The sequence below is a fragment of the Undibacterium sp. Di26W genome (genome assembly GCF_049340265.1).
In the GTDB taxonomy this organism is placed as follows: Bacteria; Pseudomonadota; Gammaproteobacteria; order Burkholderiales; family Burkholderiaceae_D; genus Undibacterium.
The window spans coordinates 168737-226407 of the sequence record NZ_JBMPOR010000007.1; the positions used below are offsets into that span (position 1 = coordinate 168737).

General features: G+C 51.9%; 55 protein-coding genes and 2 tRNA genes (2 of these 57 running past the window's edge). 51 read left to right on the top strand and 6 right to left on the bottom strand.

Going from position 1 to position 57671, the window contains the following annotated elements:
- The 23 genes from ACO0LM_RS11250 to ACO0LM_RS11360 all read left to right on the top strand — a co-directional run.
- Positions 1-38, top strand: partial view of a 2-isopropylmalate synthase gene (locus tag ACO0LM_RS11250; RefSeq protein ID WP_423037084.1) — the final stretch only. It extends 1501 nt beyond the left edge of the window; the window shows 38 of its 1539 coding nt (coding positions 1502-1539); its start codon lies beyond the left edge, outside the window; its stop codon occupies positions 36-38.
- A gap of 142 nt (positions 39-180) precedes the next feature.
- Positions 181-450, top strand: a complete 270-nt coding sequence (rpsO, locus tag ACO0LM_RS11255; RefSeq protein ID WP_110253976.1) for a 30S ribosomal protein S15 — start codon at positions 181-183, stop codon at positions 448-450.
- 216 nt (positions 451-666) lie between these two features.
- A complete protein-coding gene (gene pnp, locus ACO0LM_RS11260; protein ID WP_423037086.1) occupies positions 667-2799 on the top strand; it encodes a polyribonucleotide nucleotidyltransferase in 2133 nt (710 codons plus the stop codon).
- 183 nt (positions 2800-2982) lie between these two features.
- Entirely contained in the window at positions 2983-3969 is a 987-nt protein-coding gene (locus ACO0LM_RS11265; RefSeq protein WP_423037197.1) for an NAD(P)H-quinone oxidoreductase, read from the top strand.
- A 329-nt stretch (positions 3970-4298) separates the two neighbouring features.
- Positions 4299-5042: a triose-phosphate isomerase gene (tpiA, locus tag ACO0LM_RS11270; protein WP_423037088.1), complete on the top strand. Its 744-nt coding sequence runs from the start codon at positions 4299-4301 to the stop codon at positions 5040-5042.
- 49 nt (positions 5043-5091) lie between these two features.
- Entirely contained in the window at positions 5092-5478 is a 387-nt protein-coding gene (gene secG, locus ACO0LM_RS11275) for a preprotein translocase subunit SecG (RefSeq protein WP_423037090.1), read from the top strand.
- Between the two features lie 84 nt (positions 5479-5562).
- Positions 5563-5647, top strand: a tRNA-Leu gene (locus ACO0LM_RS11280).
- 115 nt (positions 5648-5762) lie between these two features.
- On the top strand, positions 5763-6122 hold the full coding sequence (locus ACO0LM_RS11285) for an NADH-quinone oxidoreductase subunit A (RefSeq protein WP_162059352.1): 360 nt from the start codon (positions 5763-5765) through the stop codon (positions 6120-6122).
- A 6-nt stretch (positions 6123-6128) separates the two neighbouring features.
- Entirely contained in the window at positions 6129-6605 is a 477-nt protein-coding gene (locus ACO0LM_RS11290) for a NuoB/complex I 20 kDa subunit family protein (protein ID WP_422986230.1), read from the top strand.
- Positions 6606-6634: 29 nt separating this feature from the next.
- The gene (locus ACO0LM_RS11295; protein ID WP_423037092.1) at positions 6635-7231 is read left to right on the top strand and encodes an NADH-quinone oxidoreductase subunit C; all 597 of its coding nucleotides are present in this window, start codon (positions 6635-6637) and stop codon (positions 7229-7231) included.
- On the top strand, positions 7231-8484 hold the full coding sequence (locus tag ACO0LM_RS11300) for an NADH-quinone oxidoreductase subunit D (RefSeq protein WP_422986234.1): 1254 nt from the start codon (positions 7231-7233) through the stop codon (positions 8482-8484). Before ACO0LM_RS11295 ends, ACO0LM_RS11300 begins: the two co-directional genes overlap by 1 nt.
- A 37-nt stretch (positions 8485-8521) precedes the next feature.
- Complete coding sequence (nuoE, locus tag ACO0LM_RS11305) at positions 8522-9010, top strand: NADH-quinone oxidoreductase subunit NuoE (RefSeq protein ID WP_422986236.1); 489 nt, start codon at positions 8522-8524, stop codon at positions 9008-9010.
- On the top strand, positions 9010-10305 hold the full coding sequence (gene nuoF / locus ACO0LM_RS11310) for an NADH-quinone oxidoreductase subunit NuoF (RefSeq protein ID WP_422986238.1): 1296 nt from the start codon (positions 9010-9012) through the stop codon (positions 10303-10305). Before nuoE ends, nuoF begins: the two co-directional genes overlap by 1 nt.
- A gap of 32 nt (positions 10306-10337) precedes the next feature.
- Positions 10338-12644 carry an NADH-quinone oxidoreductase subunit NuoG gene (gene nuoG, locus ACO0LM_RS11315; RefSeq protein WP_423037094.1) on the top strand — a complete coding sequence of 769 codons (2307 nt, stop codon included), beginning with the start codon at positions 10338-10340 and terminating at the stop codon, positions 12642-12644.
- Entirely contained in the window at positions 12644-13708 is a 1065-nt protein-coding gene (gene nuoH / locus ACO0LM_RS11320; protein ID WP_423037096.1) for an NADH-quinone oxidoreductase subunit NuoH, read from the top strand. Before nuoG ends, nuoH begins: the two co-directional genes overlap by 1 nt.
- A 12-nt stretch (positions 13709-13720) precedes the next feature.
- A complete protein-coding gene (gene nuoI / locus ACO0LM_RS11325) occupies positions 13721-14209 on the top strand; it encodes an NADH-quinone oxidoreductase subunit NuoI (protein ID WP_422986244.1) in 489 nt (162 codons plus the stop codon).
- Between the two features lie 16 nt (positions 14210-14225).
- A complete protein-coding gene (locus ACO0LM_RS11330; RefSeq protein ID WP_422986345.1) occupies positions 14226-14873 on the top strand; it encodes an NADH-quinone oxidoreductase subunit J in 648 nt (215 codons plus the stop codon).
- Positions 14874-15188, top strand: a complete 315-nt coding sequence (nuoK, locus tag ACO0LM_RS11335) for an NADH-quinone oxidoreductase subunit NuoK (protein WP_162041807.1) — start codon at positions 14874-14876, stop codon at positions 15186-15188.
- Between the two features lie 87 nt (positions 15189-15275).
- Positions 15276-17369 carry an NADH-quinone oxidoreductase subunit L gene (gene nuoL / locus ACO0LM_RS11340; RefSeq protein ID WP_423037098.1) on the top strand — a complete coding sequence of 698 codons (2094 nt, stop codon included), beginning with the start codon at positions 15276-15278 and terminating at the stop codon, positions 17367-17369.
- 26 nt (positions 17370-17395) lie between these two features.
- Positions 17396-18889 (top strand): NADH-quinone oxidoreductase subunit M, encoded by a 1494-nt coding sequence (locus ACO0LM_RS11345; protein ID WP_423037100.1) that lies wholly within the window; start codon positions 17396-17398, stop codon positions 18887-18889.
- Positions 18890-18960: 71 nt separating this feature from the next.
- Positions 18961-20445, top strand: coding sequence for an NADH-quinone oxidoreductase subunit NuoN (gene nuoN / locus ACO0LM_RS11350; protein ID WP_423037102.1), 1485 nt, complete (start codon positions 18961-18963; stop codon positions 20443-20445).
- 2 nt (positions 20446-20447) lie between these two features.
- Positions 20448-20759: a DUF2818 family protein gene (locus tag ACO0LM_RS11355; RefSeq protein ID WP_423037104.1), complete on the top strand. Its 312-nt coding sequence runs from the start codon at positions 20448-20450 to the stop codon at positions 20757-20759.
- On the top strand, positions 20752-21318 hold the full coding sequence (locus ACO0LM_RS11360; protein WP_423037106.1) for an NUDIX domain-containing protein: 567 nt from the start codon (positions 20752-20754) through the stop codon (positions 21316-21318). The genes ACO0LM_RS11355 and ACO0LM_RS11360 overlap by 8 nt, the downstream gene beginning before the upstream one ends.
- A 364-nt stretch (positions 21319-21682) precedes the next feature.
- On the opposite strand, the gene ACO0LM_RS11365 is transcribed toward ACO0LM_RS11360, so the two are convergent.
- Both ACO0LM_RS11365 and ACO0LM_RS11370 read right to left on the bottom strand, forming a co-directional pair.
- Positions 21683-22396, bottom strand: a complete 714-nt coding sequence (locus ACO0LM_RS11365; RefSeq protein WP_423037108.1) for a hypothetical protein — start codon at positions 22394-22396, stop codon at positions 21683-21685.
- A 332-nt stretch (positions 22397-22728) separates the two neighbouring features.
- A complete protein-coding gene (locus ACO0LM_RS11370) occupies positions 22729-24351 on the bottom strand; it encodes an electron transfer flavoprotein-ubiquinone oxidoreductase (RefSeq protein WP_423037199.1) in 1623 nt (540 codons plus the stop codon).
- Positions 24352-24845: 494 nt separating this feature from the next.
- Between ACO0LM_RS11370 and ACO0LM_RS11375 the strand changes: the two genes are divergently transcribed.
- Together ACO0LM_RS11375 and ACO0LM_RS11380 are read left to right on the top strand one after the other, a co-directional pair.
- Entirely contained in the window at positions 24846-25622 is a 777-nt protein-coding gene (locus tag ACO0LM_RS11375; RefSeq protein WP_422986256.1) for an SDR family oxidoreductase, read from the top strand.
- Complete coding sequence (locus ACO0LM_RS11380; protein WP_423037110.1) at positions 25619-26065, top strand: acyl-CoA thioesterase; 447 nt, start codon at positions 25619-25621, stop codon at positions 26063-26065. Before ACO0LM_RS11375 ends, ACO0LM_RS11380 begins: the two co-directional genes overlap by 4 nt.
- A gap of 44 nt (positions 26066-26109) precedes the next feature.
- On the opposite strand, the gene ACO0LM_RS11385 is transcribed toward ACO0LM_RS11380, so the two are convergent.
- On the bottom strand, positions 26110-26670 hold the full coding sequence (locus tag ACO0LM_RS11385) for a LuxR C-terminal-related transcriptional regulator (RefSeq protein ID WP_423037112.1): 561 nt from the start codon (positions 26668-26670) through the stop codon (positions 26110-26112).
- Between the two features lie 313 nt (positions 26671-26983).
- On the opposite strand from ACO0LM_RS11385, the gene ACO0LM_RS11390 reads away from it, so the two are divergent.
- Positions 26984-27685 (top strand): CoA transferase subunit A, encoded by a 702-nt coding sequence (locus tag ACO0LM_RS11390; RefSeq protein WP_422986260.1) that lies wholly within the window; start codon positions 26984-26986, stop codon positions 27683-27685.
- Between the two features lie 19 nt (positions 27686-27704).
- Positions 27705-28346 carry a CoA transferase subunit B gene (locus tag ACO0LM_RS11395; RefSeq protein WP_423037114.1) on the top strand — a complete coding sequence of 214 codons (642 nt, stop codon included), beginning with the start codon at positions 27705-27707 and terminating at the stop codon, positions 28344-28346.
- 149 nt (positions 28347-28495) lie between these two features.
- Here ACO0LM_RS11395 and ACO0LM_RS11400 read toward each other — a convergent pair whose 3' ends face one another.
- Complete coding sequence (locus ACO0LM_RS11400; RefSeq protein WP_423037116.1) at positions 28496-29023, bottom strand: DUF3617 domain-containing protein; 528 nt, start codon at positions 29021-29023, stop codon at positions 28496-28498.
- A gap of 266 nt (positions 29024-29289) precedes the next feature.
- On the opposite strand from ACO0LM_RS11400, the gene ACO0LM_RS11405 reads away from it, so the two are divergent.
- The 3 genes from ACO0LM_RS11405 to ACO0LM_RS11415 are packed head-to-tail and all read left to right on the top strand — an operon-like array spanning position 29290 to position 32761.
- Positions 29290-30159: an alpha/beta fold hydrolase gene (locus ACO0LM_RS11405; RefSeq protein ID WP_423037118.1), complete on the top strand. Its 870-nt coding sequence runs from the start codon at positions 29290-29292 to the stop codon at positions 30157-30159.
- An 8-nt stretch (positions 30160-30167) separates the two neighbouring features.
- On the top strand, positions 30168-30518 hold the full coding sequence (locus tag ACO0LM_RS11410) for a RidA family protein (RefSeq protein ID WP_423037120.1): 351 nt from the start codon (positions 30168-30170) through the stop codon (positions 30516-30518).
- A 5-nt stretch (positions 30519-30523) separates the two neighbouring features.
- The gene (locus ACO0LM_RS11415; RefSeq protein WP_423037122.1) at positions 30524-32761 is read left to right on the top strand and encodes a RelA/SpoT family protein; all 2238 of its coding nucleotides are present in this window, start codon (positions 30524-30526) and stop codon (positions 32759-32761) included.
- A gap of 48 nt (positions 32762-32809) precedes the next feature.
- Here the strand turns inward: ACO0LM_RS11415 and ACO0LM_RS11420 are convergent, their stop codons facing one another.
- Positions 32810-33742 carry a cation diffusion facilitator family transporter gene (locus ACO0LM_RS11420; protein WP_423037124.1) on the bottom strand — a complete coding sequence of 311 codons (933 nt, stop codon included), beginning with the start codon at positions 33740-33742 and terminating at the stop codon, positions 32810-32812.
- A gap of 231 nt (positions 33743-33973) precedes the next feature.
- On the opposite strand from ACO0LM_RS11420, the gene ACO0LM_RS11425 reads away from it, so the two are divergent.
- The 9 genes from ACO0LM_RS11425 (at position 33974) to ACO0LM_RS11465 (ending at position 42178) form a co-directional block, all read left to right on the top strand.
- Positions 33974-34050 (top strand) — tRNA-Val (locus ACO0LM_RS11425).
- 227 nt (positions 34051-34277) lie between these two features.
- Positions 34278-36185, top strand: coding sequence for a threonine--tRNA ligase (gene thrS, locus ACO0LM_RS11430; RefSeq protein ID WP_423037126.1), 1908 nt, complete (start codon positions 34278-34280; stop codon positions 36183-36185).
- 53 nt (positions 36186-36238) lie between these two features.
- Positions 36239-36775 (top strand): translation initiation factor IF-3, encoded by a 537-nt coding sequence (gene infC, locus ACO0LM_RS11435; RefSeq protein WP_422986273.1) that lies wholly within the window; start codon positions 36239-36241, stop codon positions 36773-36775.
- A gap of 328 nt (positions 36776-37103) precedes the next feature.
- Entirely contained in the window at positions 37104-37301 is a 198-nt protein-coding gene (rpmI, locus tag ACO0LM_RS11440) for a 50S ribosomal protein L35 (protein ID WP_110253942.1), read from the top strand.
- A 28-nt stretch (positions 37302-37329) separates the two neighbouring features.
- Positions 37330-37689, top strand: a complete 360-nt coding sequence (rplT, locus tag ACO0LM_RS11445) for a 50S ribosomal protein L20 (RefSeq protein WP_186949063.1) — start codon at positions 37330-37332, stop codon at positions 37687-37689.
- Between the two features lie 143 nt (positions 37690-37832).
- Positions 37833-38849, top strand: a complete 1017-nt coding sequence (gene pheS / locus ACO0LM_RS11450; protein WP_422986275.1) for a phenylalanine--tRNA ligase subunit alpha — start codon at positions 37833-37835, stop codon at positions 38847-38849.
- 69 nt (positions 38850-38918) lie between these two features.
- A complete protein-coding gene (gene pheT / locus ACO0LM_RS11455; RefSeq protein WP_423037128.1) occupies positions 38919-41345 on the top strand; it encodes a phenylalanine--tRNA ligase subunit beta in 2427 nt (808 codons plus the stop codon).
- A 42-nt stretch (positions 41346-41387) separates the two neighbouring features.
- A complete protein-coding gene (locus tag ACO0LM_RS11460; RefSeq protein WP_186949066.1) occupies positions 41388-41801 on the top strand; it encodes an integration host factor subunit alpha in 414 nt (137 codons plus the stop codon).
- A gap of 8 nt (positions 41802-41809) precedes the next feature.
- Complete coding sequence (locus tag ACO0LM_RS11465) at positions 41810-42178, top strand: MerR family transcriptional regulator (RefSeq protein ID WP_423037130.1); 369 nt, start codon at positions 41810-41812, stop codon at positions 42176-42178.
- Between the two features lie 150 nt (positions 42179-42328).
- On the opposite strand, the gene ACO0LM_RS11470 is transcribed toward ACO0LM_RS11465, so the two are convergent.
- Complete coding sequence (locus ACO0LM_RS11470; protein ID WP_423037132.1) at positions 42329-44311, bottom strand: methyl-accepting chemotaxis protein; 1983 nt, start codon at positions 44309-44311, stop codon at positions 42329-42331.
- Positions 44312-44596: 285 nt separating this feature from the next.
- Between ACO0LM_RS11470 and ACO0LM_RS11475 the strand changes: the two genes are divergently transcribed.
- From ACO0LM_RS11475 to ACO0LM_RS11530, 12 genes are all read left to right on the top strand, one after another.
- The gene (locus ACO0LM_RS11475; protein WP_423037134.1) at positions 44597-45364 is read left to right on the top strand and encodes a CerR family C-terminal domain-containing protein; all 768 of its coding nucleotides are present in this window, start codon (positions 44597-44599) and stop codon (positions 45362-45364) included.
- An 8-nt stretch (positions 45365-45372) separates the two neighbouring features.
- Complete coding sequence (locus ACO0LM_RS11480; protein ID WP_423037136.1) at positions 45373-46866, top strand: efflux transporter outer membrane subunit; 1494 nt, start codon at positions 45373-45375, stop codon at positions 46864-46866.
- 30 nt (positions 46867-46896) lie between these two features.
- Positions 46897-48156, top strand: a complete 1260-nt coding sequence (locus ACO0LM_RS11485; RefSeq protein ID WP_423037138.1) for an efflux RND transporter periplasmic adaptor subunit — start codon at positions 46897-46899, stop codon at positions 48154-48156.
- Between the two features lie 9 nt (positions 48157-48165).
- Positions 48166-51300: an efflux RND transporter permease subunit gene (locus ACO0LM_RS11490; protein ID WP_423037140.1), complete on the top strand. Its 3135-nt coding sequence runs from the start codon at positions 48166-48168 to the stop codon at positions 51298-51300.
- Between the two features lie 370 nt (positions 51301-51670).
- Positions 51671-52435 carry a beta-ketoacyl synthase chain length factor gene (locus ACO0LM_RS11495; RefSeq protein ID WP_423037142.1) on the top strand — a complete coding sequence of 255 codons (765 nt, stop codon included), beginning with the start codon at positions 51671-51673 and terminating at the stop codon, positions 52433-52435.
- The gene (locus ACO0LM_RS11500) at positions 52428-53201 is read left to right on the top strand and encodes a lysophospholipid acyltransferase family protein (protein ID WP_423037144.1); all 774 of its coding nucleotides are present in this window, start codon (positions 52428-52430) and stop codon (positions 53199-53201) included. Before ACO0LM_RS11495 ends, ACO0LM_RS11500 begins: the two co-directional genes overlap by 8 nt.
- The gene (locus ACO0LM_RS11505; RefSeq protein ID WP_186949074.1) at positions 53194-53448 is read left to right on the top strand and encodes a phosphopantetheine-binding protein; all 255 of its coding nucleotides are present in this window, start codon (positions 53194-53196) and stop codon (positions 53446-53448) included. The genes ACO0LM_RS11500 and ACO0LM_RS11505 overlap by 8 nt, the downstream gene beginning before the upstream one ends.
- A 28-nt stretch (positions 53449-53476) precedes the next feature.
- Positions 53477-53722 (top strand): acyl carrier protein, encoded by a 246-nt coding sequence (locus tag ACO0LM_RS11510; protein ID WP_422986295.1) that lies wholly within the window; start codon positions 53477-53479, stop codon positions 53720-53722.
- A 62-nt stretch (positions 53723-53784) separates the two neighbouring features.
- Positions 53785-54282 carry a hypothetical protein gene (locus tag ACO0LM_RS11515; protein WP_423037146.1) on the top strand — a complete coding sequence of 166 codons (498 nt, stop codon included), beginning with the start codon at positions 53785-53787 and terminating at the stop codon, positions 54280-54282.
- Positions 54275-56017 (top strand): AMP-binding protein, encoded by a 1743-nt coding sequence (locus ACO0LM_RS11520; RefSeq protein ID WP_423037148.1) that lies wholly within the window; start codon positions 54275-54277, stop codon positions 56015-56017. Before ACO0LM_RS11515 ends, ACO0LM_RS11520 begins: the two co-directional genes overlap by 8 nt.
- Entirely contained in the window at positions 56011-57090 is a 1080-nt protein-coding gene (locus tag ACO0LM_RS11525; protein ID WP_423037150.1) for a class I SAM-dependent methyltransferase, read from the top strand. The genes ACO0LM_RS11520 and ACO0LM_RS11525 overlap by 7 nt, the downstream gene beginning before the upstream one ends.
- Position 57091: 1 nt before the next feature.
- Positions 57092-57671, top strand: the 5' portion of a protein-coding gene (locus tag ACO0LM_RS11530) for a glycosyltransferase family 2 protein (RefSeq protein ID WP_423037152.1). It continues 167 nt past the right edge of the window; the window shows 580 of its 747 coding nt (coding positions 1-580); its start codon is at positions 57092-57094; its stop codon lies off the right edge, out of view.

The window sequence follows — 57671 nt, forward strand, 5'->3', positions numbered from 1 at the left end:
TGCAATCAAAGACCGAGAAACTGAATCCCCAGATTTAAAGCAGGATTTGATTCCAACTTAAAACGGTGGTATAGTCACGCGTCCCGTCATTCCGGCGGGATTGCTATTTCACGATAACGATGGTTTTGTAGCTGTTTTTATAAATACGGCGACTCTTGTTATCGCATGTTAAGGAAAATTATGTCTATCGAAAAAAATGCAAAAGCCGCTATCGTAGCGGACAATGCCCGTGGTCAAAATGACACAGGCTCTCCTGAAGTGCAAGTTGCTTTGTTGACTGCACGTATCAATGACCTGAATGGTCACTTCAAAGCGCACTCTAAAGATCACCACTCCCGTCGTGGTTTGATCATGATGGTTAACCGTCGTAAGAGTCTGCTGTCTTACCTGAAAGGTAAAGACCTGAATCGCTATCGCTCACTGATCGAAAAACTCGGCTTGCGTAAGTAATTCTTGCTGAGCTTAGCAAATCATTGGTAGTAAAAAGCCTGCGTCAGTCGTCTGTCGCAGGCTTTTTGTCTATGTAGAGTTTTAGTTTCTCCCAGTTTTAGCCCGGTTTTTAACGGAAATGTTGAAAACAGGCAAAAAAGCAATCCAGGCGGGTTGCTCGCGGTGAGGTGAACGACAGCGCCTGAAAATCTGTCGGCAAAATAGAAAGGACACATTGTGTTTAATAAAATTACCAAAACCTTCCAATACGGTCAGCACCAGGTCACACTGGAAACCGGTGAAATCGCCCGCCAGGCTTCTGGCGCGGTCCTGGTATCCATAGAAGATACCGTCGTACTGGCAACCGTTGTTGCAAAGAAGGATGCCAAGCCAGGTCAGGATTTCTTTCCTCTGACCGTGGATTACATGGAAAAAACTTACGCTGCTGGCCGTATTCCCGGCGGTTTCTTCAAGCGTGAAGGTCGTCCATCTGAAAAAGAAACACTGACTTCCCGTTTGATCGACAGGCCTATCCGCCCTCTGTTCCCAGAAGGCTATCTGAACGAAGTTCAGGTCATCATTCATGTATTGTCCGTCAATCCGGAAATCGATCCTGATATCGCTGCGATGATCGGCGCTTCTGCTGCGATTTCTGTTGCTGGCATCCCATTCAGTGGCCCGGTTGGTGCAGCACGTGTTGGTTACATCGATGGTCAATATGTATTGAACCCAACTGCAACGCAACTGAAACAATCCAAACTGGATCTGGTTGTTGCCGGTACTGAGCAAGCCGTGTTGATGGTGGAATCTGAAGCGCAGCAATTGTCTGAAGAAATCATGCTGGGCGCGGTAGTGTATGGCCACACGCAAATGAAAGCGGTGATCGATGCGATCCATGAACTGGTACGTGACGGTGGCAAGCCTGAAGTACAATGGGCACCTGCGGCAAAAAATGAGCCACTGATTGCTGCTGTAACTGCAGTCGCAGAGCCTCTGTTGCGCGCTGCTTATCAAACCAAAGAAAAACAGGCACGTACTGAGCAACTGAAGGCGGCAACGTCCACAGTCGCTGCCGCACTGGCTGAACAAGCTGCTGCCAAAGGCGAAGCTGCTCCTGATTCTTCCGAAGTGGGTAATATCCTGTTTGATCTGGAAGCGAAAATCGTTCGTTCCCAGATCCTCGAAGGCGAACCACGTATCGATGGTCGTGACACACGCACAGTGCGTCCTATCACTATCCGTACCGGTGTTTTGCCACGTACGCATGGTACCGCCCTGTTCACACGTGGTGAAACGCAGGCTTTGGTGATTGCTACACTGGGCACTGCCCGTGACGAGCAAAAAATTGATGCGCTGATGGGTGAATACTCTGATCGCTTCATGCTGCATTACAATATGCCTCCATTCGCTACTGGCGAAACAGGCCGAGTTGGCACACCTAAGCGTCGTGAAATCGGCCATGGCCGCCTGGCTAAACGCGCATTGCAGGCTGCCTTGCCTGATCCGGAAGATTTCAGCTATTCCGTACGCCTGGTGTCCGAAATTACTGAATCCAATGGTTCTTCTTCCATGGCCTCCGTCTGTGGCGGCTGCCTGGCTTTGATGGATGCTGGCGTGCCGATGAAAGCACACGTGGCAGGTATCGCCATGGGCCTGATCAAGGATGGCAACAAGTTTGCCGTTCTGACCGACATCCTGGGTGATGAAGATCACCTGGGTGACATGGACTTTAAAGTAGCTGGTACTGCAGAAGGCATTACTGCCCTGCAAATGGATATCAAAATCCAGGGTATCACCAAAGAAATCATGCAAGTCGCTCTGGCGCAGGCCAAAGAAGGCCGTATCCATATTCTGGGTAAAATGCAAGAAGCCGTACCGGTTGGTAAAACCGAACTGTCCGACTTTGCGCCACGTCTGATCACAGTCAAGATCAACCCTGAAAAAATCCGTGATGTTATCGGTAAGGGTGGTGCAGTGATCCGTGCATTGACGGAAGAAACTGGTACGCAAATCGATATCAGCGATGAAGGCGTGGTCACTATCGCTTCTGTGGATGCAGCAGCTGGCCAGGAAGCCAAACGTCGTATCGAAGAACTGACTGCAGAAGTTGAAGTTGGCAAGGTCTACGACGGTACAGTATTGAAGTTGCTGGACTTCGGCGCGATTGTCCAAATCATGCCAGGTAAAGATGGTTTGCTGCACATCAGCCAGATCGCCAATGAGCGCGTAAATGCGGTTGCCGACTACCTCAAAGAAGGTCAGCAAGTGCGCGTCAAAGTGCTGGAAACAGATGATCGTGGTCGCTTCAAGCTGTCCATGAAGGCGGCATTGTCTGAGTCTGAAGCACAAGGTCAGCCACAGCAGCAATAACAGCGGCAGGTAGTGAGGTAGATGATGAGGCAGATGATAAGTAGATAATCAGGCCGTCATTTGCCTTGCACCGCCAGGCTGGAAAAAAGAAGAAACGCCCGTGCTTTGTACGGGCGTTTTTTTATTCGCTTACAATTCAAATCCCATCGTCCACTTTATTGATGAGTCCCCATGAAAACTGAAATGCGCGCCATAGAAATCACCCATTACGGCAAGCCGGAAGTGTTGCAGATGACTACCCGGCCCATGCCTGTACCTGGCAAGGGTGAATTGCTGATACGGGTCAGTGCCGCCGGTGTGAACCGGCCTGATGTCTTGCAGCGCCTGGGTTTTTACCCTGTACCTGCAGGTGCGTCGGATTTGCCGGGGCTGGAAGTGGCGGGGGAGGTGGTTGCCGGTGACGTCGAGGGTAGCGCGTTTCAGGTCGGAGATCAGGTTTGTGCCCTGGTGCAGGGTGGTGGCTATGCCGAATACTGCGTGGCACCGGTAGGACAGTGTCTGAAGCTGCCGCAGGGCCTGTCTTTGCTGGAAGCGGCATCTTTGCCGGAAACTTATTTCACGGTCTGGAGCAATGTATTCCAGCGCGCCCATTTATCGCCGGGTGAAAGTTTTCTGGTGCAGGGTGGTACCTCGGGTATCGGTGTGGCCGCGATTCAAATTGCAAAGGCATTGGGGCATCGTGTATTTGCCACTGCCGGTTCGGACGATAAGTGTCGTGCAACAGAAAAGCTGGGTGCGGAACGCGGTATCAACTACAAGACTGAGAAATTTGTCGATGTCATCAAGGAATTGACGGCTGGCAAAGGCGTTGACGTCATTCTGGACATGGTGGCGGGCAGTTACGTGCCGCAGGAGATCAATTGTCTTGCCGATGATGGCCGCCTCGCCATTATTGCCTTGCTGGGTGGTTCTACTGCGGAACTGGATCTGGCCCAGGTATTGCGCCGCCGCCTGACCGTGACTGGTTCTACCTTGCGCCCACGCTCGGTGGCTTTCAAAAAGGCGATTGCGACTGAATTGCAGGAACGTGTCTGGCCGCTGCTGAGTTCCCGGGCGATCGTGCCTGTGATTCATCATGTCTTCCCCCTGGCGCAGGCCGCGCAGGCGCATGCCATGATGGAGGAGGGTGCGCATATAGGAAAAATCATGTTGTCTATGGATGCAGGTTAAGAACCTGTTTGCGATCTTACTGCGCGAGCGTGATCGGGGCTCATGCGCTGCTCAAAATGCTCATGTACTGAAGTACATTCCGCTTTTTGCGCTGCGTTTTTGTTACCCTTACCCCGCTGACGCTCACTCGCTACAGATCGTAAACACGTTCTACGACCTTAAAGTTTGGCTGACATGGCCAAAAAGATAGCTTATCTGCACTAAAAGCGTTCATTGAAGCGCCCTCTGGTGCAGTTTTTGTAGTCATAAAGTCATAAACCTGAGTACGCTGGTTTGACCCTGATAGCGCTGAGGGCTACAATAGACGGTTATTTATATTTTGGCTTACTATGCGACGCACCTTAATAGCCGGTAACTGGAAGATGAATGGTGGTTTTTCTGCTAACCGTTCGTTGTTGTCTGAAATAAAGGCGGGTTTGCCTGCATCATTGAATTGTGATGTCCTGGTATGCCCACCAGCACCATATCTGGCGCAATGTGCTGAATTATTGACAGGTACTGCCGTCATGTGGGGCGCACAAGATGTGTCCGTACATGCGCAGGGTGCTTATACCGGCGAGATAGCGGCAGCCATGCTGGCGGATTGCGGTAGCAGGTATGTGATAGTCGGGCATTCCGAGCGCCGTGCCTATCATGCTGAAAGCGATGAGCTGGTGGCGCAAAAGGCATTGCGCTTGCAGAAATCAGGTCTGTTGCCTATTGTTTGTGTTGGTGAAACGCTGGAGCAGCGTGAAAATGGCCAGACCAATCAGGTGGTGGCTACGCAGTTGAATGCGGTCCTGGATGTGCTCGACGATATGACGGCAATGGTGGTCGCTTATGAGCCGGTATGGGCAATTGGCACCGGCAAGACGGCAACGCCGCAAATGGCGCAGGATGTGCATCAGTTCCTGCGTCAGCAAATGGCAGCCAGAAATGCTGAGGCTGCAAGCAAGGTGCAGATTTTGTACGGTGGCAGCATGAAACCGGAAAATGCCGCAGAATTGCTGGCAATGTCCGATATTGATGGTGGCCTGATAGGTGGTGCAGCATTGAAATCGCAGGATTTCCTGTCGATTATTGCAGCGGCCTGAGTGGTTTGGATTAATTTGTTGGATGCTTAATTTTTTTTGGATGTCTTGAATGCAAACTTTATTTACGTTGGTTGTGGTTGTTCAGGTGTTGTCAGCTTTGGCAATTATTGGCCTGGTTTTGTTGCAGCACGGTAAAGGTGCTGATATGGGGGCCTCTTTTGGTTCTGGCGCATCGGGTAGCCTGTTCGGTGCAACTGGCTCTTCCAACTTCCTGTCCAAGGCCACAGGCGTGGCGGCTGCGGTCTTTTTTGCAGCGACTTTGGGCCTGGCTGTTTCCAGTGGTAATCGCAAGCCCGCCATTGGTGTTATGGAAGGTGTAACAGCTGTTAAGCCGGCAGCGCCAGCAAGTTCTGCAGGTGCTGCTTCTGGTCCGGTTATCACTGCCGTGCCTGCATCCTCTGCAGCTACTGGTCAGGCAAACCAGATTCCAAAATAATTTGATTTTCCCAGCAAAAAACATTGGATTGCTGCAATTGTGCGTTGAACAATGAGGCTAGACATAGTAGAATGCTGGGCTTAGGCCGACGTGGTGAAATTGGTAGACACGCTATCTTGAGGGGGTAGTGGCGAAAGCTGTACGAGTTCGAGTCTCGTCGTCGGCACCAATAAAAATAGAGTCAGTTTTCTTTGCTGGCTTGGTCGAGGAAGCAGTTGTTTCTTGCTTGTCAATATCAATAAATGACTTGCTTCAATCTGGCGTTCAATTACAGGTAGCCTAACGTGAACCTCGAAAATTATTTCCCAGTTCTTCTCTTTATTCTGGTTGGTATCGCCGTTGGTGTGGTGCCGCAAATTCTGGGACGTGTTCTTGCCCCATATAAACCGGATTCTCAAAAAAATTCTGCTTACGAGTGCGGTTTTGAAGCATTCGAAGATGCGCGCATGAAGTTTGATGTGCGTTACTACCTGGTAGCAATTCTGTTCATTTTGTTTGATCTGGAAACGGCATTCTTCTTCCCGTGGGGCGTGGCGATGCGTGATCTGGGTTGGGCAGGTTTTCTGATTATGCTCGGCTTTGTGCTGGAGTTTGGCGTTGGATTTTGGTACATCTGGAAAAAAGGCGCTCTGGATTGGGAGTGATGGATTATGTCAATTGAAGGTGTATTGAACGAAGGCTTTGTCACGACAACAGCCGACAAGCTGATCAACTGGACGCGTACCGGTTCCATGTGGCCCATGACCTTTGGTCTGGCCTGCTGCGCAGTAGAGATGATGCACGCAGGTGCTTCACGCTATGATCTGGACCGCTTTGGGGTCGTGTTTCGCCCATCGCCGCGTCAGTCTGACGTGATGATCGTTGCTGGTACGCTGTGCAACAAGATGGCACCTGCGCTGCGCAAGGTGTATGACCAGATGGCCGAGCCACGCTGGGTTATTTCCATGGGGTCCTGTGCCAACGGCGGTGGTTATTATCACTATTCGTATTCCGTGGTGCGTGGTTGTGATCGTATTGTTCCTGTGGATGTGTATGTGCCAGGTTGCCCGCCGACGGCAGAGGCCCTGATATACGGCATCATACAGTTGCAAAACAAGATCAAACGTACCAATACCATCGCGCGTTAATTGCGTCGTCGCCGGGGCAACATTAAATTATGACTACCAAACTGGAAAACCTTGAGACGGCGGTAAAAACTGTCCTGGGTGAACGCATTCTAGAATTAAAAAATGCGTTGGGTGAAATCACTATCGTGGTTTCTTCAGCAGCTTACCTGGATGCCATGCGTACGTTGCGCGACCATCCGGATACCCACTTCGAAGAATTGATTGATCTGTGTGGTGTTGATTATTCCACCTATGGCGATGGCTTGTGGGAAGGCGCGCGTTATGCCGCCGTGTCGCATTTGCTGTCTATTAAAAACAACTGGCGTTTGCGTGTGCGCGTTTTCGCACCGGATGATGAAATGCCGGTCGTGCCTTCCCTGATCGATATCTGGAATGCTGCCAACTGGTATGAGCGTGAAGCATTCGACCTGTTTGGTATCTTGTTTGATGGTCACAATGACTTGCGTCGTATTCTGACTGACTATGGTTTTATCGGACATCCTTTCCGTAAAGACTTTCCAGTTTCCGGCTATGTTGAAATGCGCTATGACGCAGATCAAAAGCGCGTCGTTTACCAGCCTGTCACGATAGAACCACGCGAAAATGTGCCGCGTATCATTCGTGAAGAACATTACGGGATGAAATAATGGCTGAGATTAAGAATTACACCCTGAACTTCGGTCCTCAGCATCCTGCTGCGCATGGTGTGTTGCGCCTGGTGCTTGAGCTCGATGGTGAAGTCATACAACGTGCTGATCCGCATATTGGCCTGTTGCATCGTGCGACTGAAAAACTGGCAGAACAAAAAACCTTCCTGCAATCCGTGCCTTACATGGATCGCCTGGACTATGTATCGATGATGGCCAATGAGCATGCGTATGTCATGGCGATTGAAAAGATGCTGGGCCTGGAAGTGCCTTTGCGTGCGCAGTACATTCGCGTCATGTTTGATGAAATCACGCGCTTGCTGAACCACTTGCTGTGGATAGGCGCGCATGCGCTGGACGTGGGGGCGATGGCGGTATTCCTGTACGCTTTCCGCGAGCGTGAAGACCTGATGGATTGCTATGAAGCGGTCTCGGGTGCACGTTTGCATGCTGCTTACTATCGTCCAGGTGGTGTGTATCGTGATTTGCCAGAGCAAATGCCGCAATTTACGACGTCTGCTTTGAAGAATGAAAAGGCGATGCGCTTGCTGAATGAAAATCGCCAGGGTTCCCTGCTGGATTTCATTGAAGACTTCACCAACCGCTTCCCGAAATACGTCGATGAATACGAAACACTGCTGACCGACAACCGTATCTGGAAACAGCGTCTGGTCGGCATCGGTGTCGTGTCGCCTGAGCGTGCCAAAGCCATGGGCTTTACCGGCCCTATGTTGCGTGGTTCCGGCATTGAATGGGATTTGCGCAAGAAGCAGCCGTATGAAGTGTATGACTTACTGGACTTTGATATTCCAGTAGGTGTGAACGGCGACAGCTATGACCGTTACCTGGTGCGCGTGGAAGAAATGCGTCAGTCCAACCGCATCATCAAACAATGCGTGGAATGGCTGAGAAACAACCAGGGGCCGGTGATTACTGATAACCACAAGGTGGCACCACCACATCGTGTGAACATGAAGTCGAATATGGAAGAACTCATCCATCACTTCAAGCTGTTCACCGAAGGTTTCCATGTTCCTGCTGGCGAAGCGTATGCCGCAGTCGAACATCCTAAAGGTGAGTTTGGTATTTACTTGATGTCCGATGGTGCTAACAAGCCGTATCGTCTGAAAATCCGTGCGCCAGGTTTCGCGCATTTGCAGGGTTTGGATGAAATGGCAAAAGGTCACATGATTGCTGATGCGGTAACGATCATCGGTACTCAGGATATTGTGTTTGGTGAGATTGACAGATAAAGCGGCGTCCTGAGGGCGTCGAATCGAGGCATTAGCTATGGTGTTATCAGAGCAGGCATTTAAAAAAATTGATCGTGAACTGGCAAAGTTCCCGGCTGACCAGCGCCAGTCCGCTGTGATGGCCGCATTGGCTATCGCCCAGGATGAAACTGGCTGGGTATCTCCGGAAGTCATGCAGACCCTGGCTGATTACATCGGCATGCCTGCGGTAGCAGTGCAGGAAGTCGCGACTTTCTACAACATGTACAACACCAAGCCGGTGGGCAAGTTCAAGATTTCGGTCTGTACCAATCTGCCTTGCGCCCTGTCAGGTGGCGAACGTGCAGCACATCACCTGAAGCAAAAGCTCGGTATTGATTACAAGGAAACCACGGCAGATGGCCAATTCACGCTGGTTGAAGGTGAATGTATGGGTGCCTGCGGTGATGCACCTGTGATGATCGTCAATAACAAACGCATGTGCAGTTTCATGTCGAATGACAAAATTGACGGTCTGGTCAATGAATTGAAAGAGGCAGGTAAATAATGACGAGTCTGCACAATCGCCATATTAAGCCTTTGATACTGGCTGGCCTGGATGGCAAGAACTGGCATCTGCAAGATTACGTAGCACGTGGTGGCTATGAATCACTGAAACGTATCCTGAATGAAAAAATCCCGCCTGAACAAGTGATTGCCGAGTTGAAGGCATCGTCATTGCGTGGTCGTGGCGGTGCGGGTTTTCCTACTGGTTTGAAGTGGAGCTTCATGCCGCGTCAGTTCCCGGGTCAAAAATACCTGGTCTGCAATACTGACGAAGGCGAACCTGGTACATTCAAAGACCGTGACATCATCCGTTATAACCCGCATGCCCTGATCGAAGGCATGGCCATAGGCGCTTACGCCATGGGCATCACAGTTGGTTATAACTATATCCACGGCGAAATTTTTGCTGATTACGACCGTTTCGAAGAAGCGCTGGAAGAGGCGCGTGCAGCCAATATGCTGGGCGACAAAATTGCCGGTTCCGATTTCAATTTCCAGTTGCATGCTTTCCACGGCTACGGCGCGTACATCTGCGGCGAAGAAACTGCCTTGCTGGAATCGTTGGAAGGTAAGAAAGGGCAGCCACGCTTCAAGCCGCCTTTCCCGGCCAGCTTCGGTTTGTATGGCAAGCCAACCACGATCAATAACACGGAAACTTTTGCAGCCGTGCCGTTTGTGTTTGCCATGGGTGGCGAAAAATATGCTGCACTGGGCAAGCCAAATAACGGCGGCACCAAGATTTTCTCCATGTCGGGCGACGTAGCCAAGCCGGGCAATTATGAAGTGCCGCTGGGTACGCCATTTGCGACATTGCTGGAACTGGCTGGTGGCATGCGCGACGGTAAAAAGATCAAGGCGGTTATCCCTGGAGGTTCTTCCATGCCAGTATTGACCGGCGATGTGATGATGGCTACCGATATGGATTATGACGCCATCGCCAAGGCGGGCTCGATGTTGGGTTCTGGTGCGGTGATCGTCATGGATGAAACGCGCTGCATGGTGAAATCATTGTTGCGCCTGTCTTACTTTTATTTTGAAGAATCTTGCGGTCAGTGCACGCCTTGCCGTGAAGGTACGGGCTGGTTGTATCGCATGGTGCACAGGATAGAACATGGCCAGGGTCGTGCGGATGATCTGGATATGCTGAACTCCATCGCTGACAATATTCAGGGCAAGACAATTTGCGCCCTGGGTGATGCAGCGGCGATGCCGGTACGCGCCATGATCAAGAATTTCCGCGAAGAATTTGAATATCACATCGAGCATAAGCATTGCTTGGTGCCCACTTACATGTAAGCCAGCTTCGGTTAGCACACTTAGAGTAGACCATGGTTGAAATCGAAATAGACGGCAAAAAAGTCGAAGTCCAAGAGGGCAGTATGGTGATGGACGCTGCCAATAAGCTTGGCACCTACATCCCGCACTTTTGCTATCACAAAAAATTATCTATTGCGGCCAACTGCCGCATGTGTCTGGTCGAGGTTGAAAAAGCACCGAAGCCTTTGCCTGCCTGCGCCACGCCAGTGACCGCCGGCATGATCGTGCGTTCTTCCAGCGACAAGGCAGTAAAAGCACAAAAAGCGGTGATGGAATTTTTGCTCATCAATCACCCGCTGGATTGTCCTATCTGCGACCAGGGTGGCGAATGCCAACTGCAGGATCTGGCTGTCGGTTACGGTGGTACGGCATCCCGTTACGAAGAAGAAAAGCGCGTCGTATTCCACAAGGATGTCGGTCCGCTGGTATCCATGGAAGAAATGAGCCGTTGCATACACTGCACACGTTGCGTACGTTTCGGCCAGGAAATCGCTGGCGTCATGGAACTGGGCATGCTCAACCGTGGCGAACATTCTGAAATCACTTCCTTCGTCGGCAAAACAGTTGATTCCGAATTGTCTGGCAACATGATCGATCTGTGCCCGGTTGGTGCATTGACATCCAAGCCTTTCCGCTATTCTGCCCGTACCTGGGAATTGTCCCGCCGTAAATCGGTGAGTGCCCATGATGGACTGGGTTCCAACCTGATCGTGCAGGTCAAGAACAACAAGGTCATGCGCGTGGTCCCGCTGGAAAACGAAGAAATCAATGAATGCTGGATTTCTGACAAAGACCGCTTCTCTTACGAAGCGCTGAACAGCACGGAACGCCTGACCAAGCCCATGATCAAACAGGGTGGTGAATGGCAGGAAACTGACTGGCAGACAGCGCTCGAATATGTTGCCCATGGCCTGCGTAATGTCAAGCATGAACATGGTGCTGATGCCATTGCTGCGGTTGCTGCACCCAGTGCAACACTGGAAGAACTGACCCTGTTGCAACGTGTCGTTCGTGGCCTGGGTTCTGATAATGTCGATTTCCGCCTGCGTCAGTCTGACTTCGCTTTGAATTCTGCCATCAAACCTTGGCTGGGTACCAGTATCGCCAAGTTTGCTCAGTTGAAAAATGTCTTCGTGATTGGTTCTTTCCTGCGTAAAGACCATCCTTTGCTGGCCGCCCGCTTGCGTCAATCGGTAAAAATGGGTGCTAAGCTCAGCATCCTGCATGCAACCGATGATGAGTTGCTCATCAAGCTGGCCAACAATGCAGTCGTTGCACCATCGCTGTGGGCAGCTTTCCTGGCTGAAGTTGCGGTAGCCGTAGCAACGAAAAAAGAAATCGCCAAACCAGCCGGCCTGGAAGCAGTGCAGGCATCTGCCAAAGCAGAAGCGATTGCGGCCAGCCTGTTGGCTGGCAAAGCAGGTGTGTTCCTCGGTAACACCGCTTCTTACCATCCAGAAGCATCGCAATTGCATGCGCTGGCACAATGGATAGCTGAAAATGCAGGTAGCGAATTTGGTTACCTGACCGAAGCAGCGAACACCGTTGGCGGTTATTTGGCAAATGCCATACCGGCCAATAATGCCAAACCAGTTTTCACTCAAGCCAAAAAAGCCTACATCGTGTTGCACGCCGAGCCTTTGCTCGACAGCGCGTATCCGGTGCAAGCCAAGGCCGCACTGGATCAGGCTGACATGGTGGTCGTCATGTCGCCATTCAAGCATGGCGCAGAATATGCAGACGTCTTGCTGCCGGTTTCTCCATTCACTGAAACTGCCGGTACCTTCGTCAGTTGCGAAGGTCGTGCCCAAAGTTTCCACGGTGTGGTCAAGCCTCTGGGTGACACCCGTCCGGCATGGAAAGTCTTGCGCGTACTGGGTAATTTGCTGGGTCTGGAAAACTTTGATTTTGAAACGGCAGAAGCAGTGCGCGATACCGTGCTGACGCAAGCTGACCTGACGGTGCAACTGAATAACCTGGCCAAAATCGCCCCGGCTGTTTCTGCTAATGCCAGTTCTGGTCTGGAACGTATTGCCGATGTCGGCATTTACAGCACAGACGCTATTGTACGTCGTGCAGAATCCCTGCAACTGACTGCCGATGCGCGTGCGCCACAAGCCTGGATCAGCCTGGCCGAAGCAGGCAAACTGGGCATCGCCGAAGGTGACATGGTAAGACTGAGCAAAACAGGTTCTACCCTGATCCCTGTTGGAATCGACAAATCACTGCCTGACAATGTGGTCAGAATCGCTGCCGGTCATACCCTGACAGCCAATCTGGACGGCATGTTCGGTGCCATCAAACTGGAGCGTGCATAATGAATTTGCTGCTCTCTATTCATGAATTTGGTCAGCACCACCTCGGCGCTTTATGGTTGCCGCTGTGGACCCTGGTCAAGATTGTCTGCATCACCTTGCCCGTCATGGGCTGTGTGGCCTACCTGACCTTGTGGGAACGCAAGATGATAGGCTGGATGCATATCCGTCTTGGCCCGAATCGCGTTGGCCCTGCTGGCTTGCTGCAGCCTATCGCGGATGCACTGAAACTGCTGCTGAAAGAAATCATCATCCCGGCCAAGGCAAATAAAATCTTGTTCGTGCTGGCACCTATCATGACCATCATGCCGGCGCTGGCAGCCTGGTCGGTGATTCCTTTCGGCCCGCAAACTGTGTTGGCGAATGTGAATGCCGGTCTGTTGCTGATCATGGCCATCACGTCCATGGAAGTGTACGGCATCATCATCGCCGGTTGGGCATCCAATTCCAAGTATGCTTTCCTCGGTGCCATGCGTGCATCGGCACAGATGGTGTCGTATGAAATCGCCATGGGCTTTGTGCTGGTCATCGTATTGATGGTATCAGGCAGTTTGAACATGACGGACATCGTCAATGCGCAAACCCAGGGCTTTGCTGCCCGCCATGGTTTCAACCTGTTCTCGTGGAACTGGTTGCCGCTGCTGCCTATGTTTGTGGTGTATGTGATTTCCGGTATTGCTGAAACCAACCGTCATCCGTTTGACGTGGTGGAGGGTGAATCCGAGATTGTTGCCGGTCACATGGTTGAATATTCGGGTATGTCCTTCGCCATGTTCTTCCTGGCTGAATATGCCAACATGATTTTGATTTCTGCCATGGCATCCCTGATGTTCCTGGGCGGCTGGTCTGCACCGTTTAGCTTCCTGGATTTCATCCCCGGCTGGATCTGGCTGGGCATCAAGACCTTCTTTGTGGTTTCCCTGTTCATCTGGGCACGTGCTTCTTTCCCGCGCTATCGCTATGACCAGATCATGCGTCTGGGCTGGAAAGTATTTATCCCGCTGACCCTGGTGTATCTGGTGATCGTCGCAGCATGGATGCAAACTCCATGGAATATTTGGAAGTAAGAGGCTAAAAAAATGGAAGCAATCAAGGATTTTTTTGGCAGCCTGATGCTGCGCGAACTGATCAAGGGCCTGGCCCTGACAGGCCGCTATATGTTTGCCCGCAAGATCACGGTGCAATTCCCGGAAGAAAAGACACCACAGTCGCCACGTTTCCGTGGTTTGCATGCCTTGCGCCGTTACCCGAATGGGGAAGAACGCTGCATCGCCTGTAAATTGTGTGAAGCAGTGTGCCCGGCCATGGCGATCACGATCGAATCTGAACAGCGCGCTGACGGCAGCCGTCGTACTACCCGTTATGACATCGATCTGACCAAGTGCATTTTTTGTGGTTTCTGTGAAGAATCCTGCCCGGTTGATTCCATCGTGGAAACCCATGTACTGGAATACCACGGTGAAAAACGTGGCGACCTGTATTTCACCAAAGAGATGCTGCTGGCCGTAGGTGATCGTTACGAGACACAAATTGCAGCAGCGCGTAGCGCTGATGCTACATACCGCTAACTGGACCTGGTTCGATATGGAATTTACTACCGTTTTATTTTATGTTTTCTCAGCGATCATGATAGTCGCTGCGATCCAGGTCATTTCTGCACGCAATCCTGTGCATGCTGCCTTGTTTCTGGTCTTGACCTTCTTCAATGCCGCGGGCATCTGGATGTTGCTGAAGGCCGAGTTCCTGGCGATTGTACTGGTGCTGGTATATGTCGGCGCGGTGATGGTGCTGTTCCTGTTTGTCGTGATGATGCTGGACATCAATCTGGACAAGCTCAGGGAAGGTTTCTGGAGTCATTTCCCACTGGCGGCAGCCGTTGGCGGCATTATCGTGCTGGAAATGGCGGCGGTACTGTGGCGCGGCTTTTTGCGTCCGGACAATCATGTGCCGGCAGCCGCAGACAAAATCGGCAATACCAAGGCCTTGGGTATAGAGATTTTCACGCATTACCAGTTTGCTTTTGAAGTGGCAGCAGCGATCTTGTTGCTGGCCATCGTGGCAGCGGTTGCCTTGACTTTGCGTCGCCGCAAGGACAGCAAGTACTTTGATCCGGCTGCTGCGGTGAAAGTGAAAGCCAAGGATCGTATCCGCATCGTCAGCATGAAGGCTGAATCAGAACGCGCTGAGAATAATGCAACTGCTGCGGCAGCCACTGTGAATCCGGAGGCTTAAATGGCTTTGACTTTGAGTTTGACGCATTACCTGATATTGGGCGCAATCCTGTTTGCGATTTCCATCGTCGGTATTTTCCTCAATCGTAAAAACATCATCGTGTTGTTGATGGCGATCGAGTTGATGTTGTTGGCAGTGAATATTAATTTCATCGCTTTTTCTCATTATTTGGGTGATGCCGCTGGTCAGGTATTCGTCTTCTTCATATTGACCGTGGCCGCCGCTGAATCTGCGATTGGTCTGGCAATACTGGTTGTGTTGTTCCGTAATCTGGACACGATCAATGTCGAAGATCTGGATGCATTAAAAGGTTAACAAGGATAATGCTGCGGACTGAGGTATGGCGACAGTCCGGCATACGCTGGCGATTTAAGAAAAGTAATAAGCTAACAAAGGGTCATCATGGCGGGGCAACTTAACCCACAATTATTATTGGCAGTACCTCTGGCGCCTCTGGCAGGGGCTGCTATCGCAGGTTTGCTAGGAACGAAGTTTTTTGGCAATGTGGTAGGACGAAAAGTATCGCATACAGCGACCATACTGGGCGTGCTGATTGCCTTCGTCATTTCTTGCATGACTTTGTCTGCCGTGATGGATGGCGCAAGCTATAACGCCACCCTGTATCAATGGATGAATGTTGGCGGCCTGAAGCTGGAAGTCGGCTTCATGGTCGATAGCCTGACCGCCATGATGATGTGCGTCGTGACCTTTGTATCGCTGATGGTGCATATCTATACCATCGGTTATATGGCTGAAGACGAAGGGTACAACCGCTTCTTCTCGTACATTTCGCTGTTCACCTTCTCGATGCTGATGCTGGTCATGAGCAACAACTTCCTGCAATTGTTCTTTGGCTGGGAAGCGGTGGGCCTGGTGTCTTATCTGCTGATTGGTTTCTGGTATACCAAACCGACGGCCATCTACGCCAACATGAAAGCCTTCCTGGTTAACCGCGTTGGTGACTTTGGTTTCATCCTCGGCATAGGCTTGCTGGTGGCAAATGCCGGTTCCATGAACTATCTCGAAGTCTTCGCCAAAAAACAAGAATTGGCTGCCATGCTGTTGCCACATACAGACTGGATGTTGATTACCGTTGCCTGTATCTGCCTGTTTATCGGCGCCATGGGTAAGTCGGCACAATTCCCCTTGCATGTCTGGTTGCCGGATTCGATGGAAGGCCCTACACCGATTTCCGCACTGATCCACGCGGCGACCATGGTAACGGCTGGTATCTTCATGGTGTCGCGCATGTCGCCACTGTTTGAACTGTCTGATACAGCCTTGTCCTTCATCTTGGTGATCGGTTCGATTACTGCCTTGTTCATGGGTTTCCTGGGGATTATCCAGAACGACATCAAGCGCGTGGTGGCCTATTCGACTCTGTCACAACTCGGTTACATGACGGTGGCTCTGGGCGCATCTGCGTACTCGGTGGCGGTGTTCCACTTGATGACGCATGCATTCTTCAAGGCTTTGCTGTTCCTGGCTGCTGGTTCCGTGATTATCGGTATGCACCATGATCAGGACATCCGCAATATGGGTGGCCTGCGCAAATACATGCCGATTACCTGGATCACTTCCTTGCTGGGTTCCCTGGCGCTGATCGGCACACCGTTCTTTTCCGGTTTTTATTCCAAGGACAGCATTATTGAAGCCGTCCAGGCAAGTCATCTGCCAGGCGCTGGCTTTGCCCAGGTTGCCGTGCTGGCAGGCGTGTTTGTGACTGCTTTCTATTCTTTCCGCATGTACTTCCTGGTCTTCCACGGCAAGGAAAACTTCGGCCATGCGCATGATCATCATGATGATCACCATGCCAAAGACGCCCACGCTGCGCATGCAGATGACACCCACGGCGCCCACGGTGCAGACGACGACCATGATGCACATCACCATGGTCTGGCACCAGGGCAAAAACCGCATGAATCACCCATGGTGGTGTGGTTGCCACTAGTCTTGCTGGCAATTCCTTCCGTGCTCATAGGCTTCATTACCATCGAGCCTATGCTGTTTGGCAAATTCTTTGACAATGTCATTTTCGTCAATGAAGCCCACCATGCGATGGAAGAACTCAGGCATGAATTCCATTCTCCGTTTGCGATGGCCCTGCATGCATTGATGACGCCTCCGTTCTGGCTGGCACTGGCTGGTGTGGCGACTTCCTATGTGTTCTACATGGTCAAGCCTGCGATTCCTGCTGCGATCAAGATCAAAGCCAGCGCCATTTATACGCTGCTGGACAACAAGTACTACATGGATCGTTTCAACGAGATCGTATTTGCTGGCGGCGCACGCGTGCTGGGTGGCGGTTTGTGGAATATCGGTGACAAGGGCCTGATTGATGGCCTGGTGGTGAACGGCAGCGCAAAACTGGTGGGCTGGTTCTCCAAAGTGATACGCCGGTTGCAAAGTGGTTATATCTATCACTACGCGTTTGTAATGATACTCGGCGTAATGGCATTCCTGGCTTACACAGTGCTGTTTCCCTTCGCTAAATAAGTGACCACGGCTATAAAAATATAATCATGATGCAGTCAACTTCTACTCTACTTAGCCTCGCGATCTGGTGTCCGATTGCGTTTGGCATTTTCGTCCTCGCTTTTGGTCGCGACAATAATCCTGGCCTGGTGCGCGGTGTGTCACTGATCGGTTCCATCGCCAGTTTTTTGGTCACGATTCCATTGATCAAGAATTTTGACAATGCCGCACACGGCATGCAGTTTGTCGAAAAATTTTCCTGGATAGAACGCTTCAATATCTTTTACTCACTGGGTATAGATGGCATTTCCCTGTGGCTGATACCACTGACGGCATTTATCACCGTCATCGTGGTCATCGCTGCATGGGAAGTGGTTGAAAAGCAGGTTGCCCAGTACATGGGTGCTTTCCTGATACTGTCCGGTTTGATGATAGGTGTATTCTGCGCCACCGACGGCATGCTGTTCTATGTGTTCTTCGAAGCGACGCTGATTCCTATGTACATCATCGTCGGTGTCTGGGGTGGCCCGAATCGTGTGTATGCCGCCTTCAAGTTTTTCCTGTACACCTTGCTGGGTTCTTTGCTGACGCTGGTTGCCATCATTTACCTGTACCTGAAAGCCGGTCATTCTTTCGACATCCTGGTATGGCATAAATTGCCCTTGCCACTGACGACGCAGATCATGATTTTCTGCGCTTTCCTGATGGCGTTTGCGGTCAAGGTACCGATGTGGCCAGTGCATACCTGGTTGCCAGATGCCCACGTGGAAGCACCTACCGGTGGTTCCGTGGTACTGGCGGCGATCATGTTGAAACTGGGTGCTTACGGTTTCTTGCGTTTCTCTTTGCCTATCACCCCGGATGCCAGTCATTACATGGCTGGTTTCATGATTACTTTGTCGCTGATCGCCGTTATTTACATCGGTCTGGTGGCGCTGGTACAAAAGGATATGAAAAAGCTGGTGGCGTATTCGTCGATTGCGCACATGGGCTTTGTGACGCTCGGCTTCTTCATGTTCAATGACATGTCGGTGCAGGGTGCTATCGTACAGATGATTTCCCACGGCTTTATCTCCGGCGCGATGTTCCTGTGTATCGGCGTATTGTATGACCGTGTACATTCCCGCGAAATCGCTGACTACGGTGGCGTGGTCAACACCATGCCCAAGTTTGCTGCCCTGTTCGTTCTGTTCTCCATGGCTAACTGCGGCTTGCCGGCGACGTCTGGTTTCGTTGGCGAATTCATGGTGATTCTGGGTGCAGTCCAGTTCAATTTCTGGATAGGCATGCTGGCAGCAACAGCTTTGATTTTTGGTGCAGCGTATTCGTTGTGGATGGTAAAACGTGTGATTTTCGGCAATATCACGAATGAACACGTAGCGCACCTGACAGATATCAACAAGCGTGAATTTTTCATGCTGGGTGTGCTGGCCATTGCGGTACTGGTGATGGGTCTGTACCCGGCCCCATTTACAGATGCAATGCAGGTCTCGGTGACTGATCTGTTGAAACATGTGGCAGTGTCAAAAGTGATGCCTTGACAGAGGATATGGATGCGCGAGCCACGTACTGAGAACAGATCTCATGTGGCGGCAGATCAATGCTTGTAAAAATGAATAATATGAACCTGATACCACTTTATCCTGAAATCTTTTTGCTATTGGCGATTTGCGTCATATTGCTGATAGATATGTTTCTGGCAGACAGCAAGCGCAACGTCACGTATGTGCTGAGCCTGCTGAGTCTGGCCGTGTGTGGTGCCTTGACTGCGGCCAATTCTGATACGGTGATGTCGGTCTACGTCAGCAACAGCATGTTTGTTTCTGACCCCATGTCGAATATGCTGAAACTGTTGTCTTACCTGGCAGTGGGCGTCACCCTGATTTATTCACGTCAGTACGTGAGTGATCGTGGCATGACCAATACCCAACTGGGTGGTGAGTACTATGTATTGGCGCTGTTTGCCTTGCTGGGGCAGATGGTGATGATTTCCGGTAACAATTTCCTCGTCATTTACCTGGGCGTGGAATTGATGTCGCTGTCACTGTATGCGCTGGTTGCCTTGCGTCGTGACCACACGGTATCAACGGAAGCCGCGATGAAGTATTTCATCCTGGGTGCGCTGGCATCGGGTTTCATGCTGTATGGTATTTCCATGTTGTACGGTGCTACGGGTTCCCTGCAATTGAGTGAAGTCGTCAAAGTAGCAGCAACGGCAACCGCCAACAAAACCATACTGGTATTTGGTATCGTGTTCCTGGTTGCTGGCCTGGCGTTCAAACTGGGCGTGGTTCCTTTCCATATGTGGGTGCCCGACGTGTATCAGGGGGCACCGACAGCTGTCACCCTGTTGTTGGGTGGTGCACCTAAGCTGGCGGCATTTGCCATCACTTTCCGTTTGCTGGTAGAAGGGCTGTTCCCGCTGGCGGTCGATTGGCAGCAAATGCTGGTGGTGCTGGCAGTGTTGTCGATGGCCGTGGGTAACCTGACCGCTATCGCCCAGACCAATCTGAAACGCATGCTGGCGTATTCCACCATTTCACAAATGGGTTTCATGCTGCTGGGTATGTTGTCTGGCGTCGCCAATGGCAATGCTGATCTGGCGGTTGATGCCTACAGTGCTTCCATGTTCTACAGCATTACCTATGTGCTGACGACCTTGGGTACCTTCGGCGTCATCATGCTGCTGGCGCGTACCGGCTTTGAAGCAGAAAATCTGGAAGACCTGAAAGGCCTGAACAAGCGCAACCCATGGTTTGCATTTGTCATGCTGCTGTTGATGTTCTCGCTGGCAGGTATCCCGCCTATGATGGGCTTTTACGCCAAACTGTCTGTATTGCAGGCAGTATTGTCTACCGGTCAGCTGTGGCTGGCAATTGTTGCCGTGCTGTTCTCGCTGATCGGTACTTTCTATTATCTGCGCGTCGTCAAACTCATGTATTTTGACGAACCTGTGGATCATAGCCCTATCGTTGCCAGCACCGACATGCGCGTCATACTGAGCATCAATGGCCTGGCGGTATTGGTCATGGGTCTGTTGCCAGGTTCCCTGATGATGGCCTGTGCAAACGCCATTTCTAACACGCTTAAATATTAATAGTGGGTAATTCTGCCTCAGTCTGGCTGGTGATCGTATTGGCGGTGTTGGCTGCCAATACGCCATTTGTGAATGAACGCTGTTTTGCGGTGATCAGCCTCAAATGGTTTGCCGATGCCAAGCCTTTATGGGTGCGCCTGCTTGAACTGATCGTCCTGTATTTTTGTCTTGGCTTTATTGCCCATGCATTGGAAGCCGGGGCAGGCAATCCTTTCCCGCAGGGCTGGGAATTCTATGCCGTCAATGCCTGCCTGTTCCTGGTGTTGGCTTTCCCTGGTTTTGTGTATCGCTACCTGAAACGCAAACATGGCTGAAAAAGTCACCAGCAAGCTGGATCTGCAAGAAACCCGGCTCAGCACAGAGCTGGTGTATGCAGGCAGTTTTCTCAAGGTCGACAAAGATGTGGTGTCGCTGCCTGATGGCCAGACCGCCACCAGAGAATATATACGCCACCCGGGTGCCGTAGTCGTCATCCCCTTGTTTGATGATGGCAGGATCTTGCTGGAGAAACAGTTTCGCTATCCGCTGGACCGTATTTTCATCGAATTCCCCGCTGGCAAGATTGATTCCGGTGAAGACCCCCTGATCTGCGCCCAGCGCGAGCTGCGTGAAGAAACCGGCTATACCGCGACAGACTGGTCTTTCGTCTGCACCATACACAATGCCATCGCTTATTCTGATGAGCATCTGGACATCTACCTGGCCAAAGGTCTGACAGCAGGCAAGGCAGCACTGGATGAAGAAGAATTCCTGGAAGTATTCACCGCCACCTTGCCAGAGATGCTGGACTGGATCAAATCCGGCCACATCACCGACGTGAAAACCGTCATAGGTACATTCTGGCTAGAGAAAATCCTGGCCAGCAAGTGGTGATCGCAGATCAGAGCAGCAAAAAATCTTGAAAACGAAAAAGCCGCTGATCAGCGGCTTTTTGCATTAAAGTAGTCAGACTTCAATCCAACTTATGGCAGGAGGTTTTGAGTAAGCGTAACGAGTAGTGCTAGCGACCTGTAGATTATTCTTACAAAAGAAACTTTTGTGGTGTCGTGCTTAAAATATCAGTACGATTTCCATACTTAAATACCTTTAACGACCTTGCAATTTTCTTTTCGTCTGTCAAAGCGTCTAATTGCGTTTCAGTTTTTAAGACTACAGGCCTATTGGGCTATAGCGCTCCATTTTACTATCGTTGCTCGAACCTGAAGATCGAATAGCCTATACACAAACAATGGTTTTGTTATTCGAGCAGACTTAATACTTTGTAAGTAACGCTGGTATTACCAGCTTCGACAATTTCAAAACGCGCCCCTTTGTAGCCTACAACGCGCCCCTGCGACAGGTCGTATTTTAGTTCCTGAGTAAAAGCGGGCCGTGCAAGATTATCCTTAAATTCGCGATATATAAATGTAACGGTGTTCTGAGAAACTCCACTGTAGACAATTTCCCGACGGAAACTCTCAGGCGTAAAATGAACAATCTCCTTTGGTATATAAGCTACAGGCTTGACACCGTAGTGATAGCTCAAAGCAAAGTGATATATGACTGCTGGTCGATTTTTGTCTTTAGGTACGAAAACGCCAGCACGGTCACTTGACGGAACCGATTGTCCCAACATCGAATAATCAGCATTACCTTGGTAATAATCACCGTCTTGACCTGTCGAATGCAGCTCAAAATCGCCAGCCATCACCCTTGTGGTGCCCGGTGGGTTGACCGATTCTGATACAGCCTCGGCCAAGGAAATTCCGCGAATACGCGAAATATATTCTTTTGAAATAATCGACTCGCCGATTTCAGCTTTGCCAACAACATTTAACTCTGGTGAATGTCGTGCTTCGATAGTGGCGCGAACCTGCCGGACAGGTGGTGCGACGGTTGCGCAACCGCTTAAGAAGGCGGCGATCATCAGGGGGGCAACGACATTTCTTTTCTGTAGGAGGCCAGTGAACATGGGGTAATTTTCTATGTTTAATTTGATAAGACGTCTATGATAGTTCAAGTGCTAATCTACGGCAATGGACGGTGTGTTATCTATGGCAACTCGTAGCAAGCTAGCAACCTGTCGGGTGGAATATGCAAAATTTTTTATAGTGCACTGCGCTTAAAACTTGAGCGCGATTTCCTCATTTAAATGCCTTTAGTGATTTTGTAATTTGCTTTTCGTCTACTGTAGGCACTCGCTAGTTTGAGTTAAGAAGCACAGTCGTACAAGCGTACGACGACGAATTTGCAAAAACAGCAGGCTCAAAATCGCCCTCCGCAGTAGCTTAATCAGGGCTTCGACTACATGTTTGGATAATTCGGCCCACCCCCACCTTCAGGCGTCACCCACACGATATTCTGTGTCGGGTCCTTGATATCGCAGGTCTTGCAATGCACGCAGTTTTGCGCATTGATTTGCAGGCGATCTGCACCTTCTTCGGTTTTCACGAATTCATATACGCCAGCCGGGCAATAGCGTGACTCCGGACCCGCGAATTTTGCCAGATTGACGGACACTGGCACATCGGCATTTTTCAATGTCAGATGGATGGGCTGGTCTTCGGCATGATTGGTATTCGAAATGAACACCGATGACAGTCGGTCAAAGCTCAGCTTGCCATCCGGCTTGGGATAAACGATAGGGGTAAATTCTGAAGCAGGGCGCAGGCATTCATGATCTGCCTTGCTGTGATGCAGAGTCCACGGTGCCTTGCCGCGCAACACCACCTGATCCAGCCACACCAGCGGTGAGCCATAAGTGCCACGCTTCAGCAATGCTTTGACGTTGCGTGCGGTGTACAGCTCTTCATGCAGCCAGGATTGTTCAAACGCCGTCGAATAGCTGCTCAGTTCATCATGCTGGCGACTGGCTGACACTGCTTCAAAGGCGGCGGTCGCTGCCAGCATGCCAGTCTTGATAGCGGCATGGCTGCCCTTGATACGGCTCATGTTCAGGAAACCGGCATCACAACCTATCAGTGCACCACCCGGGAACACCAGCTTAGGCAGGGATTGCAAGCCACCGGCAGTAATCGCCCGTGCACCATAAGAAATACGCTTGCCACCTTCAAAGAAAGTGCGGATTGCTGGATGGGTCTTGAAGCGCTGGAATTCTTCGTAGGGTGACAGGTAAGGGTTTGCATAGGCGAGGCCGACAACATAACCCACGGCCACCAGATTGTCTTCCAGATGATAAAGGAAAGAGCCGCTGTACTGATCCATCAAAGGCCAGCCTGTCGTATGCACGACCAGACCTGCTTGATGTTGCTTGGGATCGATTTCCCACAATTCCTTGATACCTATGCTATAGGATTGCGGGTCTTTGCCCTTGTTCAAGTCATATTTGTCGATGACCTGCTTGCCCAGATGGCCACGTGCGCCTTCCGCAAACAGGGTGTATTTCGCGTGCAATTCCATACCCAGCTGGAAAGAGGAAGTAGGCTGGCCGTGACGGTCTACGCCCATATTGCCGGTGGCTACGCCCTTGACCGAGCCATCTTCGTTGTACAGAACTTCTGCCGCAGCAAAACCGGGGAAGACTTCCACGCCCAGCGCTTCAGCCTGCTGAGCCAGCCAGCGCGTCACATTGGCCAGCGAGACGATGTAGTTACCATGATTTTCGAAACAGGCTGGCAGTGCCCAGTTGGGGGTGCGATAGGCTTTCTTCTCAGTCAGTATCAAGACGCGGTCTTCGGTGACTGCTGTATTCAGGGGCGCGCCCATTTCCTTCCAGTTGGGAAAGAGTTCGGTCAGTGCCTTGGGGTCCATGACGGCACCAGAAAGGATATGCGCGCCAGGCTCGCCGCCTTTTTCCAGTACGCAGACTGAGACCTCGGTGCCTTTTTCTGCCGCCAGTTGCTTCAGTTTGATGGCCGCCGACAAACCAGCCGGGCCACCACCGACGACGACGACATCATATTCCATTGCGTCGCGAGGGCCGTATTGCTCAAGTATGCTTTGTGTCATGGCTATTTTCACTTTCTGAAGATTTTCGAACGAGCGTGCTTATTTGTTTTCAGCATGTTATCTGCTGTAGATGTATTTCGCAAGCGAGGGTGTACTCCAAAAATTTTTCTTAGAATCTGTTTACGATCTTACTGCGCGAGCGTGATCGGGGCTCATGTGCTGCTCAAAATGCTCATGTACTAGAGTACATTCCGCTTTTTGCGCTGCGTTTTTGTTACCCTTACCCCGCTGACGCTCGCTACAGATCGTAAGCAGCTTCTTATTGGCGCACGAAATACACCGGATTATCGCAGAGCCAACTTTGGGATGCACCAAGATCATGTGAATTAGCAGGAAAATTTCTGTAAAAATCTTCAACTAATTCAAATCCATACAACACAAGCATAATCTCTATGTCATCATAGCGGCTAGATAGAGTAGTAAGCTTATTCCAATTATTAGCGGAGAATCAGATGGGCATAGAAGTCAATTTCGAAGGCAAAATAGCGTTGATAACTGGCGCTTCCAGTGGTCTTGGTGCACGCTTTGCCAAAATTCTGGCACAGGCCGGCGCACAGGTCGTGCTGGCATCGCGTCGTATAGACAGACTAAAAGAATTACGTGCCGAAATCGAATCAGAAGGTGGTGCCGCGCATGTGGTGGCGCTGGACGTGACCGACTATGGCAGCATCAAATCAGCGATTGCCCATGCCGAGACAGAGGCCGGTCCGATTGACATCCTGATCAATAATTCCGGTGTGTCGACTACGCAACGCCTGGTTGACGTGACGCCGGATGATTATGCCTATGTAATGGACACCAACCAGCGCGGTGCCTTCTTTGTGGCACAGGAAGCTGCCAAGCGCATGATAGCCCGTCATAAGGGTGACCCTAAAAAACAGCATCGCATCATCAATATTGCCTCGGTCGCCGGTCTGCGCGTGCTGCCACAGATAGGCATTTACTGCATGAGCAAGGCAGCGGTCGTGCATATGACCAAGGCCATGGCAGTGGAGTGGGGCAAGTACGGCATCAATGTGAACGCGATTTGCCCTGGCTATATTTCTACAGAAATCAATTCAGACTATTTTGCTACCGAGGCCGGCCAGAAACTGGTCGAGATGCTGCCAAGAAAACGCGTAGGCACACCGGAAGACCTGGATGGCCTGCTGCTTTTGCTGGCGGCTGAAGAATCACGCTTCCTGAATGGCGCAATCGTCACTGCCGATGATGGTATGAGCGTGCAATGATAGAGGCTAAGGTAACGGAAAAGAAACTGGTCTATACCGTCACCATCCCCATACGATGGGGCGATATGGATGCCATGGGTCACGTTAACAATACCGTGTATTTTCGCTATATGGAGCAGGCGCGCATAGAGTGGCTGAGCATGATGGGGTGCCAGCCGGATGAACAGGGTAATGGCCCCGTCATCGTGAATGCCTATTGCACCTTCAAGAAGCCGCTGAAATATCCTGACCAGGTTGAAGTCTGTACCTATATTGGCGAAGCAGGGCGCAGCAGCTTTGAAACCATACAGGAAATGCGCTCGGTCGGTGACGGTTACGCCCTGTATGCAGAAGGTGGTGCCAAGGTGGTCTGGGTGGCGGCAGAGACAGGTAAATCCGTCAGCCTGCCAGAATCGATCAAGCAAAAGCTGGGCGAAATCAAGGTCGCAAAACGTAAAAAATAAGACCAGGTGGATTATTGCACGCGCCTTGTTTCAGGTGCCCCGGTTCAACGTATGATGCCGAGTAGCTTGTGTACCAGCTCACTGGATGTCGCTGAATTGAACTTGCGCATCAGCTTGGCTCTGTGCATTTCTACTGTCCGGGGACTGAGGTCGATCTGGCGTGCAATCAGCTTGCTGGTTTTACCTTCCACCAGTAGTGCGGCAATTTCGCGTTCACGTGGGGTCAGTTCGGCAGTCACAGGGCGTTTGGCGCTCAGGTCTTCAAAAGTCCAGATGCCAGCGGCGTGCGGATCGTCCTTGTTCAATCCCCGTCCTGATACGTGGCACCAGAACAGTTCCTGGTTGACGCGTTTCATGATGCGTTCATCAGAGTAGTAGCCTTTGGCATTCATGATGGGGGTAATACGGGCACCGGTACGCTCAAATTCGTCGGGGCTGGGATACAGCACCAGAAAAGACTGACCCAGCAATTCGTCGTTTTGATAGCCAAACATTTTCGCCAGGTCATTATTACAGGCATGAATGATGCGGTTCTGCGACACGCACATACCGACAGGCGCATGTTGAAATATGGATTCAAAATCTATGGGCTGTACGACATTCATTTCCACGATCCGCTGACAGGGTTGTAGTAAAGGCGTATTTTTACGGTATTGCGCAGTATAACGCAGCATCATATCCTGTAAGAACCTGTTTACGATCTTACTGCGCGAGCGTGATCGGGGCTCATGCGCTGCTCAAAATGCTCATGTACTTAGTGTACATTCCGCTTTTTGCGCGGCTCTTCACCCCGCTGACGCTCGCTCGCTACAGATCGTAAACACGTTCTGAGACTAATGATTTGTAGGGTGCTTTGCCGCATTTGCAGAGACCAAAGACAAAAGAAATATCGATTTAAAACCTGGAGAGGGAGACATTATGGACAAAGTTTATCCTGACGCTGCCAGCGCGCTGGCAGGTGTGATCAAGGATGGTCAGACCATCGCCGTAGGCGGCTTTGGCCTGTGCGGTATACCCGAGGCACTGATCGCTGCCCTGCGTGATTCTGGTGTCAAAGAACTGACTGCCATTTCGAATAATGCTGGCGTGGATGGATTTGGTTTAGGCCAGTTGCTGACCACCCGCCAGATCAAGAAAATGATTTCATCCTATGTCGGTGAAAACAAGGAATTTGAACGTCAGTACCTGGCTGGCGAGCTCGAACTGGAATTCACCCCGCAAGGCACGCTGGCAGAAAAGCTGCGCGCAGGTGGCGCCGGTATCCCGGCTTTCTTCACCAAGACGGGGGTCGGCACCATTGTGGCCGACGGCAAGGAAATCCGTGAGTTTGATGGCCAAAAATACGTGATGGAGCGTTCGCTGGTATCCGACGTATCCCTGGTCAAGGCCTGGAAGGCCGACAAGGCCGGTAATCTGGTCTATCGCAAGACAGCGCGCAACTTTAACCCGAATGTGGCGATGGCTGGCAAGATCACTGTGGCAGAGGTTGAAGTACTGGTCGAAATCGGTGAGCTCGATCCGGATGAAGTCCACACACCGGGTATTTTCGTGCAGCGCATTGTGGTCAATGCCAATCCGGAAAAACGTATAGAACAGCGTACCGTACGCCCTTCGAAATAAACCGAGCAGGAGACAAGACATGGCATGGAATCGTGATGAAATGGCTGCACGTGCAGCGCAGGAATTGCAAGACGGTTTTTACGTCAATCTGGGCATAGGCTTGCCGACCATGGTCGCCAACCATGTACCAGAAGGCATGGAAGTCTGGCTGCAATCCGAAAACGGCTTATTGGGCATAGGCCCTTTCCCAACGGAAGAAGAAGTAGACCCCGACATGATCAATGCCGGCAAGCAAACCGTAACGACCTTGCCGGGTTCATCGATATTCAGCTCGGCTGATTCTTTCGCCATGATACGCGGCGGCAAGATCAACCTGGCTATTCTGGGGGCGATGCAGGTCAGCGAACATGGTGATCTGGCCAACTGGATGATCCCTGGCAAAATGGTCAAGGGCATGGGTGGTGCGATGGACCTGGTGGCTGGTGTGGGCCGCGTCGTGGTCTTGATGGAGCATGTTGCCAAAGGTGATGTCCACAAGATTCTGAAAGCCTGCAATCTGCCTTTGACTGGCGTTGCCGTGGTCAACCGCATTATCACTGACCTGGGGGTGATTGATGTGACGCCTGCCGGTTTGAAACTGGTCGAACTGGCGACAGGTGTCAGCAAGGAAGAAATCATTGCCAAAACCGAAGCTGTAATCGATGTCAGTGGCGTGGCCTGAACCTGGGGTACAACCCAACCGAACTAAAGTAAGCAACTGAGTAACCCACTAAGTGACCCACTTAGTGACTCACTTAGTGATCCACTTAAAACAAAAAGCCGATGTCAGAAACATCGGCTTTTTGTTTATCTGCACAAAGCGTGCAGGATTTATTTTTTCTGTTGCATGACAAAGGGTTTGACGTCGCCACAATCGCTGCCCATCCACTTGCCCGTGGTTTCCGTATGGTGCGAAAACGGCTTGCCGTGAGAGACTCCCTTGAAATCATAAACGGAGGTCAGGCTGTCGGAAGTAAAGGTGCCCTTGACGTTACCTGTGCCCTTCATTTCCGGCATGTCGCAGACGATTTCCGCAGTATAGCTATTGCCAGAGCGGGAAAAACCCTTGTTCTGGCATTGCTGTTCACGACCACTTGAAGGTGGCTTGTCCTGATCCACCATTTCCTTGGTAAAGCAGACTTTTTGTAGCATCGCACCATCATTTTGAATTTCAGGCATTTTGATGCCCATCTGCTTCATTTTTTCCAGTTGTTCCGGCGGGATTTTAGGCATGGCCTTCATGGCATCTGACTTGATCGTCATTTCCCACAGGCCGGGTTTCATTTTATCTGCGGCAAGGCAGGTTCCGGTCATGATGAGAAGGGCAGAAATGCTTACCAGGCGTACAAAAAACTGCATGAGGGGCTCCCGTTTCGACAGTGTTATCGCACTATACATCTGAAAAAAGGGCGGCGAAAGCAAAAAATACAAGCATGGGCAAGGTAATTCCAAAAAATCCTCTTTGCCCGGGATAGCTTGCGTTGTTAGTGGGAGTTAGTGGTAAGTACCAGCCACATTTTGTTAAAAAAACATGCCTTTACACAGTTAACAATGATTTTAAGCGTAACGAACGGTAAAATGGAGGCCATCTTCATTAGTAAAAATACTGTTCACAGGAATAAATCATGCAGGCAAGACGCAAATCAGTGCAATGTATCTCGCCTACCGGCTTGCATACCATGTCCTACAAAGAGTGGGGTGACCCGCAGAATTCCAGAGTGTTAATTTGCGTGCACGGCGTGACTCGTGTCGCCGATGACTTTGATGCCCTGGCTGCCGAGCTGTGCCAGCATTACCGGGTAGTGTGTCCCGATGTGGTCGGACGTGGCTATTCCGGGCATCTGCGCAACCCCATGCATTACCAGATTCCGCAATACGTCAGTGATATGGTGACCCTGTTGGCAAGGCTGGAAGCGGACACGGTACACTGGTTTGGTACCTCCATGGGCGGCCTGATAGGCATGAGCCTCGCGAGTTTGCCGGATAATCCTATCAGCAAACTGATCCTGAATGATGTGGGGCCGGTGCTGAATCCCGACGCCCTGGCCAGGATAGGTGATTACATAGGGCAGGATGTGCGCTTTGCGACGTTTGAAGAAGCGCAAGCTTACATCAAAGCGATATCCATCTCTTTTGGTCCGCATACGCCAGACCAGTGGGAAAAGCTGGCCCGGGATGTGCTACGTCAAAATGAGCAGGGGCAATGGGTGCGACACTATGACCTCGGCCTGGCCCAGCCGTTCAAGACCAGCACGCCGGAAATGGTTGCCGTTGCCCAGACCATGCTGTGGACAGCGTATGATGCAATACAGTGCCCGACTTTGCTGGTGCGCGGTAGCGAATCAGATTTGCTGACGACTGAGTCAGCGGCAGCAATGACACAGCGCGGCCCACGGGCAAAGTTGGTGGAGTTTGCGGGGGTAGGGCATGCGCCGACATTTGTGCAGCCGGATCAGATTGCCGTTGCGGTTGATTTTTTGTTGAATCAGGTTTGAATATAAAAATGAGTATCCAGAGATTTCATGTAGGTCCACGCTTGTCAGAAACTGCGGTATTCAACCGGGTCGTCTATCTTGCAGGCCAGGTGCCGGATGATGCGACACAGGGAATAGAAGGCCAGACTGAACAAGTGCTGGCCCATGTAGACCGTTTGCTGGCCGAAGCCGGCAGCGACAAGACGCGTATTTTAAGTTGCCAGATATTTTTGTCAGACATTACATTGATTAGCGCCATGAACCAGGTGTGGGATGCATGGGTAGCCGAAGGCAATTCACCACCACGTGCAACGGTGCAAGCCAAACTGGCGAAGCCTGAATGGCTGATCGAGATCGTCGTTACCGCAGCACAGAAATAAATCATATGGTATCAATTTCGACTACAGCTTCCGAAGCAGCGCTGCTCGAAGGTTTGTCAGATACAGATGCGGAGCGAGTCATCGCTGCGCTGGAATATGTCACGCCCCTGTATGCGAATAAATGCGTAGTGACAGAGCAGAATGCCTTGCAGTTTGTCAGCGGTGTAGTAGCCACGCTGGCGATGCTGCGTACCGATGTTGATACCCGCATTGCCGCCATCCTGTTTGAATTGCCGGAACTGAATCCGATCGCGGCCGAGCAGATAGAAATCCGCTTCGGCAAGGAAATTGCCGACCTGGTGACTGGCATACGTCGCCTGATGAAATTGCGTGAAGCTGCCTTGACACAGCGTGATGTAGGGCGCGGCAAGGATGCGGCAGAAAAAGCTGCAACCCAGATGGAAACCTTGCGCAAGATGGTGCTGGCCATGGCCACCGATATGCGTGTCGTCCTGGTGCGGCTGGCATCGCGCGTGACTACCCTGCGTTATTTTGCCGAATGCAAGCGCGAAGACGGTGCTGCCCAGCAGTATGCGAGCGAAACTATGGATTTATATGCGCCGCTGGCGAATCGTCTCGGTGTGTGGCAATTGAAATGGGAACTGGAAGACCTGTCTTTCCGTTTCCTCGAGCCGCAGCAATACAAGCGCATTGCCAAGATGCTGGAAGAAAAACGCATGGAGCGTGAAAGCTTCGTCGTCAATGCCATCGCCAGGCTGAACAAAGAATTACAGGCAACTGGCGTCAAGGCCGAAGTCACCGGTCGCCCCAAACATATATACAGTATCTGGAAAAAAATGAAGGGCAAGTCCGTCGATTTTGACGAACTGTATGATGTCCGTGCCTTCCGCGTGATTGTCGACGACATCAAGGATTGCTATACCGTTTTGGGTATCGTCCACAATGCCTGGGCACCGATACCCAAAGAGTTTGACGATTATATTTCGCGTCCCAAGCCGAATGGCTACAAGTCTTTGCACACGGTGGTCGTGGTGGAAGATGGCAGGCCGCTGGAAGTGCAGATACGCACGCGCGAAATGCATCAGTTTGCCGAATATGGCGTAGCTGCTCATTGGCGCTACAAAGAGTCGGGCGGTTCGAATTTTTCAGCACAGGAATACGATGAAAAAATTGCCTGGCTCAGGCAATTGCTGGCCTGGAAAACGGATGTCGCCGATGTCGTCGTCGAGCAAGAAGAATTGCAACGCGAATGGGTGGAAAAACTCAAGGCAGCCAGTCTCGATGACAGGATTTATGTACTGACACCACAAGCTAGGGTCATCGAATTGCCATGCAATTCAACCCCGGTGGATTTTGCTTATCACCTGCATACGGATGTCGGGCACCGTTGCCGCGGGGCGCGTGTCGATAACATCATGGTGCCGCTGAATACACCCTTGAAGAACGGCCAGACGGTAGAAATCATTACCCTGAAAGTTGGCTCGCCACAGACCGGCCCTTCCCGTGACTGGCTGACTACCGAGTATTCTGCCAGTACCCGTACCCGTACCAAAATCCGCGCCTGGTTCAATACCATCGATCAGGAAGAAACCCTGTCTTCAGGTCGTGCCCTGGTTGAAAAAACCTTGCAGCGTGAAGGCAAGACTGCTGTCAATCTGGAAGAGCTGGCACGCAAGCTGGGCTTTGCTGAAGTCAATGAGCTGTTTTTATCGGTCGGCAAGGATGAATTCAGTCTGCGCCAGATTGAAACGGTGTTGCGTGAAAATGTCGTCGAGGCAGAACCGGAAGAAGTCAGTTTCACCAACAAGAGTCGCGCATCCAGCGTGACGCAGGGTGCCAAATCCGGTGTGCTGGTGGTGGGTACGGAAGGCTTGATGACACAACTGGCACGTTGCTGCAAGCCGGCACCACCAGATGATATCGTCGGCTTCGTTACCCGTGGCAAGGGTGTATCCATCCACCGGCTGAGTTGCAAGAATTTCGCAGAAATGCGCAACAAGGCACCGGAGCGTGTAATCCAGACCACCTGGGGTGATCACGGCAAGGACACGGTGTATCCCGTGGATATTTTTGTGTTGGCACAAGATCGCCAGGGTTTGCTGCGGGATATTTCGGAAGTGTTTTCCCGCGAAAAAATCAATGTGATCGGCGTCAATACCCAAAGCGCCAAGTCACAGGCCAGGATGTCATTCACGGTTGAAATCGGCGGTACCACGCAGTTGCAAAAAGCATTGACGGTGCTGCATGAAGTCAGTGGTGTGCTGGAAGTAAGGCGGAATTAAAATGCATGCTGGATACCTCAGTTACTGAAGCATCCAGCATGGCAAGCCTTAATCCTGAAATTCTTCCAGTTCATCCACCTCCGCCTGCAGGGTAATGTGGTCAATTTTATGTTTGCTCAGCAGCATGGCCTTGACGCTTTCCAGTATGCGCGGCCAGGCGCTCAGGTCTTCGATTTCCAGATGGCCTATCAGGGCCGGGAAGCCGGGTGACATTTCCCATACGTGCAGGTCATGTACTGACAGCACGCCATTGATGGCTTCCAGGTCAGCGCCAATTTGCACGTAATCAATATTGTGCGGCACGCCTTCCATCAGGAAGTGGTAAGACTCGCTCAATACCGCCAGCGTGGATTTAAGGATCAGCAGGGACACAAAAATCGACAGCAGGGGATCAATCTGCATCCAGCCTGTCAGGTAAATGACGGCACCGGATACGATGGCTGCCACCGATCCCAGCAAATCCCCCATGACATGCACCAGGGCGGCTTTGGTGTTGACGCTTTCCTTGTCGTGTGACAATACCCATGCAACCACGATATTGATGGCCAGGCCTATGCCTGCCACCAGCATGACGGTGCCACCTTGTACTGTTTCTGGCGTGGAAAAGCGTTGTACGGCTTCTTTGATGATCCAGGCAATCACACCCAGCATGACCAGGCCATTGACAAAGGCTGCCAGTGCTTCTGCACGGCCAAAGCCAAATGAATTTTTTGCCGTCGGCGGGCGTTTTGCAATGATCTGCGCCAGCAGTGCCAGGCCCAGCGCAGCAGCATCGGTCACCATGTGACCGGCATCGGATATCAGGGCCAGTGAGTTGGATAAGAAGCCGAACACCACTTCCACGCCGGCAAAACTCAGGGTCAGGCCGAGTGCCCAGGCGAGTATCTTTTGGCTGCGGTTTTCAAAATAATGCCGGTGTTCGGCGTCACCACGGCGGTGATCGTGTAAATGCTCGCTTTTGCTGTGGGCGTGATAGGGCATGTCTATGATGGCTTGCTGAATGGATAGATATTGGACAGATATGCCATAGTGTAGCCGAAGTGGGGATTTGGGCGCTTGGGAAATAAGTCCTGAGTAGTGGATCAGGTCAACATGCTCTGGTTAGGGGCTGGTTACGGACCGGTTTTCGCGCTTGCTTCTTGAGCGGCGTAAATTTTTTAGGGCAGGGGACTAGTAATTTTCCGGAAGTCTCTGCTATACTCTCGTTTCTTTAGGCGCGTAGCTCAGCTGGTTAGAGCACTACCTTGACATGGTAGGGGTCGTTGGTTCGAGTCCAATCGTGCCTACCAAAGATTTTAAAATTATTAAAACATTATAGTTAAGAGCGAGAAAGGCATCCTTGGTTATGACACCGCGAACTACCACGAAACTGGTTTGGGAGCGACTCTAGTCGAGGATACTTTTCGTTTGTAACAAACTGAAAAAGCACGGCTAGCCGTGCTTTTTTTTCGTCTGCGTTTTTTAGACTTATTTTTTATCTCAATTTTTTTTGTATTTTTCCGCTTTGGAGAGTGACATGGTTTCAGTAAAACTTCCTGATGGTTCGCAACGACAATTCGATGCGCCGGTAACGGTGGCGCAAGTTGCTGCCAGCATCGGTGCTGGCCTGGCAAAAGCTGCTCTGGCTGGACGCGTCAATGGCAAACTGGTCGATACCTCGCATCTGATCGATGCGGATGCGGATCTGGCCATCGTCACCGACAAGGATGCAGATGGCCTGGAAGTGATACGTCACTCCACCGCCCACTTGCTGGCGTATGCTGTCAAGGAATTGTACCCAGACGCGCAGGTCACTATTGGTCCTGTCATCGAAAACGGTTTCTACTATGACTTTTCTTACAAGCGCCCATTCACACCAGACGATCTGGTGGCAATAGAAAAGAAAATGGCTGAACTGGCGAAAAAAGACGAGCCAGTCACACGTAAGGTATTGCCACGTGATGAAGCAGTTGCCTACTTCAAATCCATAGGCGAAGCCTATAAGGCCGAGATTATAGAATCCATTCCTGCTGACCAGGACGTGTCTTTGTACACGGAAGGCAATTTCACTGACCTGTGCCGTGGTCCGCACGTGCCATCCACTGGCAAGCTGAAAGTATTCAAGCTGATGAAACTGGCTGGTGCTTACTGGCGCGGCGATTCCAAAAACGAGATGCTGCAACGTGTCTATGGCACTGCTTTTGCCAGGAAGGAAGATCAGGAAGCCTACCTGCATATGCTGGAAGAGGCTGAAAAGCGTGATCACCGCAAGCTCGGCAAGGCACTGGACCTGTTTCACTTCCAGGATGAAGCACCGGGCCTGGTATTCTGGCATGCAAAGGGCTGGACTATCTGGCAACAGGTAGAGCAATACATGCGCAAGGTGTATCAGGATTGCGGTTATCAGGAAGTGAAGGGGCCACAAATCCTCGACAGCAGCCTGTGGGGCAAGACTGGTCACTGGGATAACTACAAAGACAATATGTTTGTCACCGAGTCGGAAAACCGCGTTTATGCCTTGAAACCGATGAATTGCCCTGGCCACGTGCAGATTTTCAATTCCGGCATGAAGAGTTATCGTGACCTGCCTTTGCGTTTTGGCGAATTCGGTCAATGTCACCGCAATGAACCATCTGGTGCCTTGCACGGCATCATGCGTGTACGTGGCTTTACCCAGGATGATGGTCATATTTTCTGTACAGAAGACCAGATCCAGGCTGAGGTCATGGCTTTCCATCCGCAAGCAATGAAAGTGTATGAAGATTTTGGTTTTGACAAGATTTTCATCAAACTCGCCCTGCGTCCTGAAAATCGCATCGGTAGCGATGAAATTTGGGACAAGGCAGAAGATACCTTGCGTACTGCGCTGCGTTCCTGTGGCGTGGAATGGGAAGAATTGCCGGGCGAGGGTGCTTTCTATGGTCCCAAGATTGAATATCACCTGAAAGACAGCCTGGGTCGCCCATGGCAGGTTGGTACCATGCAGGTCGATTTCTTCATGCCGGGTCGCCTGGGTGCGGAATATGTCGCAGATGACAACAGTCGTAAAGTGCCTATCATGCTGCACCGGGCGATTGTGGGCTCGATGGAGCGTTTCATCGGTATCTTGATAGAAAATCATGCTGCTGCCTTGCCGTTGTGGCTGGCACCGGTGCAAGTTTCAGTCTTGAATATCTCTGAATCGCAGGCTGAATATTCACAATCTGTTGCGGAAATCCTGAAGAAACAAGGGTTTAGAGTGAATACAGATTTGCGTAATGAGAAGATTACCTATAAAATACGCGAGCATTCCATTCAAAAACTGCCATATATCCTCGTGATAGGCGATAAAGAGAGGGATGCCAATACAGTGGCTGTGCGTACGCGTGGCAATCTGGATCTGGGGGTAATGCCTCTGGACGCCTTTATGACTCGTTTGAAAAACGAAGTTGAAACCAAGGTTTAACAGATTAGCAGCGACCCTGTTTTAACAGGGTTGCATAGCTTTTATTATTATTTTTGAAGGAAACTGCAATAGCTACTGACAAGTCACATCGCATCAACGGTGAAATTACAGCGCCTGAAGTGCGCTTATCCGGCGTTGAGAATGAGCCCCTGGGCATCGTGAAACTGAGTGAAGCCTTTCGTTTGGCTGAAGAAGCCAACGTGGATTTGGTGGAAATAGCGCCGACGGCGCAGCCACCGGTTTGCCGTCTGATGGATTACGGCAAATTCAAATACCAGGAGCAGAAAAAAGCTCACGAAGCCAAGCTCAAGCAGAAAGTGATACTGGTCAAGGAAGTCAAATTCCGTCCGGGTACAGATGACGGTGATTACAATATCAAATTGCGTAATCTGGTCAAGTTCCTGGATGATGGCGACAAGACCAAGATTACCCTGCGTTTCCGTGGTCGTGAAATGGCGCATCAGGAAATCGGTATGCGTATGCTGGAGCGTTTGAAGCTTGATCTGGAACAGTATGGCCAGGTTGAACAGTTTCCGAAGATGGAAGGTCGCCAGATGATCATGATCCTGGCACCGAAGAAGAAAAAATAAGTTTCAGCTTATTTGAAACGAAAAAGCAAAAGCAGGTTTTGTGAGGCACGCCTTAGAACTTGTTTACGATCTGTAGCGAGCGAGCGTCAGCGGGATGAAGAGCAGCGCAAAAAGCGGAATGTACTTTAGTACATGAGCATTTTGAGCAGCGCATGAGCCCCGATCACGCTCGCGCTTAAGATCGAAAACAGGTTCTTAGCGGGCATTACGATAGACCCATCTAAAAGTTGGGTCACAATAAGTGAGAAGTAGGCATCCAAGAGTAGCGATCGTTGCTGCCACCTACCATCATATAAAAGTGGAGCTGTCTTAAAAGACAGATAGTACTATGCCAAAAATGAAGACGAAAAGCAGCGCCAAAAAGCGCTTTCGCGTCCGTCCAGGTGGTACCGTTAAACGCGGTCAAGCTTTCAAACGTCACATTCTGACCAAGAAAACTACCAAAAACAAACGTCAATTGCGCGGTTCTGTAGGTGTTCATGACACCAACATGGTATCCGTAATGCGCATGATGCCAACAGCTTAACCTCATACTCATTATTTAAGGAGTTATTATGCCTAGAGTAAAACGTGGGGTTACAGCTCGTGCCCGTCATAAGAAAGTTCTCAACCTTGCTAAAGGTTACCGTGGTCGTCGCAGTAAGGTATTCCGTATTGCCAAGCAAGCAGTTATGCGCGCTGGTCAATATGCATACCGCGATCGCCGCAACAAGAAACGTGTATTCCGCGCTTTGTGGATCACACGTATCAATGCAGCGGCTCGCCAGCATGGCCTGACTTACAGCGTGTTTATGAACGGCCTGAAAAAAGCCGCGATTGAACTCGACCGTAAAGTACTGGCTGACATGGCTGTGACTGACAAACCAGCATTCGCTGCGATTGTTAATCAAGTCAAAGTTAACTTGGCTGCTTAATAGCGGACGAGCAGACTAGCAGACGGTAGTCGTAGCGACTGGTGCAAGCCAGTTGCAAATATCAAGCGGGGCAGAGGTTGAATCCTATGCCCCGTTTTGTTTTCAGATCATTATTTCAGCTTCATGGTAAGCGGGAACAAGGCATGAACCCTTTAGATCAAATCGTCAGCCAGGCACGTGCTGATTTTCTGGCAGCCAATGACGCTGCCGCTTTAGAGAACGCAAAAGCGCTTTACCTTGGTAAGAGTGGACAGATTACCGAACAGATGAAAAGTCTGGGCAAATTACCACCAGAGGAAAAGAAGGTTCAGGGCGCAGTCATCAATGCAGCCAAAGTCCAGATTGAAACCGCCTTGACCGAGCGCCGTGATGCGCTGGCCAATGCGCAAATGCAGACACGTCTGAATGCAGAAGCAATCGACGTCAGCTTGCCCGGCCGTGGCCGCAGCGTGGGTGGCATCCATCCCGTCATGCGCACTTGGCAGCGCGTCGAAGAAATCTTCCGTTCCATCGGTTTTGACGTGGCAGATGGCCCCGAAATCGAAACAGACTGGACCAATTTTACGGCCTTGAACAGCCCGGAAAATCATCCTGCACGTTCCATGCAGGACACCTTTTATGTCGATGGCAAAGATAGCCAGGGCAAGCAACTGCTGTTGCGCACGCATACCAGCCCGATGCAGGTACGTTACGCACGCATGCACAAACCACCGATCAAGGTCATTGCACCTGGTCGCACTTATCGCGTCGACAGCGATGCCACGCATTCCCCGATGTTCCATCAGGTTGAAGGCTTGTGGATCGCTGAAGACATCAGCTTTGCTGACCTCAAGGGCGTGTACCTGAACTTTGTCAAAGCCTTCTTTGAAACCGATGATTTGCAGGTGCGTTTCCGCCCCTCTTATTTCCCGTTTACTGAACCTTCAGCCGAAATCGATATCGCCTTCGGTAGTGGCCCATTGAAAGGCCGCTGGCTGGAAGTATCCGGTTCTGGCCAGGTGCATCCTAGTGTGGTGCGTAACATGGGTCTGGATCCGGAAAAATACATAGGCTTTGCCTTTGGTTCCGGTCTTGAACGTCTGACCATGCTGCGTTATGGCGTCAATGACTTGCGTCTGTTTTACGAAGGCGATTTGCGCTTCCTGAAGCAATTCAATTAAAAAAGCAGCGCATCCCTGAATTTTTGAGTGGCGCATCGCGCCCTGCATCCAACATTAGATGGCTGAATTATGCAATTTTCTGAAAACTGGCTACGTACCATGGTTGATCCGAAGATGACTTCGGATGAGTTGTCCCATCTGCTCACCATGTCGGGATTGGAAGTCGAAGAGGTAGAGCCGGTTGCTCCGCCATTTAATAATGTCGTGGTTGGCGAAATCCGCGAAATTGCCAAGCATCCCGATGCTGACAAGCTCAATATCTGCCAGGTCGATGTAGGCACTGGCAGTTTGCTTAATATCGTTTGTGGCGCACCGAATGTGCGCGTAGGCATGAAGGTGGCATGCGCCATGGTTGGCGCCATCCTGCCACCTGGTGCAGACGGCAAACCATTTGAAATCAAGGTCGGCAAGCTGCGTGGCGTAGAATCCTACGGCATGCTGTGTTCTGCCCGTGAATTGAAATTGTCTGAAGAGCACGGTGGCTTGATGGATTTGCCATCCGATGCGCCAGTGGGGCAGAATTTCCGTGACTACTATCAGTTGAATGACCTGAAATTTACCATCAAACTGACACCGAACAAGGCCGATTGCCTGTCCGTACTCGGTGTGGCGCGTGAAGTATCGGCACTGACCGGTACACCTATGCAAGTGCCGGAAGTGATCGTGCTGCCGGTGACTTTGCAAGAAACCTTGCCTGTCAAAGTCAGTGCGCCTGATCTGTGCGGTCGTTTTGCCGGACGTGTCATTCGCGGTGTGAATGCCCGTGCAGCGACGCCAGAATGGATGAAGCAAAGACTGGAGCGCAGCGGTCAGCGTCCGATTTCTGCACTGGTTGATATCTCCAACTATGTGATGCTGGAACTCGGTCGTCCTTCGCACGTGTTTGATCTGGACAAGATCCATGGCAGCCTGGATGTACGCTGGGGTAAAACCGGTGAATCGTTGAAACTGCTGAACGGTAATACGGTAGAAGTGGATGACTGGGTCGGCGTCATATCGGATGAAAAAGAAATTGAATCCCTGGCAGGTATCATGGGTGGCGATTCCACTGCTGTGAGCCTGGACACACAAAACATTTACCTGGAAGCCGCTTTCTGGTGGCCACAGGCGATACAGGGCCGCGCCCGTCGCTTCAATTTCTCTACTGATGCAGCGCATCGCTTTGAGCGTGGGGTCGACTTTGCATCTATCGTCGAACACATAGAACGTATCAGTGCCCTGATCGTCGAGATTTGTGGTGGTGCCAGCCAGGTCAAACTGGGTCCGGTTGATGACCAGATCATCAATCTGCCACAGCGTCCAGCGGTCAAGCTGCGTACGGCACGTGCCGTCAAGGTCATCGGTGTGGCGCTGGATGATGCAAAGATTGCCGACATTTTCACCCGCCTTGGTTTGCAATTCACACAGGTGCCTGGTGAATTCATGGTAACGCCACCGTCCTATCGTTTCGATATCGAAATCGAAGAAGATCTGATCGAAGAGGTGGCGCGCGTGTATGGTTTTGAAAACATTCCTGCATTGCCGCCCGTGGCTGCGAATGCGATGATGATTGCGCCGGAAAACCAGCGTTCGCTGTTTGCCGTGCGTCGCCTGATCGCTGATCAGGATTATCAGGAAGTCGTCAATTACAGCTTTGTCGAAGAAGCCTGGGAGCAGGATTTTTCCGGCAATGCCCAGCCTGTTCGCCTGTTGAATCCGATTGCCAGTCAGATGAGTGTCATGCGTACCAGCATGATAGGTAGCCTGGTGGCGAATGCCCGCTATAACCTGAACCGCAAACTGAACCGTATCCGTATTTTTGAAATCGGCGCAGTCTATTTGCAGGATGCTAATGTGCAAGATGGTCCGCTGGAAGTCGCCGGCTATCAGCAGCCAAAACGTCTGGCAGCGCTGGCTTATGGCCCGGTTGCTGAAGAGCAGTGGGGGCAGGAAACCCGTAACGTGGATTTCTTTGATATCAAGGCCGACCTCGAAGCATTATTTGCGCCAAAAACATTACGCTTTATCAAGCAGGAACATGTTGCGCTGCATCCTGGACGCAGTGCCGCAATAGAATGTGACGGCAAGCACATCGGTGTTATTGGTGAACTGCACCCGCGCCTGCAACAGAAATATGAATTGCCTTTGGCACCGGTATTGTTTGAGGTGGACGTCGCTGCATTGCAAGATGTGGGCGTGCCGGTGTACCAGGAGATTTCCAAATTCCAGGCGGTTACCCGGGACCTGGCACTTGTTGTCAAACAGGCAGTAATGGTGCAAAATTTGCTAGACGTATTCCAGGCTGAAATTCGCCAGAATGAAGCCTGCAAGATAGTGCAAGCCGTTGTTTTGTTTGATGAATATCGTGGCAAGGGCCTGGAAACTGATGAGAAAAGTCTTGCTTTCCGCTTTAGCTTGCAAGATACTCAAAGTACCCTGCAAGATGATAAAGTAGAAGCTGCAATGAATGCACTGGTGGTCGCCGCCAGTCTGCAATTTGCAGCCCGTCTGCGTTAAATTTGCGTGAACCTGTTAGATTTACTTGGGAAGAGTTTTAAAATGAATGACGTTATTTCCGCTGAATTTCAGTCGGTGCTGGATGCTGATTTGAATCGTGCGATGCTGGAAGCCAGGGCGCGCTCACAGGCGGAAAAGGAGTTGCCGACCTTGACCAAGGCAGAATTGGCTGAGCTGTTGTTTGAGCATGTAGGCTTGAACAAGCGTGAAGCCAAGGACATGGTAGAAACTTTTTTTGATGAAATCCGTGATGCACTGGAAAGGGGCGAGGCCGTCAAGTTGTCCGGCTTTGGCAATTTCCAGTTGCGTGACAAGCCTCAACGTCCTGGTCGTAATCCCAAGACCGGGGAAGAAATTCCTATCACTGCTCGTCGTGTCGTTACCTTCCACGCCAGTCAGAAGCTCAAGGGCATGGTCGATGACGTCGGCAGTCAACCTCTGGCCCACGCTGCCTGACATTTTCCATGACAGAAATCAAGATCGAGTCTTTTGTGCTGCCGCCTATTCCGGCCAAGCGGTACTTTACGATAGGCGAAGTTGGTGAGCTATGTGGCGTTAAGCCACATGTTCTGCGTTATTGGGAGCAGGAATTCTCACAGCTCAAACCGGTAAAGCGGCGTGGTAACCGTCGTTATTATCAGCATCATGAAGTGTTGCTGATACGCCGTATCCGCGAATTATTATATGAACAAGGCTTTACCATCAACGGTGCCAGAAACAAGCTGAACGTCAATGGCGGCCCGGCAGAGGTGGAAGTGCGTGAAGCAGAGCCGGTCAACCTGCATCAGATCCGGGATGAGTTGAAATCAATTTTGAGTTTGCTGAAAGTCTGATACCGGCTGCCATGACCAAATTTACCCCTTCAGCTTTGAAGCGGGTAAAAAAAACAAAAACCACCGCAAGGTGGTTTTTGTTTTTGCTGCTGCATCTGCGCATCTTCATCTATTGCTGTTGTTATTGCTGCCGTTTTTTTGAACTAATCATCATGCTGCCAGCTTGCGCGTGGCTGGTTTGGGCGGCAGGTAGTCAGTGATACTGGTCAGATGCAAATGCTGAGTTTCTGTTGCTGATGCCTGGGTTTTAAAGACGCTGACTGCGGCACCCAGCAAGGCTGCCTGCTGTTCCAGTTTGGCAGTCGATTCGCTGGCTTGTTCTACCAGGCAGGTATTGTCCTGGGTGATCTGGTCTATATCGGCAATGGCCTGGTTGACGTGAGAAATACCCACGCTTTGATCCTGGCTCGCTTGCGCAATCTGCCGTATGAGTTCGGTCACCAGATCTACATTTTCAGCAATATCCTGCATGGTCTTGCCTGCGGTGTTGATCATGCTGCTGCCGGCTTCCACTGCCTGACCGGATGCCGCGATCAGGGCCTTGATTTCCTTGGCGGCAGTGGTGCTGCGTTGCGCCAGATTTCTTACCTCGGCTGCCACCACGGCAAAGCCACGTCCTTCCTGACCGGCGCGGGCAGCTTCTACAGCGGCGTTCAGTGCCAGGATATTGGTCTGGAAGGCGATACCGTCCATGACGCCGATAATTTCGGTAATTTTCCTGGAGCTTGCACTGACGGTTTGCATGGACAGGATAGTGCTATCCATGACTCGCAAACCGTGCTGTACTCTTTCGGCCGAGCTGTGAATCAGGCTGTTGGCCTGCGCCAGGTTACCTGCATTTTCCGTGATAGTAGCGGTCAGTTCATCAATGGCGCTGGCAGTTTGCTGCAAGGCTTCCGCCTGGCTTTCCGTGCGGCTGGCGAGGTCAGTATTTTCATCATGGATTTCTCTGGCGATCACATCCACCGTGAGGGCACCATTGCGGATATTCGTCACCATGTCACACAAGTGCTGGTTCATCGCGCCGACGGCATTGATCAACTGCGCCAGTTCATCCTTGCCCTTGCTATGCACACGGTTTTGCAGATTGCCGGCAGCGGTTTCAGCAATGGCCTGAGTTAACAGTTTCAGGTCGCTGGTCAGTGCCAGGTAAATGGCGATCAGGAAGTAGGTGGCGATGACCAGCAGCGCAATGATACAGGCCGACATCTTCCATGAACGCTGGTTCACGTCTTCGATATCGGTATTCAGATTCTGGTTGATCAGTGTGGCGATGACGGTCTCTGATTGTGTCAGTTTTTCTATGCTACCCAGGCCCGCAAGCAAGAAGGCATCACCGGAACTTTGATTGACCGAGGCCAGGACTTCATCCTGTGAACGGGCCAGGAATTTTTTTGCATCTTCGATTTGCTGCTGTATGTTTGCTTGTGCCGCCGTGTATTGCGGCGCATGCTGACTGATATCTTGCATGAGCTGGGCCAGGCTGTTCAACTCATGCCGCGCCAGCATATGCATGGAATTCAGCATGACATCTTCACCCGCTTCAAACAGGCCGCTGTCGATATAGGCAGCACCGCGTCCGGCTATCAGCGCCAGCTTTTCTTCAATCTGGGGCAGGGTGCTGACATAGGCATTCGCCAGTTGATGTGTTTTCAAATCACCATCCAGCGTCAGTTTGGATGTGTGGGCGATGGCCGTGACTTCGTTATCGATAGCCTGTATCAGCTTGCTGTGTTCGGCAAAGCTCTCCGGTGCCTTGAAGCTGTTTTGTTTTGCCAGTATGGCTGACCATTGTGTTTTCAGGGCTTCTTGGCGGTCCAGCTGTTCCAGTGCTTCGTCAATCCTGGTCTGGTTTTCAGCCAATGCATTGCCGGTTTGTTTATTCCCCTGCAGGCGCATATGTTGTAGCGCACGCTGCTTTTGCAGTAGCCCCCGCAGCTTGCCTCTTTCTGCAATGGTATTGATGGCAGTCTGCTTGGCTTCGATTTGCAGGATGTCGTTTCTCATATCCCGAAACAGCAGGAAGAGTACGACCAGTAAGGGTATGCCGAATGCCAGAGCGACAAAACTGAATTTGTGGGCGATCCTGACGTTGCGCATCAGACGAATGGCGGGGGAGCTGAATAAGTTCACTTTGAGGCACCAATCATGAGAAATACAATTTTTGAGAGCCTAATCCGTCAATATGACTATGCCGTGACAGTTGGCTTGTCTTCAGGAAATATTCTGCTCCATCTCAAACCTCATGCCGGAAAGCTTATGGTTTTGAATGAAAGTGGGGCACAAAGGTAATGACATGGAATGCCAGAGGAGGGGCTGATGTGTTTTATTGCTTTGGCGATATATAGATATGTAGTCGGGTGGGTTTTTTCATATGTTAGTTAAATCAAACGTTTGATTTATGTTAGGATGCATTTCATGAAAAAGTCCAGCCACAATAAAACTGTAAGCGAAACCGCCAGCCAAACCGCCAGCCGGTCTATCCAGCCAGAATTGCCTGTACCATCCACGACGCATAGTGGCAAGCCGTTACGGGTGGATGGCATAGAGGCGCGTACCCGCTTGCTTGACAGTGCCCTGCAATTATTTGCCGGAAGAGGATATGCCAAGACATCCACACGTGAAATCGCCAGGGTTGCTGAGGTGAATATTTCTGCCATCAGTTATTACTTTGGTGATAAGGCAGGCTTGTACCGGGCGGTGTTTAACGACCCGCGCAGCAATCCGAATGTGGATCCGGCTATTTTTGAGCAATCTGAAACGCAATTGCGCGACATATTGTCAGCGCTGATGTGTTCGTTTACCGATTCCCTGAAACAGGGGGAGATGGTAGAGCAATGCATGAAACTGCATTTCCGCGAAATGCTGGAGCCCACCGGTTTATGGGGGGAAGAAATCGATACCATGATACGCCCAGCCCATCAGGGACTGGTCCGTTTGTTGTGTCGCTATCTGGGTATCCGGCGCGCTGACGATGATGTGCACAGGCTGGCTTTTTCCGTTACAGGCCTGGCAGTTTCCCTGATGGTCAGTCGTGATCTGATGCAGGTCATACGACCGGCATTGATCGCCAGACCCAAGGCCATCGATGTTTATTCATCCCGCTTGGCTGATTACGCCATGGCCATGTGTGAAGACGAAAAACGGCGTCGATTTTTGCATTCTTCCGATAATTTAACTTCATAAACAGCGATATGATCATTCGACGTTTGATACTTACTGCCGGCAGTGTTTCTCTGCTTGCTGCCTGTGCCACCACCAACACCGGTGTGGCGGGTATGGCTACCGTGCCGGCGCAATGGCAGGCGGCCTTGCCATCCACTGAAAAAAATACCGAGCTGCGGTCCTGGTGGCAAGCCCAGGGTGACGCCACCCTGGTAGAACTGATTGATGCGGCGCAAGCCGTCAGCCCATCGATTGCGCAAGCCTGGTCACGCATAGAAGCAGCCAGGGCGGCCAGGGTTGCCAGTGGTGCGGCCTTGCTGCCTTCGCTGGATACGGTGGCGAATGTCAGCGGGGCAAAAAATCAGATTGGCGTTCCGGTCGCGAGTACGGCGCAAGTGGGTTTGCAGACTACGTGGGAACTGGATCTGTTCGGTGCCAATCGCGCCACCAATCAGGCAGCAGAGGCGGATCTGGAAGGTAGCAGGGCGCAATGGCATGATGCCCGCACGGTGGTCGCGGCGGAAGTGGCCCAACTGTATTTTTCTGTGCTGAGTTGCCGTCAGGTCGCCGATATTACTTGGCAGGATGCCCGTTCCAGGGCAGAAACTGCACGTGTGACAGACCTCAGTGCGCAGGCCGGCATGACATCGAATGCAACTGCCAGCCTGACGCGTTCCAGTGCGGCAGAGGGAAATAGCCGCGCCATCCAGCAGGCAGCCCAGTGTGACCGTGACATCAAGGCACTGGTTGCCATGACAGCCAGGCCAGAGCCGGAACTGCGGCAAAAGCTGGATGCCCTCAGCCGTGATGCAGCGACAAAGAATTTGCTGCCATTGGGAATCAGTAGCGTACCAGCGCAAGTCTTGCAGCAACGTCCTGACGTGTACGCCGCAGAAAAAGAAGTGAGCATGGCCAGTTCCCAGATCGGTGCGGCAGAAGCGCGTCGTTATCCGCGCCTGACACTGAGTGGATCGATAGGCAGTATGCGTTACCGCAGCATGGGCACTGACAGCAGCATGGATACCTGGTCTATCGGCCCGCTGGCACTGACACTGCCCATCTTTGATGGTGGCCAGGCGGTAGCCAATGTTGACGCAGCAAAGGCGCGCTATCTGGCTGCCAGCAGCAGTTACGCCAGCAAGGTCAGGCAGGCCGTGCGTGAAGTTGAAGAAGCGCTGGTGAATTTGCAAAGCACCGATGCCCGCCGCCAGGATTCGGAACTGGCTGCGCGCGGCTATGCGCAGGCATTGCAGGCAACCACGGTACGCTACAACCAGGGCATGGCAAGTTTGCTGGAACTGGAAGATGCAAGACGTACGGCGTTTGCCTCACAGTCATCGCTGATCAGTCTGCAACTTGAAAGAAATAATGCCTGGATCGCGTTATACAAGGCATTGGGTGGCGGCTGGGACATGCACACACCTGCGGCCAATCCCGTGCCTGTTGCGCCGCTGATGCCATCTGCCGCATCTGCCTCATCTCCCGCATCTGCCGATAGCGTCACCACCCCATCACATTCCTGAATTTAACGAATAATAGAAAGCCTCATTCATATGATCCCATTCATTTCACGCAAACCAGTTTTCCTGGGCTTGAGTTTGGCGGGTGTTGTTGCAGTCGCGGCTGGTGGCTTGTGGATTTCTTCCACATCTGTTGCTGCAGATGCTAACTCAAAGCCTGGCAGCGCCAGTGCTTCGGCAAGTGCAACCGCGCCAACCAAGCCGGCACTGACGGTAACCACCACCAAGGCAGTGGCAGGCAACTTGCTCATCAAGCTGGCCGCCAATGGCAGTGTTGCTGCCTGGCAGGAAGCATTGATAGGATCAGAAGCCAATGGCCTGCGCATACAGGAACTGCATGCCAATATCGGTGACCATGTGCAGCGTGGCCAGTTGCTGGTGAGTTTTTCCAGCGATACCGTGAAGGCCGACCTGGCCCAGGCCCAGGCCAGCCTGTCAGAGGCACAAGCCAATCTGGCAGATGCCGTCGCCAATGCCGACCGTACCCGCGCCTTGCAATCCAGTGGCGCTCTGAGTGCGCAGCAGGTTGGGCAATACCTGACAGCCGAACAAACTGCCAAAGCCAGGGTGGAAGCCGCAAAAGCAAATGTCGATGCACAGCAACTGCGCATGAAAAATACCCGTGTGCTGGCACCAGACAGCGGCATCATCACCGCCCGATCGGCAACCCTGGGTGCGGTGGTGGCCAACGGGGCTGAACTGTTTCGCATGATACGTCAGGGCCGTCTGGAATGGCGGGCAGAAGTCACGGCCAGTGAAATGGCCAGATTGACACCCGGCACCGAAGCCGTCGTCACCGCCCCCGGTGGCACGCAATGGAAGGGCAAGGTCAGGGTGGTATCGCCGACTGTCGATGCACAGACCAGGATGGGTCTGGTGTATGTGGACCTGTTACCGGCTGCCGCCGCTGTTGCTCCAGGTGCATCCGTGCAGGGTAAGCCACAAATGGCAGCGCAGGCGAATCTGCAGGCATTCAAACCTGGCATGTTTGCCAAAGGTGAATTTGTCATGGGTAGTTCACAGGCATTGACGATTCCTCAGCAAGCAGTGGTGGTGAGGGATGGTTTCAGCTATGCCTTCCGCCTGAATCCAGATGGTCGCGTGACCCAGATCAAATTGCAGACTGGCCGTCGCGTCAGTCTGCCGCAGGGTGATCAGGTTGAAGTGACCCAGGGCCTGAATGCCGACAGCATCATTGTCGCCAACGGTGCCGGCTTCCTGAATGATGGTGATGCGGTGAAGGTGGTGACTGCTACAGCCGCAGTGGCCGGACCGGCACCTGCAAAAAATTAAGGGGCAAACGTGAATTTTTCATCCCTCTCCATCAAGAATCCGATTCCAGCCATCATGCTGTTTGTGTTGCTGACACTGGCCGGCATATTGTCGTTCCGCACCACCATCGTGCAAGATTTTCCGGATATAGAATTGCCCATCGTGACCGTCAGCGCACCGTTGTCCGGTGCGGCACCGGCGCAATTGGAAACCGAGGTCGCCCGCAAGATAGAAGATGCGGTCGCGTCCTTGCAGGGCGTCAAAAACGTCTATACCAAGGTGCTGGACGGTGACGTCGAAGTGACGGTCGAATTTGTTTTGGAAAAAGTCATTTCTGATGCCGTCAATGAAGTACGCGACGCTGTGGCAACCGTGCGTGCCGACTTGCCTAGCGAAATGCGTGACCCTACGGTGAGCAAGGCATCAACCGCTGGCCGTGTCATCATGACGTATACCGTCGAAGCGACCGAACCTGACAAAAACAGTAATGTAGTGGCCGGTGAAAGCAGTAAACCGGATGCACAGGACCTGAGCTGGTTTGTTGACAATACCGTTTCAAAACGTCTGCGCAGCGTACCCGGTGTGGGAGCTGTCAAACGCATGGGTGGTGTAACCCGTGAAGTACGGGTGGAACTGGATACCGCCAAAATGGCGGCGCTGAATGTGGCAGCCGTGGATGTATCACGCCGCCTTAAACTGGTGCAGCAGGAAGCGCCGGGTGGTCGTGGTGACGTCAGTGGTGCCGAGCAATCGGTGCGTACCATTGCTACCGTCAGGACGGCAGCCGAACTGGCTACACTGGATGTTCCTTTGCCGGATGGCCGTCACATACGCCTGGACCAGGTGGCCAGGGTGCTGGATACCGTCAGTGAACCACGTTCTGCCGCAACGCTGGATGGCAAGCCAGTGGTCGGGTTTGAAGTCTTTCGTACCAAGGGGGCGAGCGAGGTGGATGTGGCCAGGGGTTCACGTGTTGCAGTCGAAGAATTGCAGGCGGCGCATCCGAACATGAAATTCCATCAGGCCATCGATAATGCCCAGCCTGTGGAAGAGAATTTTGATGGCTCCATGGATTTGCTGTATGAAGGGGCCTTGCTGGCCATTCTGGTGGTGTTCTGGTTCCTGCGCGACTGGCGTGCCACGCTGGTCGCGGCTGCGGCCCTGCCTTTGTCGGTGATTCCTACTTTCCTCGGTTTGAAATATTTCGGCTATACCCTCAATACCGTGACCTTGCTATCATTGGCGTTGGTAGTGGGCGTGTTAGTGGATGACGCGATTGTGGAAATTGAAAACATCGTCCGCCATTTGCACATGGGTAAAACACCGATGCAGGCAGCGATGGAAGCGGCCGATGAAATCGGTATGGCCGTCATCGCCACTACCTTTGCGCTGGTCGCGGTGTTTTTGCCGACGGCCTTTATGGGCGGCGTACCGGGCCTGTTCTTCAAGCAGTTTGGCTGGACGGCAGTGATTGCGATTCTGGCTTCGCTGGTGGTGGCACGTTTGCTGACACCGATGATGGCGGCATACATCATGAAGTCACCGAAACCAGGCAAGGCTGGCGTGCATGGTCAGCCAGACGGCTGGCTCATGACGCGTTATATGAAAACCATGCAGTGGTGTTTGCGTCATCGCCTGGTTACCATGATCGCTGCGACGATGTTTTTTGTTTGCTCGATTGCGCTGGTCGGCTTGTTGCCTACCGGTTTCGTGCCATCGGCAGATCGTGCACAAACCCAGGTCAATATAGAACTGCCGCCAGGCAGCACCCTGGCAGAAACCCGTACAACGGCAGAGCAGGCCAGGGTCGCCATCATGCGCGACAAGAACATCATCAATGTATTCAGTTCCATCGGTGGTGGTTCCAGCGGTGATGCTTTTGCGCCAGGTGCAGCAGCAGAAGCCAGACGCGCCGTGCTGACTGTGACGGCGGTGCACAGGAATAACCGTAAGGATTCCATCAGTGATATCGATGCCAAGATACGTAAGGAAGTGGCAGATATTTCCGGTGCCAAGTTCACCGTGGGGCCGCCGGATACCGGTGTCAAGATGCAACTGGTCTTGCAGAGTGAAGATCCCTTGGCCCTGATAGAAGCGGCTCAAAAAGTCGAAAGGGAATTGCGCACCCTGAAGGGCATAGGCAATGTCAGTTCCAGTGCATCGCTGGTGCGTCCTGAAATCATTGTGCGTCCCGACCCGGCCAGGGCTGCCGATCTGGGTGTGACTGCTGCCAGCATAGGTGAAACCGTGCGTGTGGCAACCGCGGGTGATTATGACCAATCCTTACCCAAGCTGAATCTGTCGCAACGTCAGGTGCCCATCCGCGTGAAGCTGCCAGACAGCTTCAGGGCAGACCTGGCGGAGATAGAACGCCTGACCGTACCTGGCAAAAATGGCCCTGTCATGCTGGGTACCGTTGCCAGCGTGACGATGGAATCCGGCCCGGCACAGATAGACAGGTTGAACCGCAAGCGCAATGTGACCCTGGATGTGGAACTGGGTAACCGTCAACTGGGTGAAGTCAATGAAGAAGCGCGTGCCTTGCCCAGCATGAAAAACCTGCCACCTTCAGTCAGTATTGCTGAACTGGGCGACGCGCAAGAGATGCAGGCCCTGTTCGCCAGCTTTGGTATCGCCATGCTGATCGGCGTGTTGTGTATCTATGGTGTCCTGGTCTTGCTGTTCAAGGATTTCTTGCAGCCGGTGACTATCCTGGCAGCCCTGCCTTTGAGTATCGGTGGTGCTTTCGTGGCCTTGCTGGTGACCGGGCGTGCGCTGTCCATGCCATCCATGATAGGCCTGATCATGCTCATGGGTATCGTCACCAAGAACTCCATCCTGCTGGTGGATTACGCTGTCATCGCACGGGAAGCCGGCATGAGTCGGTTTGATGCCCTGGTGGATGCCTGCCACAAGCGCAGCCGCCCCATCATCATGACCACCATTGCCATGGGGGCCGGCATGATGCCGCTGGCTTTGGGCTGGGGCGCTGACCCCAGCTTCCGTTCACCGATGGCAATTGCGGTGATAGGCGGTTTGATTACCTCAACCCTGTTGAGCCTGTTGGTGGTACCGGCAGTGTTTACCTATATCGATGACTTTGAACATTTGCTGGGAAAAATCAGGCATCGGCTGAAAGGTAAACCGGTCCCAGCGACATCGTAATAAATTCGTGATGAATACTTGAAGCTGGATCAAAAAGCTGTTTTCTGATCCAGCCTATTCCAAGTTATTCCAGGTTATTTGATTCTACAAACCCAAAGCCCGGGTGCATGCAGATGCACCCGGGCTTTTGTGCATTTCCATGGCTGCATGCCAATCCTTAAAGTAAATTGTCTTTTGGAAATGCTTATATTGTACTGAATTACTAAATTGTTAAAAGAAATGCAAAAATTACGACGATTTAAGCACATCAGATTGTGGGCTCTAATTGCGCTTTGTTATAATGACAGCCTGATTTGTTACAAATTGTATAGGACAGATTTTTTGCGCTATCAGCGAACCATGTGGTGTGCCTGAGTGGAAAATAAAAATAATGCGTAAAAATGGAGTTCGTTTTTCTATTGCAAGTCATGCTGCCTGGGCCCCGGGCGTCGATACGCCAGATGCCTGGAAGGAATGGGCGAAAGCGCCTTTTCCTTTTGCGGGGGATGCCGAACCAGCCGTGGCTGCGATGCCGCCGATGTTGCGTCGTCGTGCCGGTTCCCTTGGGAAGATGGCACTGGAAGTGGCTTATCAATGCCTGGACGGGCGTACCAATATTCCTACTGTGTTTTGCTCGCGCCATGGCGAAGTGACGCGTGCCATTGATTTGCTGACAGAACTGGTGCAAGAGCAATCCTTATCACCGACCGGATTTGGCCTGGCCGTACACAATGCCAGTGCCGGTTTGTTTTCGATTGCCCGTAAGGATCAGGCAAATCATATTGCCCTGGCAGCTGGTAATAGCACGATAGAGCATGGTGTGATTGAGGCTTGTGGCTTGTTGGCAGATGGCGAGCCCATGGTGCTGCTGGTTGCTTATGACCAACCCTTGCCTGAACTCATGAAACAGTTCCAGGATGTCGATGAACAGCCTTATGCCTGGGCATGGCTGATGACGCCGGCACAGGACGATGTCATCCAGTTACGATGTGAAAGCGTTACAGACAGGCAGGAAGACAGCTTGGATGCCGAATCGGTAGCGGACGCGGGTGCAATGACATCCGGCTTGCAGATATGGCGCTTTGAATGCGGCGCGCAGTCGAAGCTGATCCGGCTGACTGGAAAGCGCCGCTGGATCTGGTCGCGAGATGTTTGATTATCTCGATCGTTGCTGGCGTATCGTTGCCACAGGCATCAGTTTTACGGCTTTCGGTACAGGTGGCATATTACTGTGGGTGGTGGTATTTCCGCTGTTGCATCTTCTGGTATGGCAACAAGACCGGCGCAGGACGATGGCACGCCATATCATACGCTGGACGTTTCGTTGTTTTGTCGGCCTGATGCGCATGCTGGGTGTATTGCGTTATGAGTTGATAGGGCTGGAAAAACTTGAACGTGGTGGCTTGTTAATACTGGCTAATCATCCTACCTTGATAGATACCGTATTTTTAATGGCATTTATCAAACACGCTGACTGTATAGTGAAGGGACGCCTGCGGAATAATGTGTTTACCCGTGGGCCGGTAAGGGCAGCAGCGTATATCAGTAATGAACACGGGCAAGATTTGCTGGAAGCATGTATCGCGTCCTTGCGAGCGGGCAATAACCTGATCATTTTCCCCGAAGGTACGCGTACTCCGGCAGACGGTGTTATCAGCCTCAAGCGCGGTGCTGCCAATATCGCTGTGCGTGGGGTACGCGCGATCACTCCGGTATTGATACGGTGCGAGCCACCAACCCTGGGTAAAGGGGAAAAGTGGTGGCAGGTACCATGTAAATTGGCGCAGTTCAGAATAGAAGTAAGGGATGATATTCCGATACAGGGTTTTATCGACGCCGGTCAATCGGACGTCATGGCGGCACGTCATCTGACGGACCACCTGCAACATTATTTTACCGAGGAAAACCAACGTCATGCTTGAACAAGAAGTAAAAGAACTGATTATCGAAGTGCTGCAACTGGAAGACATCACAGCCGCCGATATAGATAGCAATGCGCCTTTGTTTGTAGAAGGCCTGGGGCTGGATTCCATCGATGCGCTTGAGCTGGGCGTAGCTTTACAAAAACGCTACGGTATTTCGCTGTCTGCTGATTCAGAAGACACGCGTCGCCATTTCGCATCAGTCAGCGCACTCGCTGCACTGATTGAAACACATAGAAAGAAGTAAGGGGCAGGCAATGGTTGTGGTAAGTGCAATGAGCAAAGATGAATTGTTTGTGTGGGTAGTGGATCTGCTGGCTGAGATGTTTGAGCTGGACAAGTCTTCATTGACACTGGAATCAAATCTATACGCAGACCTGGATATTGACAGCATTGATGCTGTCGATCTGGCCGTCAAGCTGAAACAAATGACAGGCTTGCGTTTGCAACCCGACGTGTTCAAGAAAATTCGGACTATCGGGGATGTAGTGGAAGCCCTGGGCAATCTCACTGCGGAGTAATCAGCATCTTTCGCCGAATACTGGCCGCGCTGGCGGTCGTCCTCACAATACTTTATCCGCTGGTGATCTGGTTGGGTCAGGGGCAGGTAGAGCCGCGCTGGATGGCTGCCCTGTTGTTGCTGGCGGCTGCCACAAGAATCCCCAGTTTCAAGCTCAGTCAAATCGCCCGCTGGTCCATGTTTGCAGCCCTGGTGCTGGCGGCATGCGCGGTCTGGGCGAATGCCTTGTTGCCGCTGAAATTATATCCGGTTCTGGTGAATGCCGTACTGCTGGCCGTGTTTGGTTTCAGCCTGGCTGTTCCACCTTCCATGGTCGAACGCTTGGCCCGTTTGCGTGAGCCGGATTTGCCGCCAGCGGCAGTGGCTTACACCAGGCGCGTGACCCAGGTCTGGTGCGTGTTTTTCATATGCAATGGGGCTATCGCTTTGGGCACCGCCCTGTGGGCATCGGCCCAGGTGTGGTCACTGTATACCGGCGTCATCGCCTACATCCTCATGGGATTGTTGTTCGGCCTCGAATATCTGGTACGTCTACGATTTAAGCGGCTGCATCATGTCTGAATTTTTTTCTGATCCTTGCCTGGCGGTGGCGTCCCGTCCGGCACAATCTGTGGTCGGCTTACGCGCCGGTTCCATTACTTTATCTCATTCCGCTTTCGTGCAGCGCATAGGTGCGTGGTCAAATGCTTTTCAGCATCTGCCCGGCAAGCAACTGGCCCTGTATCTGAATGATAGCCTGGAATTTGCAGCTGCCTTGCTGGCGGCATGGCAGTGCGGTAAAACCGTCTGGCTGAATGCCGATACCCTGAACAGCAGTTGCGAGGCAATGGCGAAATCTGTCGATGCGTTTGCCGGTGATTTTCCTGCCGAATTTCAGCCACTGCAAGCCAGTCCAGCACCTGTCCACCTACCGCCGCTGACTGGCCTGGACCCTGAGTTTTTGGGCTTGGTGGTGCATACCTCCGGTAGTACCGGGCAGGCGCAGGCCGTACCTAAAAAAATCTCACAACTGACCAGTGAAGTGGCCAACCTGGAAGAGGTGTTTGGTGCACGCCTGGAAAATGCTGTGGTGCTGGCGACAGTTTCGCATCAGCACATCTATGGTTTGCTGTTCCGAATTTTATGGCCTTTGGCTGCAGGGCGTGTCATTCATGCAGAAAGCCTGAGCTTTCCTGAACAATTGCTGCAACTGGCCGGGCAAGCAGACTGTGTGCTGATTGCCAGCCCGGCCCACCTGAAACGTTTACCCGACCATCTGGATTGGCAGGCTGCCAGGCAGCACCTGCGTGCCGTGTTTTCATCCGGCGGACCATTGACTGCAGAAGTCGCATTTTCAGTCGGAAAATTATTGGGACAGGTCCCCCTGGAAGTGTATGGCAGTTCCGAAACCGGCGGCATTGCCTGGCGTCAGCGCAAGCCGGGCAATATCGATACCTGGCAAGCTCTGCCCAGAGTGGCATGGCGTATTCATCAGGAAGATGGCTTGCTGGAAGTACGTTCACCACATTTGATGCAGGATGCCTGGCTGCGTTTGACAGACCGAGGACAGATGACGGAAGACGGCCATCTGCTGTTGCTGGGTCGTAGTGACCGTATTGTCAAAATTGAAGAAAAAAGAATTTCACTGGACGCCATGGAACAGGCTTTGCTGAGTTCAGAACTGGTGAACGAAGTGCGTATCCTGGTCGATGAAGAAGTCGCTGGTCAGCGGCAGAAATTAACGGCCTTTGTGGTGCCCACGGCACAAGGACATGACTTGCTGGCGACGGCAGATAAAAATACCTTCAATCAGCGTTTGCGCGCCTTGTTGTCTGGCGTTGTCGATGCCATTGCACTACCGCGTCGCTGGCGTTACCTGGACCAGATGCCGGTCAATGCCCAGGGCAAGACCACGCATGCGCAATTGCTGGCCCTGATCAATGAAAGTCAGGACCAGCGACCACGCCTGCCACAGGTGCATATGCTGGAGCAGGAAGCTACGCGGGTAGTGCTGGAATTGACCGTACCCGCATCGCTATTCTATTTCGACGGACATTTTGCGATCGCCCCGGTATTGCCTGGTGTGGTACAAGTTGACTGGGCCATTTTATATGGGCGTCAGTATTTTGATTTGCCAGCCATTTTTATCTCCATTCATGCGCTCAAGTTTCAGCAGGTGATTCATGCTGAAACTCCCGTCATGCTGGAAATGATCCATGACCTGCATAAGGGCAGTTTGCAATTCCGTTATTTTTCCGACGCCGGGCAACACGCCAGTGGTCGCATCTTATTCACCAATGAAAAGACCGCATGTTAGATAAAAAATTCTCCCCGGAACGCCAGAGTGCCTTTGCTGCCCGTTTTGAAGCGCAGAAGATCGCCTTCGGGCCTGTCGTGTTTCAATGCGTTCGCTATGCCTGGAAGCGTGGCATGCTGCAAGCCTTGTCGGATACTGGTAGTACTGGCTTGACGGTTACCGAACTGGCCGCCACCGGGTGCTGGACTGAATATGTGCTAAAGGTTGTGCTGGAAACCTGTCTGTCGGCTGGCGTCGTGTATCTGAGCGCGGGGCGCTATGTACTCGATAAAACCGGTTATTGCGTATTGACCGATGCAATTACCCAGATCAATCTCGATTTCAACCATGATGTCTGTTACGAAGGCCTGTTCCGGCTGGACGAATCCCTGGACCAGGAAAAACCCTTGGGCCTGAGCGCACTGGGCGACTGGCCCACGCTGTACCAGGGGCTGTCGCAATTGCCAGAGTCCGCCAAAACCAGCTGGTTTGCGTTTGACCATCATTATTCAGATACATCTTTCCCGGATATCTTGCCAGACGTATTCGCCACGGCACCGCGCCGCCTGATGGATATCGGTGCGAATACCGGCAAGTTCAGTTGTGCGGCGCTGGCCTACAATCCATCAGTGGAAATGCATCTGGTTGACCTGCCCAAGCAATTGACAATTGCCGAAGAAAACCTACACAAGGCTGGTGTGGCTGAGCGTGCGCATTTCCACCCGGTGGATTTGCTGGATGCAGAAATGGCACTGCCAGCGAACATGGATATGATCTGGATGAGCCAGTTCCTCAGCTGTTTTTCTGAACCGGCCATCGCCAGTATCTTGCAGCGTGCGGCTACAGCGCTCAGTCCTCAGGGACAGTTGCTGATCATGGATACTTTCTGGGACCGACAACGTTACGATATCGCCGCTTTTTGCCTGATCAATACCTCGCCGTATTTCACGTCCATGGCCAGCGGCAACAGCAAGATTTACGAAAGCAATGACTATATACGCCTGGCAGAAGCCGCCGGCCTGCAATTGCTGACCACCCGTGACGATATTGGTTACTGCCATTCCCTGCTGCGGTTTACGAGGGCAGGGCAGTAAAGTGTTCAAAGCCTGCGTATTGATCCCCGTCTACAACCATGAGCATGCCATTGCTGCGGTCGTGCATGCTGTCCTGGCGCATGACGTGGATTGCATACTGGTTGATGACGGCTGCTCGCCCGCTTGTGCCAGGGTGCTGGATGACTTGCATGCGGCGACGCCGGCGCAGGTCAGCCTGTTGCGCCATGCCAGTAATCAGGGCAAGGGTGCGGCAGTGATCACAGGGTTTGAGCATGCGGCAAAAGCCGGCTACACCCACTTGCTGCAGGTGGATGCCGATGGCCAGCATTGCATTGCTGATATTCCACGCTTTCTGGAACAGGCGCAGGCGCACCCACAGGCTATCGTGGTCGGTTACCCGGTGTATGACGATTCGGTGCCGGCGGTGCGCCTGTATGCCCGTTACCTGACCCATATCTGGGTATGGATCAATACCCTGTCGTTGGCGATTCGTGATTCCATGTGTGGTTTCAGGGTGTACCCGATAGCACCGGTAATGACACTGCTGGCGAAACAGAAGGTCGGCAAGCGCATGAATTTTGATACCGATATCCTGGTCAGGCTGTATTGGGACGGTGCCG

Bases quoted from the DNA above. Each gene is read 5' to 3' on its own strand.
- rpsO (WP_110253976.1), top strand. From the start codon at position 181: ATGTCTATCGAAAAAAATGCAAAAGCCGCTATCGTAGCGGACAATGCC.
- ACO0LM_RS11265 (WP_423037197.1), top strand. From the start codon at position 2,983: ATGCGCGCCATAGAAATCACCCATTACGGCAAGCCGGAAGTGTTGCAG.
- tpiA (WP_423037088.1), top strand. From the start codon at position 4,299: ATGCGACGCACCTTAATAGCCGGTAACTGGAAGATGAATGGTGGTTTT.
- secG (WP_423037090.1), top strand. From the start codon at position 5,092: ATGCAAACTTTATTTACGTTGGTTGTGGTTGTTCAGGTGTTGTCAGCT.
- ACO0LM_RS11290 (WP_422986230.1), top strand. From the start codon at position 6,129: ATGTCAATTGAAGGTGTATTGAACGAAGGCTTTGTCACGACAACAGCC.
- ACO0LM_RS11295 (WP_423037092.1), top strand. From the start codon at position 6,635: ATGACTACCAAACTGGAAAACCTTGAGACGGCGGTAAAAACTGTCCTG.
- ACO0LM_RS11300 (WP_422986234.1), top strand. From the start codon at position 7,231: ATGGCTGAGATTAAGAATTACACCCTGAACTTCGGTCCTCAGCATCCT.
- nuoE (WP_422986236.1), top strand. From the start codon at position 8,522: ATGGTGTTATCAGAGCAGGCATTTAAAAAAATTGATCGTGAACTGGCA.
- nuoF (WP_422986238.1), top strand. From the start codon at position 9,010: ATGACGAGTCTGCACAATCGCCATATTAAGCCTTTGATACTGGCTGGC.
- nuoG (WP_423037094.1), top strand. From the start codon at position 10,338: ATGGTTGAAATCGAAATAGACGGCAAAAAAGTCGAAGTCCAAGAGGGC.
- nuoH (WP_423037096.1), top strand. From the start codon at position 12,644: ATGAATTTGCTGCTCTCTATTCATGAATTTGGTCAGCACCACCTCGGC.
- nuoI (WP_422986244.1), top strand. From the start codon at position 13,721: ATGGAAGCAATCAAGGATTTTTTTGGCAGCCTGATGCTGCGCGAACTG.
- ACO0LM_RS11330 (WP_422986345.1), top strand. From the start codon at position 14,226: ATGGAATTTACTACCGTTTTATTTTATGTTTTCTCAGCGATCATGATA.
- nuoK (WP_162041807.1), top strand. From the start codon at position 14,874: ATGGCTTTGACTTTGAGTTTGACGCATTACCTGATATTGGGCGCAATC.
- nuoL (WP_423037098.1), top strand. From the start codon at position 15,276: ATGGCGGGGCAACTTAACCCACAATTATTATTGGCAGTACCTCTGGCG.
- ACO0LM_RS11345 (WP_423037100.1), top strand. From the start codon at position 17,396: ATGATGCAGTCAACTTCTACTCTACTTAGCCTCGCGATCTGGTGTCCG.
- nuoN (WP_423037102.1), top strand. From the start codon at position 18,961: ATGAATAATATGAACCTGATACCACTTTATCCTGAAATCTTTTTGCTA.
- ACO0LM_RS11360 (WP_423037106.1), top strand. From the start codon at position 20,752: ATGGCTGAAAAAGTCACCAGCAAGCTGGATCTGCAAGAAACCCGGCTC.
- ACO0LM_RS11365 (WP_423037108.1), bottom strand. From the start codon at position 22,396: ATGTTCACTGGCCTCCTACAGAAAAGAAATGTCGTTGCCCCCCTGATG.
- ACO0LM_RS11370 (WP_423037199.1), bottom strand. From the start codon at position 24,351: ATGGAATATGATGTCGTCGTCGTCGGTGGTGGCCCGGCTGGTTTGTCG.
- ACO0LM_RS11375 (WP_422986256.1), top strand. From the start codon at position 24,846: ATGGGCATAGAAGTCAATTTCGAAGGCAAAATAGCGTTGATAACTGGC.
- ACO0LM_RS11380 (WP_423037110.1), top strand. From the start codon at position 25,619: ATGATAGAGGCTAAGGTAACGGAAAAGAAACTGGTCTATACCGTCACC.
- ACO0LM_RS11385 (WP_423037112.1), bottom strand. From the start codon at position 26,670: ATGAATGTCGTACAGCCCATAGATTTTGAATCCATATTTCAACATGCG.
- ACO0LM_RS11390 (WP_422986260.1), top strand. From the start codon at position 26,984: ATGGACAAAGTTTATCCTGACGCTGCCAGCGCGCTGGCAGGTGTGATC.
- ACO0LM_RS11395 (WP_423037114.1), top strand. From the start codon at position 27,705: ATGGCATGGAATCGTGATGAAATGGCTGCACGTGCAGCGCAGGAATTG.
- ACO0LM_RS11400 (WP_423037116.1), bottom strand. From the start codon at position 29,023: ATGCAGTTTTTTGTACGCCTGGTAAGCATTTCTGCCCTTCTCATCATG.
- ACO0LM_RS11405 (WP_423037118.1), top strand. From the start codon at position 29,290: ATGCAGGCAAGACGCAAATCAGTGCAATGTATCTCGCCTACCGGCTTG.
- ACO0LM_RS11410 (WP_423037120.1), top strand. From the start codon at position 30,168: ATGAGTATCCAGAGATTTCATGTAGGTCCACGCTTGTCAGAAACTGCG.
- ACO0LM_RS11415 (WP_423037122.1), top strand. From the start codon at position 30,524: ATGGTATCAATTTCGACTACAGCTTCCGAAGCAGCGCTGCTCGAAGGT.
- ACO0LM_RS11420 (WP_423037124.1), bottom strand. From the start codon at position 33,742: ATGCCCTATCACGCCCACAGCAAAAGCGAGCATTTACACGATCACCGC.
- thrS (WP_423037126.1), top strand. From the start codon at position 34,278: ATGGTTTCAGTAAAACTTCCTGATGGTTCGCAACGACAATTCGATGCG.
- rpmI (WP_110253942.1), top strand. From the start codon at position 37,104: ATGCCAAAAATGAAGACGAAAAGCAGCGCCAAAAAGCGCTTTCGCGTC.
- rplT (WP_186949063.1), top strand. From the start codon at position 37,330: ATGCCTAGAGTAAAACGTGGGGTTACAGCTCGTGCCCGTCATAAGAAA.
- pheS (WP_422986275.1), top strand. From the start codon at position 37,833: ATGAACCCTTTAGATCAAATCGTCAGCCAGGCACGTGCTGATTTTCTG.
- pheT (WP_423037128.1), top strand. From the start codon at position 38,919: ATGCAATTTTCTGAAAACTGGCTACGTACCATGGTTGATCCGAAGATG.
- ACO0LM_RS11460 (WP_186949066.1), top strand. From the start codon at position 41,388: ATGAATGACGTTATTTCCGCTGAATTTCAGTCGGTGCTGGATGCTGAT.
- ACO0LM_RS11465 (WP_423037130.1), top strand. From the start codon at position 41,810: ATGACAGAAATCAAGATCGAGTCTTTTGTGCTGCCGCCTATTCCGGCC.
- ACO0LM_RS11475 (WP_423037134.1), top strand. From the start codon at position 44,597: ATGAAAAAGTCCAGCCACAATAAAACTGTAAGCGAAACCGCCAGCCAA.
- ACO0LM_RS11480 (WP_423037136.1), top strand. From the start codon at position 45,373: ATGATCATTCGACGTTTGATACTTACTGCCGGCAGTGTTTCTCTGCTT.
- ACO0LM_RS11485 (WP_423037138.1), top strand. From the start codon at position 46,897: ATGATCCCATTCATTTCACGCAAACCAGTTTTCCTGGGCTTGAGTTTG.
- ACO0LM_RS11495 (WP_423037142.1), top strand. From the start codon at position 51,671: ATGCGTAAAAATGGAGTTCGTTTTTCTATTGCAAGTCATGCTGCCTGG.
- ACO0LM_RS11500 (WP_423037144.1), top strand. From the start codon at position 52,428: ATGTTTGATTATCTCGATCGTTGCTGGCGTATCGTTGCCACAGGCATC.
- ACO0LM_RS11505 (WP_186949074.1), top strand. From the start codon at position 53,194: ATGCTTGAACAAGAAGTAAAAGAACTGATTATCGAAGTGCTGCAACTG.
- ACO0LM_RS11510 (WP_422986295.1), top strand. From the start codon at position 53,477: ATGAGCAAAGATGAATTGTTTGTGTGGGTAGTGGATCTGCTGGCTGAG.
- ACO0LM_RS11520 (WP_423037148.1), top strand. From the start codon at position 54,275: ATGTCTGAATTTTTTTCTGATCCTTGCCTGGCGGTGGCGTCCCGTCCG.
- ACO0LM_RS11525 (WP_423037150.1), top strand. From the start codon at position 56,011: ATGTTAGATAAAAAATTCTCCCCGGAACGCCAGAGTGCCTTTGCTGCC.